The organism is Blastococcus sp. SYSU D00922 (assembly GCF_054050495.1).
The window spans coordinates 166,993-222,556 of sequence record NZ_JBJGZL010000001.1 but is presented as its reverse complement, the minus strand read 5'-3'; the positions used below and the strand labels follow the sequence as shown (position 1 = coordinate 222,556).

Here is a 55,564-nt window from a genome sequence, read left to right as displayed (position 1 = left end):
AGCGCGGACATGCCGCGGGTGAACGGGATGCCGATGTCTGCCTCGGGCAGGCACCAGAACCCGCGGTCGGCCCGCATGACGCGGAAGTCGTGCGCCAGGGACAGCATCGCGCCGGCCGCGAACGTGTGGCCCTGCAGCGCGGCGACGGTCGGCACGGGCAGCGCGAGGTAGCGGGCGAAGAGCTCCTGCACGCTCACCACGTACTCGTCGGACCGATCGGGGTTCGCGAACAGCCACTCGAGGTCCAGCCCGTTGGAGAAGAACTTCCCGGTCGCGGCGGTCACCAGGGCGCGCGGACCGTCGGCCCCCTCCACCTCGTCCAGCGCGGCGACGACCGCCGCCAGCCAGTCCGGGTGGAAGCGGTTCTCGCCGTCGCCGAGATCGAGGACGAACACGTCGCCGGAGCGGTCGAGCACGGGCATCGGGGTCTCCTAGGAGGTGAGGGGGCAGTCGAGGACGGCGGCGACGGCCGCCGCCAGCCGGCGGCGGGTGAGCGGGTGCACCCGCCCGGCGCGGATCTCGGGGAAGAGCAGCGCGGCCGGCAGCCGCACGACGCAGGTGGTCACGACGTCGACCGCGGCCCGGTCGGTGCGGTCCCACACGGCACGGGCGAGCCGGCGCAGGACGGCGGCGAGGTCGCGGTCGAGCGAGCGGAGGTCGGCCGCCACGGCCTCCGGGATGCCGTCGGTGAGGACGTCGTCGCGGCGCAGCGCCGTCAGCAGCCGGGCGGCCGGCGGTTCGACGTCGTGCAGCCGGGCGGGCGCGTCGGCCGCCGCCTGCACCGCGGCCAGGGCGTCCCCGGCGGCCAGCGCCGCCTCGACCGCGGTCCCCTGCACCTCGAGGAGCTGCCGCGCGCGGTGCAGCCAGGCCTGCGCGACGACGTTCTCCACGGATCCGAAGGCGTGGTAGAGGCTGCCGTTCGACGCCCCGGCGCGCTCGGCGAGCGCCCGCACGGTGAGGCTCCCCCGGCCGTGCGCGATGACCAGCTCCTCGGCGGCGTCGAGCACCGTCTCGGGTGCGTGCAGTCGGGGGCGTGCCACGCAGGTAGTAGAGCATGCGCTCCAATACCGGTGCTCAGTCGGTGCCCCACCACCGCATCGCCGCTTCGCGCGGGGTGAGGCCGTCCAGCTCGACGGCCCGGTTGAGCTGCACGAGGTCACCGGTGGTCAGCAGCGCGCTGGTCTCGTCCATCGCGTCGATCAGCCCGTCCCACCGGTCGGCCGCTTCCTTGCGCACCATCGGGATGACGTTCTCGCGGGGCTGCAGCCCCAGGTCGTCGACGAGCAGCATCACCGGCGCCACGGCCAGCCGGGCGTCGGTGGTCTCCAGCAGACCCACCTGGATGTCCCCGGACAGCAGCGCCTCGACCGTCGCCGCCCGGCTCGGCATGGCGAGCACCTCGGCGAAGTCCAGGCCGTAGACCCGCTCCAGACCCTGGAGGCACAGCGGCCGGTCGGGGCACTCCGGGGGACCGCCGAAGGCGATCCGCGCGTCCAGGCGACGCAGGTCGGACAGCGTGCCGACGCCGTTGTCGGCGGCGAACTGCGTGGTGACGGCGAAACCGTTCTGGTCCTCGGCCCGCGCGGCGTCCAGGACCAGCACCCCGCGGCCACCCAGGGTCCGGGACAGCACCGCGTGCATGCCCTCGGGCGTCGCCGGGAGATCGGGAAACGCTGGGCGGGCGAACAGGGTCGCCGTCCCGAGGTAGTCGACGACGACGTCGACGACGCCCTGCTGCAGCGCGGGGGACACGACCTCCCGCGTGCCGATCCCGTGCTGGACCGCGACCGGCAGGCCCGCGCGACGGGCCGCCTCGGCGTAGACCTCCACCAGGATCTGGTTCTCGGGGAAGTCGTAGGAGGCGAACCGGATCGTGTCCGCCGGTGCCGCAGGTGTCTCCGGCGCGCCCCCGCAGGCCACGACCAGGGCGAGCACCAGCACCCCGAGCAGGCCGCCGGGCCGACGTCGCACGACGCTTCTTCCCTTCCCCGGTGTGCGGGCGGGGCCACCCTAGACCGGGTCCGGGCCCGGCGGGGGACGAAAGGGGATGGTCCGGATCCGGTTGCGAGGGCAGCATGAGCCGACATGGCGTCGCTGCCGCAGGCACCGCCCGGTCCGGGGCGCTCGATCCCCGTCCCGCGGCCCGCTCCCCCGGCGATCGCGCGCGTCCGCAGCCGCCGCCGTCCCTCCGGCGAACCGCCGCCGCTGCCCCGCGCCCTGAACGCGTCCGGCAAGTTCTGGCTCGGGCTGTCCGGCGTCGTCCTGGTCATGTGGGTCGTCGTGGTGATCACCGGGACGGTCACGGTGTTCGACGTCGTCGACACCCGCATCCTGCAGGCGATCAGCGAGCTGCGCTCCCCCGGCCTGACCCCGGTGATGGAGGCCCTGGGCGTGCTCGCCACCGGGCGGGCCATCCACGTCCTGTGGCTGAGCAACCTGGTCCTGCTCGTCGTCTTCCGGCGCTGGCGGCACCTGTTCGTGTGGCTGGGCGTGGGCCTGCTCGTCGCCAACCTCGGCGCCTTCCTCGCCCTCACCCTCCAGCGCCCCCGGCCCTACGAGGTCGAGATCATCGGCAGCTGGTCGGGCTTCTCGATGCCGTCGCTGCCGATGACGGTGCTGGCGGCGTTCCTGCTCAGCACCGTCTACGCGCTGATCCCGCCGGGCACCTGGCGCACCCGGGGCAAGTGGGCGGTCGCCGCCCTGCTGGTCGTCACCGCGCTGTCCCGCCTCTACCTGGCACAGGACCACCCCACCGGCATCCTCGCCGGCGTGGTGCTCGGCGTCGCCGCCCCGCTCGCGGCGTTCCGGCTGCTCACGCCGAACGCCGTCTACCCCGTCCGCTACAGCCGGTCGCGCCCCGCGCACCTCGACGTCTCCGGGGAACGGCAGGAGGCGATCGTCCGGGCGCTGCACGACCAGCTGGGCGTGCTCGCCACCGAGGTGGCCCCGTTCGGGCTCGCGGGATCCGGCGGCTCGACCCCGCTGAAGATCACGGTGAAGGCGGCCGACTCCTCCAGCAGCGACGAGAGCTGCATCTTCGGCAAGCTCTACGCGGCCACGCACGTGCGGTCCGACCGCTGGTACAAGCTCGGCCGCACCCTGCTCTACGGCCGGCTGGAGGACGAGAAGCCGTTCCACTCCGTGCGCCGGCTGGTGCAGTACGAGGACTACATCCTCCACCTGTTCTCCGACGCCGGGCTGCCGGTGCCCCACCCGCTGGGCATCGTCGAGATCACCCCCGAGCGCGAGTACCTGCTGGTCACGGAGTTCATCGCGGGCGCCAAGGAGGCCGGCGACGCCGAGGTCGACGACTCGATCATCGACCAGGGGCTGTCGATCGTCCGCCGGATGTGGGACATCGGCATGGCCCACCGCGACATCAAGCCGGCCAACCTGCTGGTGCGCGACGGCACGCTCTTCCTCATCGACTCCGCCTTCGCCGAGGTCCGCCCCAGCCCGTGGCGCCAGGCCGTCGACCTGGCCAACATGCTGCTGGTCCTGGCGCTGCGCACCGACGCCGAGCGGGTCTACCGCCGCGCCCGGCTGCAGTTCTCCGACGAGGAGATCGCCGAGGCCTTCGCGGCCACCCGCGGCCTGACCATGCCCTCCCAGCTGCGCCGGATGCTGCGCCAGCAGGGCCGCGACCTGCACGCGGACTTCCTGCGGCTGCTGCCCTACCGGCTGCCGCCCGTGCGGATCCAGCGCTGGACCTGGCGCCGGGCGGGCCTCACGCTGGTCACCCTCGCCGGTGCCGCCGTCGTCGCGGCCATCACGGTCACGATCCTCGGATCGCCGCTGTGAGGCGCCGGTGGGGCGCGGTCCTGCTCGCCCTCGCGGCCGTCCTGGTCCTGCCCGGGTGCGTCCGCGTCGGCGGCACGCTCAGCGGGGACCTCGTCGCCTGCAAGGAGGGCGACGACGGCACGCCCTCCAACGGCGTCGTCCTGATGGCGCAGGCCGTGCCCAGCGCCACGTGGGTGCCGTGCCTGGAGGGCATGCCGCTGGGCTGGCACTTCTCGGACATGGACGTCGACCGCGGGTCGGGGCGCTTCTGGCTGGACTCCGACCGGGACGGCCTGCACGCCATCGAGGTCCGGCTGAACCGGTCCTGCTCCACGCGTGGCGCGACCGAGATCCCGAGCGACCGGCCGGAGATGCGCCGGCTCGAGCGGGTCAGCCAGGTGACCCCGATGTACGTCGGGCGGCGCTACTACCTGTTCGAGGGCGGCTGCATCACCGTGCTCTTCCGGCTCTCCGGCGAGAACCGGGGCGAGCCGTTCGCGGTCGCGACCCAGGGGCTCGGGGCCGTGGCGCGTGACGACCTGCGCGCGATGGTGCGCGAGGACAGCGGCGGGCGGCTGGAGCTCGACCCGCCCGCTGACGGGGAGGGCGGCTGATGACCACCGTGGAGTCCCCCACCGCGACCGAGGTGCCGCGCCCCCGCCGGGGTGGGTGGCGGCGGTGGGTGGGGCCGGCGCTCTCGCTCGCCCTGGTCGCGGCCGTGTTCGCCTGGTTCCTCCCCCAGTTCACCAGCCTGTCGGACGTGTGGACGTCGGTCCGCGCCATGACCTGGGTGGAGGTCGCGGTCCTGCTGCTGGCCGCCCTGTGGAACCTCGCCACCTACCAGTTCCTGATGATGACGACGACGCCCGGGCTCACGTTCCCCCAGGCCACGGTGTCGACGGAGACGACGACGGCGGTCTCCAACACCGTCGTGGGCGGGGCGGCGATCGCGCTCGGGCTCACCTACGCGATGAACTCGTCGTGGGGCTTCTCGCGGTCGCGCACCTCGGTGTCACTGCTCATCTCCGGGCTGTGGAACAACTTCGCCAAGCTGGGGCTGCCGGTCGTCGCGCTGGTCCTCCTGGCGTTCACCGGGACCCCGACCACCGGCCGCGTCGTCGGCGGGCTGCTGGGCGTCGCGGCGCTGGTGGCAGCCGTCGTCGCCCTCGGCATGCTGCTGCGCAGCGAGGCGGCCGCGGCCCGGATCGGCACCGGTGCGGCCCGGGTGGCGACGGCGCTGCGGCGGGTGTTCGGCCGCGGCCCCGTGACCGGCTGGGACCGGGCGACGACCAAGTTCCGCGGGCGGACGATCCTGCTGCTGCGGGCCCGCTGGCACTGGATCACCCTCGCCACGGTCGTCAGCCACCTGTCCCTGTTCCTGGTGCTGCTGCTGGCCCTCCGGTTCGTCGGGGTCGGCGCCGACCAGGTGAGCCTGGCCGAGGCGCTGGCGGTGTTCGCCTTCGCCCGGCTGCTGACGGCGATCCCGTTCACCCCCGGCGGGCTGGGCGTGATCGAGCTGGCGCTGATCACCGGCCTCTCCACCGCGGGCGGACCGCGGGCCCTGGTGGCCGCCGCCGTGCTGATCTTCCGGGCGCTCACCTTCGTCCTGCCCATCCCCATCGGCCTGGGCACCTACGTCTTCTGGCGGCGCAACCGGTCCTGGCGGCGCGAGCCCGGCGCCGCACCGCGGACCGAGCTGGTGCCGGAGTCGGCCTGACGTGCTGGTCGACTCCCGTCGGGGGCTCCTGGTCAGCGCCTCGCTGCTCCTCGGCGCCGTCGTGGTGGGTCTCCTCGTGTTCCTGCCCGCCACCGCACCCGCCGTCCAGGCGGTGGACGACGCCGTCTGGCGGCTGGCCGGGGCGGTGGAGAACGACCCGACGACCGCGGTGGCGAAGGTGCTGTCGTGGCTGGGCAGCGGGGCGGTCAACTGGCCGCTGCGGGCGGCGGCGCTGGTGCTGCTGCTCTGGCGCCGGCACTGGCTGCGGGCCGCGGCCTTCACCCTCGCCGTCGTCACCAGCGAGCTGTTCATCGGGCCGGTCAAGGCGTGGACGGACCGGCCGCGACCGCCCATGGCGCTGATCGAGACGACCGGGGCGTCCTTCCCGTCGGGCCACGCCATCGGCACCGCGGTCACCGCCGTGGGGCTGGTGCTCGTGCTGGCCCGTCCGGGGCCCAGCCGCTGGCGCTGGGAGGTGAACGCGGTCGTGCTCACCTCCGTCATGGCGCTGTCCCGCGTCTACCTGCGGGCGCACTGGCTCTCGGACACGGTGGCCGGCGCCCTGCTCGGCGCGGGTCTGGCCCTCGGCTGGCCCGCGCTCCTGATGGCCATCCGGCACCAGCGGGACCCCCTGGCGCCCACCTCCTGAGACCGGCCTGCCGCGTTCCGGATGCTGTGGTTCAGTGAACGGAGTCACATCCGTGCGCTGGGGGGAACGGCGCATCCGTCCTCCCCGAGCGCGCCCGGCGCACCGCAGCGCTCGAAGGAGAACCGTCGATGGCCCAGCCCGCGAGCGACCCCACCGCGCAGGAGAAGGAGAGGCCGGCCACCGCGAAGGCCGCGCCCGGCCGCCCGGCCGAGCCGCCGGACGAAGCGGCCGAGGCCGTCATGGGCCTGGACATGGTGCTGGTCGACGCCGCCCGCGGGCCGCTGCTCCGGCTCGTCCCGCCCGCCGGGACGGCGCTCCGCTTCGGCAGCTCGCTGGCCCGCAGGCCCGGCACCGTGGCCCGCCGGGCCGGTGAGCTGGCGCAGGAGCTCGGCAAGGTCGCGGTGGGACGCTCGGAGCTGGCGCCGGGCAAGAAGGACAAGCGCTTCGCCGACCCCGCGTGGAGCGGCAACCCCCTGCTGCGCCGGGCGATGCAGGCGCACCTGGCCACCGCGCGCGTCGCCTGGGAGCTGATCGAGGACGCCGACCTCGACTGGCAGGACGACGAGCGCATCCGGTTCACCGCGACCAACCTGGTCGACGCGCTGGCACCCAGCAACATCCCGGTGGTCAACCCGCTGTCGCTGAAGGCGGCCATCGACACCGGCGGGGGCAGCGCCGTCGAGGGCCTGCGGCGGATGCTGCGCGACCTGTCCAACCCGCCGCGGGTGCCGTCGATGGTGGAACCGGACGCATTCACCGTCGGGGAGGACCTCGCCAGCACGCCCGGGGCGGTGGTGTTCCGGACGCCGGTCTTCGAGCTGATCCGCTACACCCCGACCACGGAGCAGGTCCGCGAGGTGCCGCTGCTGATGGTGCCGCCGACGATCAACAAGTACTACATCGCCGACCTGGCACCCGGCCGCAGCATCGCCCAGCACTACGTCGACAGCGGCCAGCAGGTCTTCATGATCTCCTGGCGCAACCCCGACGAGCGGCACGCCGAGTGGGGCCTGGACACCTACGGGCAGGCGGTCCTCGACGCGATGGACGCCGTCGAACGGGCGACGGGCAGCGAGAAGGTCGCCTTCCAGGCCTTCTGCTCGGGCGGGATCATCACGGCGATGGTGCTGGCGCACCTCGCGGCGACGGGGAAGCAGGACCGGGTCACCGCCGCCAGCTACGCCGTCACGGTGCTCGACTGGTCGCGCGCCGGCACCGTCTCCGCGCTGATGGACGAGGAGTCGGTCAAGCAGGCCACCGAGCGGTCGCGGAAGAAGGGGTACCTCGACGGCGCCCAGCTGGCCGAGGTGTTCGCGTGGCTGCGGCCCAACGACCTGGTGTGGAACTACTGGGTCAACAACTACCTGCAGGGCAAGCCGCCGCCGAACTTCGACATCTTGTTCTGGAACGCCGACACCACGCGCATGACCGCCGCGCTGCACCGCGACTTCATCGACATCGCGATCGGCAACGCCCTCACGGAACCGGGCAAGGCCACGATGCTCGGCTCGCCGGTCGACCTCTCGGCCGTGACCGTCGACTCCTACATCACCGCCGGGATCGCCGACCACCTCTGCCCCTGGCAGGCCTGCTACCGGTCCACCCAGCTGCTCGGCGGCGACAACCGGTTCATCCTGTCGACCAGCGGGCACATCGCCTCGCTGGTCAACCCGCCGGGCAACCCGAAGTCGACCTTCCAGGTTGCCGAGGACACCCCGCCCGACCCGGACCGGTGGCTCGAGCAGGCCGAGACGGTGAAGGGCTCGTGGTGGCCGGACTTCATGACCTGGCTGGGCGAGCGGTCCGGCGAGGACATCCCGGCCCCGGAGGGCCCCGGGGACCTGGAGGAGCTGGCGCCCGCGCCCGGCACCTATGTCTTCGACAAGTAGACCCTCGGCGTCCTCGGGGGGAGACGTCGTCCGGACGGTGACCGCCGGCGGCCGGACGCTGCGGGTGTCGGTCCGGCACGGCACCGACCCGGACGCGCCGGCGCTGCTGCTGATGAACGGGATCGGGGCGAGCCTCGAGGTCCTGCAGCCCTTCGTCGACGCGCTCGGTCCACGGCGCAGCGTCATCCGCTTCGACGTCCCCGGTGTGGGCGGGTCACCGCGCCCCGTCGTCCCGTACAACCTGGCCACGTTCGGCCCGGTGGTGGGCGGGATGCTGAGCCGGCTGGGCTTCGACGACCCGGTCGACGTGCTGGGGCTGTCGTGGGGCGGCGGGCTGGCGCAGCACTTCGCCGTCCAGCACCGGCGCCGGGTCCGCCGGCTGGTGCTCGCCGCGACCGGCACGGGCGCGCTGATGGTGCCGGCCCACCCGCGCGTGCTCAGCCGGATGCTGACCCCGCGGCGGCACCGCGACCCCGAGTACGCCCGCAGCATCGCCGGGGAGATCTACGGCGGCACGATGCGCGCGGACCCGGACCGCGCCGCGCACGTGCTGCACTCGGCGAGCCGGCTCGGCCCCCGGCGCGGCTACTACTACCAGCTGGCGGCCACCACGGGCTGGAGCAGCCTGCCGTTCCTCCGGCTCATCCGGCAGCCGACGCTCGTCGTCGCCGGCGACGACGACCCGATCGTGCCGGCCGTCAACGCGCGGATCATGGCGAAGCTGATCCCGGACGCCCGCCTGCACCTGTACTCCGGTGGTCACATCGCGCTGATCACCGAGGCCCCCGAGCTCGCCCCGGTCATCGAGGAGTTCCTCGACGATCGGTGAGGTCGGCCCCCAGGGAGTTCACAGGCCTTCATCCGGGGAATGTCAGACCCTCCAGCGACGCTCAGCTCTCCCGACGCACCGAGGAGACGCCGTGATCGACCTGCCCGCCCGTCCCGACCGCTCGAGCACGGCCTTCCCCGCCCCCGCCGGGCCGCGGCTGCCGTCCCGCCTGCGCGGTCGCCGGCCGCTCGTGGTCCCGCCCGCGGCCGGCGCCCGTCTCAGCGCCGGCGGATCCTGATGTCGTCGGTGCAGGTGACGGCGGAGCGCAGCCTGCGGTAGCCGAGACCGGCGGCGTCGAGCCGTTCCATCGCCGCCAGCTGGCCGGCCGCGTGGGCGTCGTCCTCCTCCTGCGGCCCGGCCTCGACCCGCACGACGACGCGGTGGCTGAACGCGTTCAGCTGCGCGTCGTAGGTGAGGGTCCCCTCCTCCGTGAATGCCGAGGAGAACAGGTCGTGGTCGGCGAGCCGCTCCCGCAGCGCCGTCCGCTGGGCGTCGTCCAGCCCGTCGAAGACTCCGCGGACGGTCACCCGGTAGGTGCGCTCGGACACGGGCGGCGACACTAGCGCCGCCGCCGCCCCGTGCCGAACGGATATCCGCGGGCGTCAGATGGCCGCCCGCACCACGTGCCCGCTGCCGCCGCCGAACTCGGCGACGACGAACCCGCGGACGCGCAGGATCTGCGCGAGCGTCCGGTTCATCACCTGCTGCACCAGGGAATCGGCGGCCACCCCGGCGACCTGCTCGATGCTCATCCGGTCGTGCTGGCGCCAGGTGACCACGACGCCGCCCAGGCCCGGCTCGGGGGTCAGGCACGCCCCGCCGAGCTCGCTTCCCGCACCGGTGGCGTCGTGCAGCGTCAGCCCCGCCTCGGCCAGCGCGCCGGCCACCTCGACCACGAGCGTGGTGAGCGGGTCCTCGTCGGAGATGGTGGCGTCCCACTCGGGCACCAGCCGGTCGAGCTGGTCGCCCAGGTGCGCCAGCCAGGACCAGTCCTCCGGCGACGGGCGCCGGCTCAGCCCGCCGTCGGCGCGGCGGGTGCCGTAGACCGGCCAGGCGTAGTCGCGGCTCTCGGAGCCGCGGGCCGACGCGGCCCACCGGGCCTCGGCGCGATCCGCGAAGGGCCCCGCGACGATGCGGCCGGGCCCGGCCTCCTCGTCGGAGACGAGCCACCAGCCCTGGGCAACCGTGCTGAGGGCGACCTCACCACTGGGAAGAACACTCACGAACAACCACTCCTTGGACAACCGCCAGGCTGGGGAAGTGCCCGGCCACCGCACCCATCCGTGTGTGCGGTGTGGGGAGAAAGGTAAGTGGCCGCACGGGCTGTTCCGGTGTGTCGCGGGAGGGCGAGTCGCGCGCGTTCTCGAATCGTTGCGAAGCGCACCCGGGGGTGCGGGTGACCGCCGCGGCACACGCCCACATGTCGACAAAAATGCCGGTCACGAGCGTGGATCCCTCTCCTTGAGGGGTCGGCGACCTCGGTCCCGACCGGGTCCACCGGCGCGTCGCGCCGGGGGTCAGGCGGCCGAGGGGAAGGACCTGTCGCCGAACAGGATGCGCCGGGCGGCGGCCCGCCCCAGCGGGGTGCGCAGCAGCGGGAACGCGGCTGCCGCGACGGCCGGTGTCCGCACCTGCGCCAGGCCCCGCCGCAGCAGTAGCCGGCCGCGGAACTGCGCTCGGAGCGCGGCACCGTCGTAGGCGGCCAGTGCGTCGCGCCGGCCGCTGCGCAGCGCGTCGTCGAGGACGTCGGCCGCGAGCTCCGAGAGCCGCAGGCAGGGGTCGAGACCGCCGGCGGTCAGGGGCGAGACCGCCCCGGCGGCATCACCGACCAGCAGGCCCTCCGGGCAGCCGATACGCCGGAGCAGTCCGCCGACCGGGATCGGACCGCCCCGCCGTTCGACGTCGTCCGGGCGGTCGACGCCGTCCAGCCCGGGAGCCGACGCGGCGAAGCGCGTCACGGCTCGCCGGAGCCCGTCGGGGAAGCGTTCGGCGTAACCGGCCACGCCGACGTGGGCGTGGCGCCCGTCGTTCACCACCCACGCCAGGTAGCCGGGCGCGAGCGAGGGGTCGAGGACGCAGTGGAACGACGGCGGCTCGTCGCCGCGCGGGACCTCGAAGACCTCCTCGGCGCCCACCAGCAGCCGGGTGTTGCGGTCGAGGGCGAGGTCGCGCGCGACCCGCGACCGCGCGCCGTCGGCACCCACGACGAACCGGGCGCGGACGCGCGCCGGACCGGACGGGCCCTCCAGCACGACGGTGCTCAGCCCGCGTCCGGCGTAGCGGGTGCCGAGCGCGATCCGCACCCCGGCGTCCGCCGCCTCGCCGGCCGCCGTGACGTAGAGCGGCGCCATGTCGCCGACCCGGTACTCGTCGCGGTCGGAGACGAGGTCGACGGGGCGGCGCCGGTCCGGCGGGTAGAGCACCACCCGCCGGATCGGGGGCCCGAGGCACTCCGGCGGCAGCGCGAAGTCGTCGAGCGTCTTGCGGACGAAGATCCCCGTGGTGCGGACCGCCGTGGTGAGCGAGGTGCGCCGCTCGACCAGGAGGACGTCATGACCGCGGCGGGCGAGCAGCGTCGCGGTGTGCAGCCCCGCGAGGCCGGCCCCGACGACGAGGACGTCGACGCTGTCGGAGCTGGTCACCGGTTGGCGTCGGTGCGGAGAAGGCGCACGCACCCCAGCACGAGGGCACCGGCCGCCCACACGAGGAGGACGCCGACCGACGACGCCTGCGTCATGCCGGGCACCCCGCCGAGGAGGAGGAACGCCGCACCGGACCCGGGCAGGAGCTGGGCGAGGGCGTCCGTCCACGCGTAGCCGAACTGCGGGAGCAGGATCGGGAGCACGAGCATGAGCAGGAAGACGCTCACGAGAGCGCCGGCGGTGCTGCGCAGCACGAAACCGAGGCCGGCCGCCAGCGCGGTGCCGCAGGCGAAGACGAGTGCGGCGGTCCCGAGCACGTCCAGCCCTTCGTCGGCGGGCAGCGTCACGTGCGGGGAGGCCGCAGCGAAGGCGACGACTGCGGAGAGCAGCGCGAACAGCACCCCGGCGCACGTCGCGGCGGCGATGGTCACGAGCGCCCGGGCGGTGAAGAGCAGCCCGCGTCGGGGCGTCCACTGCAGCGCCGGGACGATCCCGCCGGTGGCGTGGTCCGCGGTGACGGCGCTGACGACGAGGGCCAGCAGGGCGAACTGCCCGGGCATCGCGGCGATGGAGACGACACCCCAGGCCGGGTCGCCCTGGGGTGGCGTGGGGTCGCTCGCGGCATCGAAGCCGGCGATGGCGCCGATGCCCACCAGGGCCACCGCCGCGGCCGCGAGGAACCACCAGCTCGCCTTCACCGTCCACAGGCGGGTCCACTCCGCCGCGACGGTGCGCGTGAGCGCCCTGCTGGGCGTCGCTGTCGCCGTCATCGCGCTGGCACCTCCGCCTCGTCGCGCCCGGCTTCGCCGCCGGCGAACTCCACGCTGGCGCCGGTGAGGGCCAGGTAGGCAGCCTCGAGGGACTGCGCCACGTCGGACAGGTGGTGCAGGGGGATCGACGCCGAGTTGGCGAGCTCCCCCACCGCCTCGGCGGTGCTGTCCTCGACCCGCAGTTCGTGCGGGTCGACGCGGGTGACGGGCACGTCCCGCGCCCGGAGCAGGTCGAAGAGCGCGTCGGCCTGCGGGGTGCGGATCCGCACCTGCCGGTGACCGAGGCCGCGCAGGATCTCGTCGGTCGTGGTGTCGGCGATGAGCCGGCCCCGGCCGATGACGACCAGGCGATCGGCGGTCTGCTCCATCTCGCTGAGCAGGTGGCTGGAGACCAGCACCGTCCGGCCCTCGTCGGCGAGCCGGCGCAGCAGTGCCCGGATCCAGCGGACGCCGTCGAGGTCGAGGCCGTTGACCGGCTCGTCGAACAGCAGCACGCGGGGGTCGCCGAGGAGCGCCGCGGCGATGCCCAGCCGCTGGCGCATCCCGAGCGAGTAGCCCTTGATGCGGCGCCGCGCAGCGGAGCCGAGCCCGACCTCCTCGATGACCTGGTCCACCCGCCGCGACGGGATGCCGTTGGACCGGGCGGCCACGCGCAGGTGGCTGCGGCCGGTGCGACCCGGGTGGACCGCGCCCGGGTCGAGCAGGGCGCCCACTTCGCGCAGCGGCTCGGTCAGGGTCGCGAACGGGCGCCCGTTCACCCAGGCGGTCCCGGACGTGGGCCGGTCCAGACCCAGCACCATGCGCATCGTCGTCGACTTGCCCGCCCCGTTCGGGCCGAGGAAGCCGGTGACCGTGCCCGGCCGGACGTCGAAGCTCAGATCGTCGACGGCGAGGACGTCGCCGTAGCGCTTGGTCAGGTTGCGGACCTCGATCACCGGCGGGCCTCCTGCGGCTCCGCGCCGGCGGGCTCCGGCTCGTCGACCCACTCGAGCAGGTCGCCGGGCTGGCAGCCGAGCACGCGGCACATCGCCTCGAGGGTGCTGAACCGCACGGCCTTGGCCCGGCCGTTCTTGAGCACGGCCACGTTCGCGGGGGTCAGCCCGACCCGCTCGGCGAACTCCCCGACGCTCATCTTGCGCTTGGCCAGCTCCACGTCGATGCGGACGACGATGGGCATCAGATGACCGCTTCCATGTCGGCCCGCAGGTTCGCGGCCTGCCGGAGGAGCGCGCGCATGACGACGATGAGCAGGCCGAGGACGGCGCCGACGAGGAGCGAGAGCAGCAGGAGCGCCGGCAGGGCCGGGTCGTCGCTGACCTCGTCGACGATGAAGTAGTAGGAGCAGACGAAGACGCCCAGCAGCGCCGCCCAGCCGACCACGGTGGCCCGGACGATGCCGTCCACCCACCGCAGGGCGCCGGCGCTGAAGATGCGGTCGTCGGTGACCATCGTGAGCAGGTTCCAGGTGCACACGATGACCACCTGGACGCAGAGCAGCGCGAGGACGGCGACCGCCAGCATCACCGCGCGCACGACCGACCGCTCGGTCGTCGGATCGGCGAGGTCGGGCAGCAGCGCGGGAACGCCCCAGACCTGGGCGGCGAGCAGCGCCGCGAAGACGATGACCAGCAGGACCCGGAGGGGCAGCACCACGTGGCGCAGATGCGTCATGCGATCGACTCTCGCGGTATGTCTATCGAAAGTCAATCGATACACGCTGACTTGCGGTAAGTCTCCCTCGGCAGGGTGGGCGCTAGGCAGGAAGGACGCGGAACTCGTTGCCGTCGGGGTCGGCCATGGTCACCGCGCCGGCGCCGTCGCGGTCGACGCGGCCCGCGCCGAGGGAGACCAGCCGCTCGACCTCCGACCGCTGGTCGCCGTCGGCGGGCGCGAGGTCGAAGCGCAGCCGGTCCCTGCCGACCCGGGGCATGAGCGGTGGGCCGCCCCAGGTGATCTTCGGACCGCCGTGCGGCGACCGGATCGCCGTCTCCTCGTCCTGGTCCCAGACCAGCGGCCAGCCCAGCGCGCGGCTCCAGAAGTAGCCGACCGCCTGCGAGCCGTCGCAGGCCAGCGCACCGACGAACCCGCACTCGGCCAAGAAATTGTTGCCCGGCTCGATGACGCAGAACTCGTTGCCCTCGGGGTCGGCGAGCACGACGTGGGACTCCTCCGGCCGCTGGCCGACGTCGGTGTGCCGGCCGCCGAGCTCCAGCGCCCTCGCGACCGTCGCCTGCTGGGCCTCCAGGGAGGAGCTGGTCAGGTCGAAGTGCATCCGGTTCTGCGTGGCCTTCGGCTCGTCCGAGGGGACGAAGACCAGCCCGAACGAGGTGTCGTCGGTCGGCACCACCTGCGTTCCGTCCGTGACGTCCCACCCGAGCAGGGCGGCCCAGAAGCGCGCGAGTGCCGCAGGGTCGGTGGCGTCGACGGTCAGCGCGTGCAGGCGCGAGGGCATCCGGTCTCCTGGGGCTGCTGCCGGTGGGAGGGCGACGCTAGGCCGCCCCGGACGAACGGCGCAAAGGAGTTGTCGGGATCAGCCCGGGCCGACGGGATGGGCCAGGTCGTAGGCACGGGAGACCTTCTTCGGGACGACCATGCGCCAGGCGTCCACGACGAGCTCACGAGCCTCGGCCGGGTCCAGGGCGGCCAGGTCGGCGTGCACCCAGTGGAAGCGCATGTCCGACGCCGCCGGCAGGGAGAACTTCTCCGGTTCACCGAGCACGAGCGCCGCCCGCTCCTCCTTGGGATAGGCGAAACCCATCACGGTCTCGTCCCGGGAGAACGCCACGTAGACGATCTGGCCGACGCGGAACTTCAGCCGGCCCCGCACGTACACCGGGTACGACCGCTCGAGCTCGCTGCCGAGGGCACGGACGTCGTCGACCACCGCCATGGACACACCGACTGCGGCGGCGGACCGGATTCATCGGCCCGTCGCGATGTGGCGCCCGGTCGTGGAAGCTGTGGCGGTGCTGACGCGGGTGGCGGAGGGCGTGCTGGTCCACCGGAGCGAGTTGCTGCGGAACAACACGGTGGTCGTGGAGGGCCGGGCGGGCGTGCTGCTCGTCGACCCCGGCATCACCGACGGCGAGATGGCCTGCCTGGCCGACGACCTCACCACCTCGGGCCGGCAGGTGGCGGCCGGCTTCGCGACGCATCCCGACTGGGACCACGTCCTCTGGCACCTCGCGCTCGGCGAAGCGCCGCGCTACGCGACCGAACGCTGCGCCGCCTTCATGGCGGACCTCCGGTCCGACCCGCAGTGGCGGGCCCGCGCCTCCGAGGGGCTGCCGGAGGAGATCGCCGGGGAGATGACCCTGGACCGGTTCGGCCTGCTCACGGGCCTGCCCGCCGGGGCGTCGGAGCTCCCGTGGGACGGCCCTCGGGTCCGGGTCGTCGAGCACCCGGCGCACGCTCCGGGCCACGCGGCTCTGGTGGTCGAGGGACCTCGGGTGCTCGTCGCCGGCGACATGCTCTCCGACGTCCTGGTCCCGATGCTCGACGTGCACGGCGCCGCCGACCCCATCGGCGACTACCTCGAGGGTCTGGACGCGCTCGAGGCCGTGGCGGCCGACGTCGACGTCGTGGTGCCCGGGCACGGTTCCGTCGGCGGAGCCGGTGAGGTGCGGGCCCGCATCGACCTGGACCGCGCGTACGTGCACGCCCTGCGGGACGGCCGGACGCCCGACGACCCACGCATCGGCCCCGCAGCCGAGCCCGGCTGGGAGTGGGTGGCCGACGTGCACACCGGGCAGGCGCAGGCACTGGCGGAGAAAGGCGAGCGCGACCAGAGCTAGGGCTCGGGCGGAACTTCCACGGCGGGGTCCCGTCGTCGCCGGAGCAGGAGGGTGGCCGTGGCGGTCATTCCGACGACCCATCCGCAGAAGACGGCGATCTCACCGGCGCGGATGCCGTGGCCGTAGTCCGGCCGCCAGACCACGGGCCCGTCGAGCGCGTGGTCGCCGGTCACGAGGAGCACCGCAGCAGCCGTCAGCAGGGTCGCGAGGACCACGGCACTGGACCAGCGGAGCACCGGGAGAAGCTAGCGCGGCACACCGTCGCGAGCCGGCCGGCGCACGTGGGCGGTGGGCCCCGTGGGGATCGAACCCACAACCCGCGGATTAAAAGTCCGCTGCTCTGCCAGTTGAGCTAGAGGCCCGGCGGGCCCGCGGCCCGGTGCGAGGCTACCGCCGCCGCCCCGCGAACTCGTACGGCACGACCAGAGGCGACGGCCCGCCCCGGGATCGGCCGGATTAGTGCGGCGCCTCCGCACCTCGGCGCACCTGCGCCCCGCGGATCAGGAACACGGCGATGACGGCGAACGCCATGAAGGCGAAGGTGCCGATCGAGGCGAGGGCGGACCAGCCGGAGGCCTCCTGGGTGCCCACGGCCTCGTCGACGCCACCGGTGGACAGGATGGTCGTCGGGTCGGTGAACCCGTGGAGGACGATCGCCGCCCAGATGGTGCCCGTGACGCGCATGGCCAGGTACATGCAGACGCCGAAGCAGAACGTGTAGAGCAGGGTGGCGAGCACGGTCCGCAGCTCCATGCCCGCGATCAGGTTGATCAGGTGCATGCACGCGAAGAGCAGGGAGGACACGACGGCGACGAACCGCTCGTCGTGCCCGGCCTCGCGCAGCATCTTGACCGCCAGACCCCGCGTGGCCAGCTCTTCGGCGATACCGATGCACACGCCCAGCAGCGCCAGCATCGCGATCTCCGCACCGGTCCAGTCGTCCCAGTCGGCCCCGCCGGCATGCCCGACGATCACGGCGGCGACGAGTGCGGGAGCGATCCACATCCATCCGCGCCCGCCGAGCGGCTGCCGACCGAAGACCGCGGGCAGCCAGCCCACCCACCAGGTGAAGAGGAGCAGGGCCACCGCGCCGATGCCGATCGGCAGCACCAGCCCGAAGAAGATGCTGGGGGCGTCCGCGACGACGTTCTCGTCGTCGATCCGGTCGGCGAAGGCGGCCCCGGTGAGGGTCGAGACCGCGAGGTAGAAGGCCAGGTAGCCGGCGACCAGCGCGAACGCCTTCCAGGTCGCGGGGCGGTCCCAGAAACGGCCGCGGGCGGACAGGTCCTCGCTCTGCGTCACCGTCGCAGTCTGGCAGGGCGACGGCGCCGACTGAATGGGCAACAAGATGCGACACCAGCCGATCGCGCCCCGCCTTGTTCCGGTACCGAGCGCACCGTCACGTCCTGAGCCGGGCGTGCGCGGACGCCAGCAGCGCGTCCGCCACCCGGTCCAGCGGCCCGGACTCCAGCCGCCACTGCTGCCAGTACAGGAGGACGTCGACGGCGCCGTCCGGGTCGAACGAGGTGACCGGGCCGGGCCCCTCCGCGAGCTGGAGCTCCGGCAGCATCCCCCAGCCGAAGCCGAGTGCGACGGCCGACAGGAAGTCCGCCGACGACGGCACGTAGTGCAGCGGCACCTCGGACACCGACCGGAGGTGCCGCCGCAGGTAGGTGTGCTGCAGGTCGTCGCGCCGGTCGAACACGACCACCGGTGCCCGCTGCAGCGCCGCGGCGCCCGGACCGTCCGGGAACCACCGGTCGGCGAACGCGGGCGCGGCGCAGGGGAGGTAGCGCATGCGGCCCAGCGGCGTCACCCGGCAGCCGGCCACCGGCTCCGCGTCGGAGGTGACCGCGCCCATCACGGTCCCCGCCCGCAGCAGCTCGCTGGTGTGGCTCTGGTCGGAGCTGTGCAGGTCGAAGCGCAGCTGGTCCGCCAGCGGAGCGAGCGCCGGGAGCGCCCACGTCGCCAGCGAGTCGGCGTTCACCGCGATCGGCACGACCGGCGCACCCCCTGGCTCGGCGGCGTCGAGCTGCCGGCCGGCGTCGTCGACGAGCAGGCCGACCTGGCGCGCCAGCCGCAGCACCGGCTCGCCGGCCGCGGTGACGGTCGCCGGCCGTCCGCGCTGCACCAGCACCCGGCCGGTGGCGACCTCCAGCGCCCGCAGCCGCTGCGACACCGCTGACGGCGTCACGTGCAGCCGCCGGGCGGCGGCCTCGAGCGTGCCCTCGTCGATCACGGCGACCAGGGTCCGCAGCTGCGCCAGCTCGACGTCCATCGACAGCGATGCTAACGGCAGTGAAGGAAACGTAGCTGGACTGTCGAAAGCGGTCTTCCTAGCGTGGTCCCCGTGACGACGGGACTGCTGGCCGCGACGGCCGGGCTGGGGCTGGGCCTCTCGCTGATCGTGGCGATCGGGGCGCAGAACGCCTTCGTCCTCCGGCAGGGGCTGCGCCTCGAGCACGTGACCGCCGTCGTGGTCATCTGCGCGGTGTCGGACGCGGTGCTGATCGTCGCCGGGGTGGCGGGCAACTCGTGGCTGAGCACCCGCCTGCCCGATGCGATCACCGCCATCCGCCTCGCCGGCGCCGCGTTCCTGCTCGGCTACGCCGTCCTCGCCGCCCGCCGCGCCCTCCGCCCGGCGTCCATCGCCGTCGAGACCGGCGGCCTGCGCAACGGGCTCGTGGCCACCGTCGTGACCTGCCTGGCGCTGACCTGGCTGAACCCGCACGTGTACCTCGACACCGTGCTGCTGCTCGGTTCCGTGGCCGACAGCCGCGGCGGCAGCCGCTGGTGGTTCGCCGCGGGCGCCGCGATCGGCAGCATCGTCTGGTTCAGCGCCCTCGGCTACGGCGCGCGCCTCCTGCGGCCGCTGTTCGCGCGTCCGGCGGCCTGGCGGGTCCTCGACGCGCTGATCGCCGTCGTCATGGCCGCGCTCGGCATCGGCCTGCTCGCCTCCGCGCTGTAGCCGTCAGAGGACGTCGAGCACCAGCAGGAGGACCAGCGTCAGCACGGCCGACACCAGGAGCGAACCGAGGCAGCCGAGCCGGCTGGAGAAGAGGAAGAACACCCCCACCCGGTGCCCACGCCGGCCGCCCGCGAACCCGGTCGGGTGTGCGCTCGGTCACCGGGAGCCCGCGCATTGCACCCGTTCAGGGGATGCCGCGGGTCGGCGGCGACTACGTACCGTCATCACCGCTCGGGCCGGACGGCCGGAGCAGAGCTTCCGCCGGTCGGCCCGGCGGGATCGACCCCGGCCCGGCTGACCCGTTCCCCCCGGGGCGGCCGGGCCGGCTTCTTCCCCCGGTCTCAGCGCCCGACGGCGCAGACCCGCTGCACGAGGGCCGCCAGCCGGTCCTTCGCCGCCTGGTCGAGCGGGAGGTCCATCGCCACCGGCTCGTCGTCCCCCACCCGGACGATCAGCGGGAAGACGTACGGCTTCTTCGTCTCCGACAGCACGTGCGGGTCGCAGGTCGCCGGCGTGAAGGACACGTCCGTCCGCGCGCTCGGCACCCCCGCGCGCAGCTCCAGCGGCAGGCCGTCCGCGCTCGCCTCGACCAGGACGCTGCGGTCGAGCGTGCTCACCACCACGGGGTCGTCGCCCTGCCGACGGGTCAGGGTCAGCGCACCCACGAGCGCGTCGCCCTCCTCGGCCAGGTCGCTGACGGCGACGTCCACCACCTCGGTCACCACCTCGACGGCGCACTCCTCGTCGTGGATCAGCTGGAGAACGTCCGCGGACAGCGGCGCGCGCACCGTCTCCTCCGCGCCGCCCGGCCGGACGACGGTCAGCCGCGCCGCGGCGGGCAGGGGCTCCGCGTCGCACACCGGCGCGCCGTAGGGGGCGGGCAGGTCGATCACCCGCCCCGGCTCGAACTCCGCCGTCTCGGCGGCGGGCGGCAGGGCGGCGAAACCGGGCGAGTCCAGGGCGACCGAGGTGACGGTGAACTCCTGGGACGCGGTGATGCGCACCTGGAACCGGCCGCCCACGGCCTCGTCGGTGCGCAGCCGCACCGCCTCCGCCTCGATCCCCGGTACGACCGGGACGGCGTCGGCCGTGGGGGCCGCCGAGGACGAGGGAGCAGCCGACGGCGACGACGTCGTCCCGCAGGCAGCGGTCAGCCCCACCAGCAGTGCGACCGCCGTCCGCCTCACGGCGCGGAGCGTAGGCCCCCGGAGCGGCCTACCGGTTGCGTCCGGGCAGGCGGGCCATCACGCGGCCGGCCTCCATCCGCACCTCGAGCTTCTCCTGCGGGTTCGCGGCCGGACCGCGGCGGGGCGAGCCGTCGTCCAGGTCGAACGCCGAGCCGTGCCACGGGCAGACCAGGCACTCCTGCCCCCGGACCTCCTCGACGCGTCCCTCGTGCAGCGGCCCGGCGAGGTGCGAGCAGGCCCCGATGAAGACGTCGACGCGGGCGCCGCGGCGGACGGCGGCCAGCGGGACGGCGACGCTGCTGCCCTTGCCCGTGCGCAGCGCCGGGCGCCCCTCGGGGAGGTCGTCGAGCGGGCCGAGGTCGATCCAGTCGGTGGTGAGCGCGCGGGCAGCGGTGGCCGAGTGCGACGCGCCCGACGACTGCGCGTACGACATGTGCCCGCCGACCGCCGCCGATCCGGTCGCGATGCCCAGGCCGGCGTAGGACAGCACCCGCCCGAGGGTGCCCCTGCCGTTGCGGCGGGCGGCGAGCGAGCCGACGTAGAGGCCCAGCGCCGCGACGTTGGCCACCGCGTGCAGCGCGCCGAGCCGCCGCACCCCCGCGTCCTGCTCCGACCAGTCCGCGGCACCGCTCAGCGCCGCGGGGACCGCCGCGGTGACGCCGGTCGCGATCATGACCGTCGCGGCGGGGCGCAGCGGGGGGACGGCGTCGAGCACACCGGCCGACACCCAGCTGCCGACCGGCACCTGCACGAGCACCGGATGGAGGGCGTGACCGAGCCACGTCCCGTGCAGCAGGTCCTTGAAGGCCTGGGGACGCAGCGCGGCGTTGACCGCCTTGCGCGCCGGCTCGATGACCTTGTCGAAACTCTGGACGTCGGCAACGCGGTCGAGGATCCCCATGAGGCTCATGGGCGCTCCCCTACCCCCGGTTCGTGCAGGTGACGCCCCTCGAACCGGGACCGTCGGCAGCCGATCGTGATCGAACAGACAGGTAACTGTCAGGGTGAGGCGGCATGTTTTCGCGTGACAAGGGTTAGCCCGAAGAGGAGCCTTGACCCAGCTCGCCCCGAACCCGAGAGGACCGTCGTGACCTGCCCGTCCCTGCTGCGCCGCCGGCCGGAGGACACCGAACTGCCCGGTGACCTCCCGCACGGCCACGCGCACACGGCGGGCGAGGTGGCGCACGACGTCGCGCACGCCGTCTCCGAGCAGGTGCGTCGCGAGGACACCCTCGGCCAGTTCCTGCGCTTCGTGCTCGTCGGCGGCTCCTCCACGGCGGTCTACGCCCTGCTCTTCCTCGGCCTCCAGGGTTTCGGCTACCTGACGGCGCACATCGTCGCCACGGTCGTCTCGACGGTCCTCGCCAACGAGATGCACCGCCGGCTGACTTTCCGGGCCGACGAGCGGGTCGGCTGGCTGGCCGCGCAGATCGAGGCGGGCGGCGTCTCGCTGTTCGGCCTGGTCACCACCAGCATCGCGCTCGGCTGGCTCGACTCGGCCGTCGGCTCCGCCCACCCGGTGCTCCAGATCAGCCTGGTCGCCGCCGTCACGGGCCTGATCGGGCTCATCCGCTTCGCCGCGCTCCGCTGGATCTTCCGCCCGACGGAAGCCGTCGCCGCTCAGTAACGTGGACGCGGTGAGCGAGCCCACCGCGCCCACCCCCTCCCCCTGGCCCGGCCGCGCCCGGGTGGCGGGGCGCTGGGCCCTGCGGGTGGCGATCGCCCTCACCGGCGCGATGGTCGCCGTGGCGCTCTTCGGCCGGATCTCCGCGCCCATCGGCCCGTTCGACGCAACGCTGGCGTTCCGGCCCGCGGGTGGCGGTGCGACCGTCGCCGTCCCTCCGCTGGGGACGATCGCGGTCGAGGTCTACAACGGCCCGCTGCGGCTGGACGTCGCCCTCCAGCGGGTGGACCAGGAACGCGCCCAGCAGCTGGCGAGCGACCCGGTGCGTCTCTCCGGCGTGGTCGACCGGGTCACCGACGACCTCCAGTCGGCCGTCGTCCGCCTGGTGTGGACGACGGCCGGGCTCGCGCTCGCGGGGGCAGCCGTCACCAGCCTGGCCATCACCCGGCGGCGCAAGGAACCCCTGATCGCCGTCGGGATCACCACGGTGCTGCTCCTGGGCACGGGCGGGTTGGGGGCCGCGACGTGGCGTCCCGAGGCGATCTCCCAGCCGACCTACACCGGCCTGATGGTCAACGCGACCAGCCTCATCGGCAGCGCCGAGGACATCGCCGCCCGCTTCGACGCCTACCGCGCCTCGCTGGAGGACATCGTCGGCAACGTCGGCACGCTCTACTCGGCCCTCTCCGCCCTGCCGGCTCCCGCCGGCGACGGCGCGACCGTGTCACTGCTGCACGTGTCCGACCTGCACCTCAACCCCGCGGGGTTCGACCTGGTCGCCCAGGTGGTCGACCAGTTCGGCGTCGACGCCGTGCTCGACACCGGGGACATCACCGACTGGGGCAGCGAGCCGGAGAACCGGCTGATCACGTCGGTGGGGACGCTGGGCGTGCCCTACGTCTACATCCGCGGCAACCACGACTCCGCGACGACGGCCGCGCTGGTCGCCGCCCAGCCGAACGCGGTCGTGCTCGACCGGTCCTCGACCACGGTCGCCGGCCTGGAGATCGCCGGCATCCCCGACCCGCGGTTCACGCCGGACAAGGGCACCGGGGACGACGACGCGGGCGACGAGGTGCTCTACGAGTCCGGCGAGGAGCTCCTCGAGTACGTGGAGACCCTGCCCGAGCCGCCGGCGGTCACGATGGTCCACGACCCGAAGCAGGGCCGGCCCCTGGACGGCGACGTCCCGCTCGTGCTGGCCGGGCACACCCACGACCGGAGGGTGGCCTCGTTCGACGAGGGCACGCTGCTGATGGTGGAGGGCTCCACGGGAGGTGCCGGGCTGCGCGCGCTCCAGGGCGAGTTCCCCGAGCCGCTCACCTGCACCGTGCTGTACCTGGATGCCGGCACCGGGGGCCTCCAGGCGTACGACGAGATCACCCTGGGCGGCCTCGGTGAGACCGAGGTGACCATCCAGCGGCGCTTCCCGCCCCAGCCCGAGGGCGAGCCCGACGAGGCGTCCCCCGACGGCCCGGCCACGCCCGCGTCCCCGTCGGACTGACCCCGCGCACCTAGGCTCGTGCCATGCCCCTCACGTCGACGGCCCCCCGGATCGCGGCACCGCTGCTGGCGGGCGCCCTGCTCCTGCCGCTGTCCGCCTGCTCCTTCACCTCCAACGGCGTCAGCTGCTCGACGAGCGGCTGCACGGTGACGCTGTCGGGTGACGGCGCCGAGGCGGACGTGCTCGGCACGACCCTCACCTTCGGGGGCGTGCAGGACGGCCGCGCCTCGCTCGGCGTGGGCGACGTCAGCGTCTCCTGCGCCGAGGGCGAGAGCGTCACCGCGGGCCCGCTCGAGCTCGAGTGCTCCAGCGTCACCGACGACTCCGTGGAGCTGCGGGCCTCCCTCGGGTGAGGCCTCCCCGGCCCCGGCGCGGAGTGCGCCGGAAGGCCATGTATTGTTTCTCCCGCCCCCGGCGAACTACGAGCCCCCATCGTCTAGTGGTCCAGGACGCCGCCCTTTCAAGGCGGTAGCACGGGTTCGAACCCCGTTGGGGGCACGCACGACAGCACGACCAAGCAAGGCCCTGTAGCGCAGTTGGTTAGCGCGCCGCCCTGTCACGGCGGAGGTCGCGGGTTCGAGTCCCGTCAGGGTCGCTCTCCGGTGGAGACACCGGGAGGGGCAGGTAGCTCAGTCGGTACGAGCGCTCGCCTGAAAAGCGAGAGGTCGGCGGTTCGACCCCGCCCCTGCCCACACAGACACCACCTCCGGAGCGCTCCGCGTCGGCGGGACCAGCCCGAGCGGCTGCGCCGTGGACACCGGCCCGCCCGCGACGAGCTCCTCGGGCTCCTCCTCGAGCGGCGATGCCCCGACGGCGGGCGGCCCCCCGAGGCGCAGGCAGATCAGGACGACGTCGTCGTGCAACGCATGACCCCCGACCAGCTCCTCGATGACCGCGTCGCACCACACCCGGGGCTCGTCCCCGGTCAGCGACCGGCTGACCGCGGCGAGCCGCTCCATCCCGGCATCGAGGTCGGAGTCGCGCCGTTCCACCAGGCCGTCGGAGTACCACAGGAGCATCGCCCCCGGGGGCACCTCCAGGGATGCCTCGCGCCGGACCCCGGCCTGGACGGCCAACGGCGTCGAGCGACCACCCATGAGGAACTCCGCCCGGTGGTCGACGACGAGCAGCGGCGGGAGGTGACCCGCGCAGGCGTAGCGCAGCTGGCACGTCGCCGGGTCGTAGTCGCCGTACCCGACGGTGGCGAACTGGGCGCCCGGGATGCGCAGGCAGGCGTCGTCCAGCCCGTGCAGGACCAGTTGCGGGCTGCTGCCCTCCCGCGCGGCGAAGACCTGCAGGACCGCGTGCAGCCGGCCCATCGCCGCCGCCGCGCGCAGGTCGTGCCCGACGATGTCGCCGACCACGAACCCCGTCCGCCCCCCGGGGAGCGCGAACGCGTCGTACCAGTCGCCGCCCACGTCGTTGTCCTTGTCGGCCGGCCGGTAGCACCCGGCGACCCGCATGCCCGGCAGCTCCTCGGGCACCGACGGGAGCAGCGCACGCTGCAACTGGTGGGCCGCCTCGCGCTCCTCCTCGTAGAGACGGGCCCGCAGCAACGCCTGCGCCATCAGCTCGGCGAGGGTGGCAGCGAGCGCCGCCACGTCCGCGTCGGCCGCCCGTTCGGCGGTGAAGCCGAACGCCAGGGCGCCCACCGTGACGTCGCCGATCCGTGCCGGGACGGCCAGGGCGCTGTGGATCCCGGCATCCCGCCGCACGGCCAGGCTGTCGGGGTACAGCGCATCCATCTCCGCCCTCGTCTGCGCCCGCACCGGGGCCCCGGCACGGAGGGCGGCGGTGATGAGGGAGCGGCTGGAGACGGACAGCTCCCCGACGGCCTGGACCTGCCCGTCGGCCTGGGTCACCCAGAGCCGCAGCCGGCTGCCGTCGGCCGAGTGGACGCCGACCGCGCCCTCGTCCGCGATGAGCCTGAGCCCACGGCGCATGACCACGAGCGCGATGGCCTCGGAGGTCGCCGCCCGCGCCAGGCCCGCGGTCACCTCCTGCAGCGCCTCCACCCTGCGCCGCGCGGCGATCTCCTGCTGTGACCGCGACCGGGCCCGTCGCTGCGCGGCGATCTCCACGGCGAGCAGCCACGCGCTGAGGATCGCGACGGCCAGGAACAGCTGGAGCGTCGCGATCTCGAGGTTCGGGGTGCCGGCCAGCGCCGCCCACGGCCCCCAGCCGGCTGCCGTCACGACGTTGGCGGTGAGCGCCATCCCCACCCCTGCCAGCGCCACCGCGGGGACCCCGTGGACGAAGGCGAACCACACGAGCAGCAGGATCGGGAGGTAGGCCAGCGGGACGGTGTCCGGCCAGAAGGCCAGGACGGTGACCAGGCAGGTCACAGCGACCACACCGGCCCGCTCCACGAGCGTGCGCGCCGCCGACCGGTGCCAGCCGGCCCGCCAGGTGAGCAGGGCGCCGCCGACGGTGAGGACGCCGAGACCGTCGCCGGCCCAGAAGGGCAGGAAGGCGTCCAGCCAGTTCCGGCCCAGGACGACGGCGTTCGTGGATGCACCCACCAGCGCGCCCACGAAGGGCCCGGCGACGACGGCGCACCCGACGAAGGCCGCCAGGTCCCGCCTGCGGCTCAGGTCCGGCGACGGCGCGAGACGCAGGAGGAGGGCCGCCCCGACGAGCGGCTCGGCGACGTTGGCGAGGACGAAGCCTGGCACCGACAGGGGCCGGAGGCCGAAGGCGAGGTCCATCGCCGTCTCGACGAGCGCGACCGTGGCCAGCAGCCAGGGCCACCGCCGGCGCGGGGAGAGCACCAGCGCCGCGAGGGTCACCCCGGCCGAGGGGAAGAGGACCGCGCCGACGTCGGACGCCTGGAAGAGAACGAAGGCGGTGAGCGAACCCAGCCCGTAGCCACCGGCGACCGCGGCCAGGACGACCGCGAGCGGCGGGTGGTGCGTGGCGGGCGGATCCCGCACGACCGCAGGTGGGCCCACCGCGACGCTCCGCTGCTCAGGCCCCCGCGCCTCTGCCACCCCTCTGGTGCGCTGCCGACCCTAGCGCCGGTTCGCCGCCCGCGGGGTTCCCGAGCTCACACCCAGCTGCGGTCGGCCGCCACCTGCGCGTAGACGTCGGCGTGCACCTGCCTGATCGCGGTCCGCTGCTCGTCCCGCCACTGGCGGTCGGCCGGCCGCGACATCGGCCGGGCCAGCGCGGCACCGACCGCGGCGGTGAGGGACACCGGGTCCAGGCGGCCCTGCTCGTGGTTGCCGAAGGCCACGACGTCCGACCACTGGCCGGCGAACCAGCCGCAGCCGGGCGCGACGACCCGCGTGCCGACGTCGCGGCAGACCTCCAGCTCGCGGGAGTGGCTCCCGCAGGCCTCGGGGAGGACGGCGACGTGCAGCTGCTGCAGCTGCGCCGGCCCGTCCTCGGCGGGGTGCACGACCAGCTCGACATCACCCGCCGCGGCCAGCTTGCGCACCGCGCTGCCGATCCAGGGCTCGTCGACCGCGTCCACCAGCACCCGCAGCCGTCCGCCGCCGGACACCGCTCCCGAGAGGGCCGCCCGCACGAGCGCGCCCGGGTCGGGGACGGCCGACGAGATCCGGCCCAGCCGCAGCCCCACGAGCCCCCGCTCCGACCCGAGCTGCGGGTCGGCGGGGGCCACCGACGGGTGCGCCACCACGATCGCCGTCCGGCCGAAGCGCTCGGCGATCTCGTCGGCAGCGCCGCGGGTCAGGGTCAGGACCACCTCCGCCGTCGACAGCACGGCCTCCAGATGCGCGTCCATCGCGGGATCTCGCGGGCAGCCGGCCCCGGTACCGACCCGGTGCACGGTGACGACCAGGGGGATGCCCAGCCGCCGCACCGTCTCCGCCCAGCACTGCACCGCCGCGGCCGCCACGTGCGCCTGCCCGGTGTGCAGGTGCAGGACGTCGACGTCCCGGGCGTGCGCGGTCAGGTAGGCGACGTCCAGCCAGGGGCTGAGCTCGCCCGACGGCCCCACCCGGACGACGTCGGGCGGGAGGACGGCGTCGACGTAGGGATCGGCGAACGGGACGGTGGCCACGCGGACGGGGCCGCCCCTGCGGGACGGCCCCCCGGTTTCCGGGGGGTCGGTCGACATCGGGCTGGTCGGCTCCTCGTGCGGTCGAGCACTGCGGCAGCACGTGCTGCGCGGTGGTGTCAGCGCCCGGCCACGATCCTTCGAGCCGGTCAGCTCGGCCCTACCCCGTCATCCACCGGCCGATACGTGAGCAACTCCATCGGGTGAGCGGGAACCCACGCTCAGCTGCGCGCGCCCGCCGTCGCCGCGCGGTGCGCGTGCACGAGCGTGATCGCCAGCGCGCCCTCCCCCACCGCCGAGGCCACCCGCTTCACCGAGCCCGACCGCACGTCCCCGGCCGCGAAGACGCCCGGCATGCTGGTCTCCAGCAGCGCCGGGGGCCGTTCCAGCGGCCACCGGGGCGACACGTCGTCCCCCAGCAGTTGCGACCCGGTGAGCAGGAACCCCCACCGGTCGCGCGCCAGGGCGCCCGCCAGCCAGCCGGTCCGCGGTTCGCTGCCGATCAGGACGAAGAGGACGCCGGGCTCGACGGTCTCCTCACCGCTGTCCAGGTCGCGGATCGTCACCGTCTCGAGGAAGTCGCCGCCGGTCCCGCCCACCACCTGCACGCGGGGCCGCACGTCGACGTTCGGGAGGGCGTCGAGCTCCCGGATGAGGTAGTCCGACATCGTCTCGACCAGCGACGCGCGCCGGATCAGCACCGTGACCCGGTCTGCGTAGCGGGACAGGTGGACGGCCGCCTGCCCGGCGGAGTTGCCGCCGCCGACCACGAACACGTGGCGGCCGCGCATCGCCGGCGCCTCGCTGACCGCGGCGCCGTAGAAGACCCCGCGCCCGGTCAGGGCCTCCAGCTCGGGCACCCCGATCCGCCGCCAGCTCGCCCCGGTCGCGACGACGACGGCCCGGGTGAGCACGGAGGCGCTGTCGCTCAGCGACAACCGCAGCAGGTCCCCCTCCGGGGCGATCGACCGGGCCGACCGCATGAAGTGGAAGGTGCTGCCGAACGCCCAGGCCTGCAGGTAGGCGCTGAAGGCCAGCCGGTTCCCGCTGATCCCGGTCGGGAAGCCGGGGTAGTTGCGGATCAGCGAGCTCGTGCCCGCCTGCCCGCCGACCGCCTCGGGCTCGAGGACGAGCGTCTTCAGCCCCTCCGACGCCGCGTACACGCTGGCGCCCAGCCCGGCCGGCCCGGACCCGGCGACCACCAGGTCGAACACGGCGTCGGTGTCCAGCGGCGTGAACAACCCGAACGCGTCGGCGATCTCCATGTCGGACGGGTCCTCGAGCACCGGCCGCTCCGGCCGGAAGCGCAGCTGGACCACCGGCAGCCGGGGGTCGTCCAGCTTCAGGCCCGCGAGCATCGCCGCGCCGTCGGGGGATCCCGCGTCGTAGAACCCGAGCGGGATCCGGTTGCGGGTGAAGGTGTCGCGCAGGTGCTGCGCCCGCTCCGACCAGCGGTCGCCGATCATGCGGACCGCCTCGAAGCCGCCGCCCTGCCGGGCCGCCCACTCCTCCAGGATCTCGGTGACCGCGCTGTGGAACTCCTCGTCGCCCACCACCTCGGGCACGTAGGACCACCGGTCGAGCTGGCCGAGCGTCAACGCCTCGAAGATGGGTCGCGCGGTGTCGAAGTCGCCCCACCGCACCACCGCGACCGCCATCGCGCCGGGGTGCTCGCGGTGCACGGAGCGCAGCACCTCCAGCCCGTCCGGGTCGGCGCCGCCCAGCCCGCCGAGGAGGGCCGCGACGGGCAGCCCCTCGGGTAGCCGGGCGACGACGTCGTCGGGCACCGAGCAGCCCACGACGGCGTAGTCGCGGCCGTAGCGGCGCTCCAGCTCGGCGCTCAGCGCGGCACGCGCGGCGTCGTCCCGGGTGAGGACGACGAGGGCCGCCTTCTGCTCCTCAGCCATGACGCCGGGTCGCCGGAGGTGCCAGCCGCCAGCCGGCGGCGCCGGTGAGCACCACCGCGGCGGCCATGCCGACGAAGATCCAGGCCGGCGCCTCGTCCCAGTCCAGCGTCTCGGGGAAGCGGGCGACGGCGACGAGCACCAGCGCGCCGAACACCGTGTACGCGATGGCCGCGGTGCGCAGCCGGCGGAGGTCGCCGGCCACCGCCGCCAGCGCCGTCGCCAGGCCGAAGGCGAGCAGCCAGGCCGCCACCACCCGCGCGGTGAACGGCGGCATGTCCCACGGCCACACCCAGGTGGCCGTCGCAGGGTCGAGGTAGATCAGGGCGCCGACGACGAGCAGGACCGCCGACTCGACCGCCAGCGCGCAGCGCAGCACGACCGGCACGGGGTGCCGAGGCGACGGGTCCTCGCCGGGCTGCCGCTCCTGGTGCACGAGGAGCACCGCCATGGCGACCGGGATGACGACGTAGACGGCCAGCCAGAACCAGGCCGCCCCCTTGGCCAGCGCGTCGAGGTCGCCGAAGTCGTCGTCGAAGTGCATCCGGTTGATGTGCAGCAGCGTCGCGACCAGGGTGAGGACGACGAACACGAAGATCGTCAGCACGGCCACCCGGCTGTGCGCCCACACGGGGTCCCGCAGCGACAGGACGACGAGGACGAAGCCGGCCGCGTACCCGGCGCCGATGAACGCCGCGGTGAGCGGCGGCTGGATGGTCCAGGCGAAGGTCTCCTCCGTGTTCTCGGCGAGCACGAACAGCGCGCCGGTCGCGAGCGCGGTGAGCACCGCGAAGGATGCGAGGAGCGTCCGCATCCCCGGGTGCACCGGACGGTGGCCTGGCGGTGCCGACGTCGTCGAAGGGGCAGGGTTCACCTGGGCCTCCCGAGCACATCGGGCCCCCGTGCACGGTTGTCGAGCGGCACGATCGAACCACCGCCGGCGCCGCCTGTCACCGCCTTTCCGGCCCCCGCGGGGATCCCTAGACTCCGCGGCACGGTCGGGCGTCGACGGGAGGCCTCGTGGCCGCAGACACCCTCGGGTCCGGCGACGCCCGCGAGCCGATCGCCACCCCCGACCGCCGGCTGCGCGTCTTCGTCTCCTCCACCCTCGAGGAGCTGGCCGCCGAGCGGGCGGCGGTCCGTGCCGCGGTGCGCCGGCTGCACCTGACCCCGGTGATGTTCGACCTCGGGGCGCGCGCCCACCCCCCGCGCGAGCTGTACCGCGCCTACCTCGAGCAGAGCGACGTCTTCGTCGGCATCTACGGGGAGCGGTACGGCTGGATCGCTCCCGACATGGGGATCTCCGGCCTGGAGGACGAGTACGAGCTGTCCGGTGGCCGCCCGCGGCTGCTCTACGTCCGCCGCCGGGCGCCGGAGCGGGAACCGCGGCTCGAGGCGCTCATCGCCCGGATCCAGGCGGAGAGCGGCGCCTCCACGACGCCGTACGACGACCCGGACGACCTCGGCGAGCGGGTGGCCGACGACCTCGCCGTCCTGATGACCGAACGGTTCGCGGCGCCCGGGCCGCCGCCGCTGCCCGGGCTGGCCGCGGGCTGGCTCCCGGTGCCGGCCACGCCGCTGGTCGACCGCCGCGACGAGCTCGCCCTGGTCACCGGCCTGCTGCGCGACCCCGCCGTCCGGCTGGTGACCGTGAGCGGGCCGGGGGGCATCGGCAAGTCGCGGCTGGCGGTCGAGGCCGCCCAGGAGCTGGCGGCCGAGCGGGACGCGGTGTGGCTGGTCGACCTGCAGTCCGTCCGGGACCCGCGCGACGTCGCCGGGACCATCGCGGCCGCGCTCGGCGTCGAGGCAGAGGGACGGCGGCCCGTGCTAGACGTCGTCGCCGACCGGCTGGCCGGCCGCCGGGTGCTGCTGCTGCTCGACAACCTCGAGCAGGTCCTCGACGCCGCGCAGGACCTCGGCGTGCTGCTGTCCCGCTGCCCGAAGACGCAGCTGCTGGCGACCAGCCGCAGCCTGCTGCGGTTGCGCGGGGAGCACGACGTCCCCCTGGGACCGCTGGCGGTCCCCGGAGCCGACGGCGGGACCAGCCCTGCGGTGCAGCTGTTCGCCGAGCGCGCCCGCCAGGCCGACCCGGGCTTCCGCCTCGAGAGCTCCGCGGACGCCGTCGCCGAGCTCGTGCGACGTCTGGACGGCCTGCCGCTGGCCATCGAACTGGTGGCCGCGCGCGTGCGCACGATGCCGCCCGCGCTGCTGCTGCGCCGCCTCGACCGGGCGCTCGACATGCGGGCGGCGGAGGTCGACGTCCCCGACCGGCAGCGCACGCTGCGCGCCACCGTGGCGTGGAGCCACGACCTCCTCGACGACGACGCCCGCGCGCTGCTCGCCCGGCTGTCGGTGTGCCCCACCGGCGCCACGATCGACACCGTCGAGGCGGTCGGCGTGGTGGACGACGACCTCGACGTCCCCGAGGTGCTCTCCGCGCTCGTCGGGCACAGCCTGGTCATGCCGTCGGACACCGGCGAGGGCGAACCCCGCTTCCGGATGCTCGAGGTCGTGCGCGCCTTCGCGGCGGAGCGGCTGCGGGAACGCGGCGAGGAGGAGGCCACTCGTGAGCGCTGGGCGCGGCACCTCGCCACGGTCAGCGCCGCCGCGGGGGCCGGGCTCGCCGGCCCCGACCGCGCGATCTGGCTGGCCCGGCTCGACGCGGAGACCACCGACCTCCAGGAGGCCGTCCGCTGGGCGGTGGCCACCGACCGGGCCGAGCTCGCGGTCGCCCTCACCGCCCCGCTCGCGCGCTGGTGGTGGGCGCGGGGGCTGCTGGTCCCGATGGCCGCCGTCGCGGAGGAGACCGCCCGGCTGCCGTCGGCCGCGGGCCTCCGCCCGGAGTCCGCCGCCCTCCTCCGGTGGGCGCGCGGGACCATGCGCATCGCGCTCGGCCGGCTGGACGACGCGGCGCCGCTGCTGCAGGAGGTCGTCGAGGACGCCCGCGAGCGCGGAGACCCGTGGCTGCTCGGTCTCGGGCTGGTCGGGGTGGCGATGACGCGCACCGCCGAGGACCCGGCGCTGCCCGGGCTCTACGAGGAGGCGGTCGCGGCGCTGCGCCGCAGCGGTGACACCTGGTCGGTGGCCTTCGCCCTCGTCCCGCACGGCGACGTCGCCCTGTTGGCCGGGGACGTGCCGGCCGCCGTCCGCGCGCACGAGGAGGCCCTCGGGCTGGCCCGCGAGCTGGGCGACGACCACCTGACCGCGACCCTGCTCGACCAGCTGGGCCTCGACGCGCTGATGTCCGGCGACGTCGACGGCGCCCGGTCCCGCCTCGCCGAGGCGGCTGCCCTGCACCGCGCGGGCCAGGACCGCGAGGGGCTGGCCTACGCCCTCGACGGCCTGGCCGCCCTCGCCCTGCTCACCGGCGACGCCCGCGCCGCCGCGCGGCTCTGCGGCGCGGCGGACGCGGTCCGGACGGAGCTGGGGGTCGCGGTCTGGCCGATGCTGCGGCCGCTGGTCACCCAGCTCGGCGACGGGATCCGCGGCGCGCTCGGCGAGGCGGCCGACCGGGCGGCCCGCGCCGACGGGGCGGCGGCCGATCCCTGGGCCCTGCTGGACGACGCCCTCGCCGTCACGCCGACCGCCTAGCGCTCCGCTCCGCCCGCGCGCGGGCGTACGCCGGCGCACGGAACCGGGCCATGGGGCCGTCGGGTGTGAGGCCCGGCGGCGGGTTCTGCACCGCGTCGAAGCGGATGTCGGGATCGAGCACGGGCAGCGGACGGGTGAGGCAGAGCCGGGCGAAGGGCCGCCACGGGCCGAGGCCCGTGGCCACGGCGAGGGTGAACCGGAGACCGTCCCGGGAGACGGCCCCGGCGAGGGGGTGCGGGTCCGACGGCACGTCGTCGGCCTCCGGGAACGCGGCCAGCCGCAACGACCCGGCGGCCGAGCGGTAGCCCATGATCGAGGAGTAGACGGCGGCGGTGTCGCTGCGCGGCACCGGGACCAGCCGGCTCAGCGGGCCCCGTCCCGTCGTCGTGAGCAGCAGGTCCACCGGCGTCCCGTCGCCCGGCAGCCGGACGGCCAGCCCGAGCAGGTCCGGGAGCGGAGCGGGCAGCCCGGCCCCCCGGGACAACCGCACCACGACCCGGTCGCTGGCGCGGGCGTCCAGCCAGGGGACACCCAGGTCGCCGCCCCGCCGGTCCAGGACGGCGTCGAACACGGCGCCGCGCGGGTGCATCGGCTTGCCGTCCCGCCACCGGGCGATGGCCCCGAGGGGCACCGCCACCAGCCGCCCGGCACCGCCGGTCACCGCTCCCGCCACCCGTCGCACCGCTCGCACCGCGCCGTCCTACCCACGCGGAGCGCACCGGCACACCGACCACCCGTGCTGTGGGGATGTGCCCGGGTGGACCGGGTGCTTGCCGCGTCAAGCGGCGAAGTGTGTCAACCTTCCGGCGATCTTCGGTGAGATCTTCCCGAGTCGACGGCCTGACACGGATCGGTCCCGCGCATATTTTCTGTGCATGCTCTCCACGCTCCTGGTCATCGGCGGTGTCCTCGTCGGACTCCTCGTCCTCCTCGCCCTGATCGTGAGCCTGAGCGCCCGGCCGCAGACCCGTACCGCGGGCTCGCCCGCGCCGGCCCGGACGTGGGTCGCCGATGCGGGCCGCCCCCACCCGGACGCGTGGTCGCCGCTGTCGACCACCACCAGCGAGCTGCCCGCGGTCCGCTGACCCCCTGAGCTCCGGCGTCCCGGCGGCTGCGGTCGCGCGTCGCCGGGACGGCCCGGCTCCCTCCGGGCGCGTCACGCAGCGTCCGGTGATCGACTCCCTGCGTCACCCGGCGGTCCGCCGTGGAGCACGCGCCGCCCGACACGCCGTCCCGTTCGGTCTCGATGCGGCATACGGCCTGTTCCGGACCGCTTCCGGGGTTCACCATGTCGGCACGTTGCAGGCACGGCGTCGGCGAGGTGGTCCATGGCCGGGCGGGACCGTCCGCGGCTGCACGCGGCCCGGCTGCTCCTGCTCGTCGCGGTCCCGGTCGCCGGCGCGCTCCTGGCGGCCCTCCTGCTGCCGTGGATCCTCGGGCCGGGGCTGATCGTGCGGTCCAACGGCAACCTGCTCGACCCGTTGCCGGTCGAGCTGGGTGACGCCACCCCGGCCGGCAACTCCGTCGTCCTCGCCGCCGACGGATCGCTGATCACCTACTTCTACCGGCACAACCGCACGCCCGTGCCGCCCGAGGCGATCAGCGACGTGATGAAGCAGGCCCTGGTCGACATCGAGGACTCGCGCTTCTACCAGCACCGCGGCCTCGACGTGGAGGGCACCGCCCGGGCGCTGATGCGCAACCTCATGGCCGGCAGCGTGATGGAGGGCGGCTCGACGATCACCCAGCAGCTGGTCAAGCAGACCCTGCTGCAGACCGCGACCACCCCCGAGGAGCGCGCGGCGGCGACCGAGGAGAGCGTCGGCCGCAAGCTGCGCGAGGCCCGGCTGGCCCTCGCGCTGGAGCGCCAGTACTCCAAGGAGGAGATCCTCACCCGGTACCTGAACATCGTGTACTTCGGCCGGGGCGCCTACGGCGTCCAGGCCGCCGCCCAGCGGTACTTCGCCGTGAATGCCGTCGACCTCACGCTGCCGCAGGCGGCCATGCTGGCCGGGCTGGTGCAGACACCGACCAACGACGACCCGGTGGCGAACCCGGACGGCGCCCGGGTCCGGCGGGACCAGGTGCTGCAGCGGATGCACTCCCTCGGCCACATCACCGACGAGGAGCTCGACGCCAACCTCGGCCAGCCCGTGGTGGTCAACCCGACCGAGCAGCCGCCGAACGGTTGCGTCGACGCGCTGGTCGGCGCGTTCTTCTGCGACTTCCTGCAGCGGCACCTGACCGGCACGCTCGGCATCACGCAGGAGCAGCTCGAGACCGGCGGGCTCACGATCCGGACGACGCTGCGGCCGGACCTGCAGGTGTCGGGGGACCGCTCGGTGACCGCCGACCTGGCCCTCGACGACCCCCTGGCCGCGATGTTCACGGCGGTGGAGCCGGGCACCGGCAAGGTCCTGGCGATGAGCGTCAACCGGCGCTTCGGCTACGACGCGAACGACCCCACGCAGGAGTCGGTCAACCTCAACCTCGTCGCGAGCCAGGGCGCGGGGTCCACCTACAAGGTCTTCGTGGCCGCCGCCGCCCTCGAGCGCGGGATCCCGCCGTGGCACACGATCACGACCGGCGATCCCTACGTCTCGCGCGTCTACAAGAACGGGCGGGCGCCCTACGTCGTCCAGAACGCCGGCCGCTACCCCGGGACCCTGTCCATGACGGAGGCCCTCGTCCGCTCCTCGAACACCTACTTCGTGGCGCTGGAGGACGAGCTCGGCAGCGTGGAGGGACCGGTCCGCACGGCCCAGCGGATGGGCCTGTTCTCCCTCGACCCGGTGGCCGACCAGGTGGTGTCGGAGAACCGCGGCTCCTTCACGCTCGGGGCCGAGGCGACCAGCCCGCTGGCACTGGCCAGCGCCTACTCCACGCTCGCGGCGTCCGGGACGCAGTGCGCCCCCACGCCGGTCACCGAGATCCTCGACCGGGACGGCGCCCCCCTGGCCGGACCGGACGGCGCACCGCTGAACACCGCCCCGGCCTGCACCCCGGAGGCGGTGCGCCCCGACGTCGCCACCACGCTGAACCAGATCCTGGTCGGCGACACCGCTCTGCCGATCGGCACCGGGACTCGCGCCGCGATCCCCGGTCACCAGATCGCCGGCAAGACCGGCACCAGCCAGAACCGGTACTCGGTGGCCTTCGTCGGCTACACGCCGCAGTATGCGGCGAGCGTCATGCTGCTCAACCCGAAGCAGAACGAGGACCTGGGGGGCTACGGCGGCCGGCTGGCCGCTCCGATCTGGCGCGACGCCATGTTCCCGATCCTGTCCGCGCAGGCGCCGGTCCCCTTCCCGCCGGCGGGGATCCCGCTGAACGACCCCAACCCGCCGCCGCCACCGCGGCCGGCCCCGGCGCCTGCACCCCCGGACGGCGGGCCGCCGCCCGAGGCGCCGCCGCCGGACGTCCCCCAGATCCCTCCCGACCAGCTGCCCGCCGACCAGTTCCCGCCCGGTTTCCCGTTCGACGACTAACGGGCGGTCATCAGCTCGGCGGCCCGTTCCCCGATCATCACGGCGGTGGCGGCGGTCCCGCGCGAGACCGGCCGGGGGACCACCGACGTGTCGACGACGCGCAGACCGGCTACGCCCCGCACGCGCAGCTCCTGGTCCACGACCGCGCCCTCGTCGTCCGGCGGCCCCATCCGGGCGGTCCCGGCCAGGTGCACGGCGGTGGTCAGGCGGTCCCGCACCCAGGCGTCCAGCTCGTCGTCGGCGCCGGGCACCTCGACGCCCTCGACCAGGCCCGCCAGCGCCCGGGTGCGCAGCAGCTCGACCGCCAGGCGGACCCCCTCGCGCAGCCGCGCCCGGTCTGGCTCCTCCCCCAGGTACCGGTACTCGATCCGCGGCGGCCGCTCCGGGTCGGCGCTCCGGAGGGAGAGCAGACCGCGGGACTCCTCCCGCTGCAGCCCGACGCCGACGAGCAGCTCGTCGCCCGTCGGCGCGCCGGTGATCCGGCTGAACGGCACGAGCCAGGGCAGCACCTCGAGATCCCCCGGCGGGGCCGATTCCTCCGCCGTGGCGTGCAGGACCCCGTGCAGCGGCAGCCCGCCGGGTGGGGGCGGCAGCGGTCGCGCCGGGAGGAAGGGCACGTAGACCTGCGGGTGGTCGGTGAGCCCCGCGCCCACGCCGGGCAGGTCGGCCACGACCGGGATCCCGAGCGTGCGCAGGGCGTCGGCCGGACCGATGCCGGAGTGCAGCAGCAGCTGGGCCGACCCGACGGCTCCGGCCGACAGCACCACCTCGGCGGCGCGGACCACGCCGTGCGCCGTCTCCACGCCCACGGCCCGGCCGTCCTCGACCACCACGCGGCGCACCCGGACTCCGCCGCGCACGGTCAGCTCCGGCGACCCGCGGCGGGGCGACAGGTAGGCGGTCGCCGTGCTCACCCGCCGCCCACCGGACACCGCCAGGGGCACCGGTCCGTAGCCGGGCGGCTGGTCGCCGTTCTTGTCCGGCTCGGCGGGGTGGCCGAGTTCCTCGGCCGCCACGGCGAACGCGTCGGCGAGCGGATGCCCGTCCCGCGGCCGGGCGACGGCGACGGGGCCGTCGGCGCCGTGGCCGGGACGGTCGCCGTAGTCGGCATCGGCCTCCAGCCGGCGGAAGGCCGGCAGCACCGCGTCGTAGGACCACAGGTGGTTGCCGGCCGCGGCCCAGCCGTCGAGGTCCGCCCGGGTGCCGCGGATGAACGACCCCGCGTAGAGGGCGCTGGAGCCGCCGACCACCCGCCCGCGCGGCACCCGCACGATCCGGCCCGGGGTCAGCTCGGCCTCGAGGTCCCAGTTCGCCGGGTGGCCGGGGACCGAGGCCCGCATGGAGGTGGGGTCGAGGAGTTCGGCCGGGACCTGCCGGTGGTCGACCCCGGCCTCGAGCAGCAGGACGCGGCGACCGGCGTCGGCCAGGCGGGCCGCCAGCGCGCAGCCCGCCGTCCCGGCCCCCACGACGACGACGTCGTGCTCCTCAGGCATCGGGCAGCCCGAGCACCCCCGGCAGGTCGAGCCGGCGCACCTTGCCGGTGGAGGTGCGCGGCAGCTCGTCGACCGGGTGCAGTTGCTTGGGCCGCTTGGCCGGGGCCAGCCGCTCGCGCGCCCAGGCGGCCAGGGCCGCCGGGTCGGCGGCCCCCACGTAGGCCGCGACCACGCGCCGGCCCCACTCCGGGTCGGGGACGCCGAAGACCGCGCTCTCGACGACGTCGGGGTGGGCGTCCAGCACCGCCTCGACCTCGGCGGGGTAGACGTTGACGCCGCCGGAGATCACCAGGTCCTCGCGGCGCCCGTCCAGCCAGACCAGGCCGTCGTCGTCCACCCGGCCGAGGTCGCCGACCGTCACCCGGTCGCCGCGCCAGGCCGCCGCCGTCTTCTCCGGCGCGCGCCAGTACTCGAACCGCGCCCACGGGGGGACGGCGCACCACAGCTGGCCGCGGTCGTCGGTCTCCAGCCGCCGGCCGGGGCGGGCCCTGCCGACGCTGCCCGGGTGGGCGAGCCAGTCCTCGGGCGAGCAGACCGTGAACTGGGCCTCGGTCGACCCGTAGAACTCCCACACGCTGCCCTCGGGGAGCGCGGCCAGGACGGCGCGCTTGAGCGGTTCGGGGCACGGGGCGCCCGCGTGCACCAGGCGGCGGAACGAGGACCAGTCCACGTCGTCCCGGCCGACGAGCCGCTGCAGGTGGGTGGGCACGCAGAACGTCGTCGTCGGCCGCAGGGCGCTGATGGCCGCGGTCGCCCGGGCGGCGTCGAAGGGGCCGGGCAGCAGCACCTCGCCACCGGCCAGCAGGGTGTGGACGGCGAAGCGGAGCGGGGCGCTGTGGTGCAGCGGCGAGAGCACCAGGTGCCGGTCGGCCGGTCCGAAGCCCCACAGCTCGATCTCCTCGGCGGCCAGCGCCCGGGCGTCGTCCTCGGCCAGGACGCCCGACCACACGCCCTTGCGCCGTCCCGTCGTCCCGGACGTGTAGTGCATGGGCCGGGCCAGCGGCACCTCGGCGAGGTCGGCCTCCTCCGTCCCGGTCAGGAGCCGGTCCGGCTCGGACCCGACGTCCAGCGCCGGATCGGCGTCCTCCGCGAGGGCGGCCCGCTCGTCCGCGGGCAGCGCCGGATCGAGGACGACCGGCACGATCCCGGTGCGCAGGGCACCCGCGACGACGGCGAGCAGCGCCGGGGAGGCCGCCGCGGAGACCAGCAGCCGGTCCCCCGCCCGCAGCCCGGCGGCGGCCAGGGCGGCGGCCGCCCGGCGCTGGTCCCGCTCGCTCGCGCTGCTGGTGACGACCGGGACCTCGGTCATGCCGGGCGCACCGTGTCCCCCGGCCCCTGCTCGACGCGTCCCTCGGCGTGCAGCTTCGCCAGCGTGGCCCGGGTCGACTGCGCGGCGGCCGGCCACAGCTGCCGCGGCACCTCCGCGTAGACGGCGGCGACCAGCTCGTCCACCGTCCCCGCCCCCGCGGCGAGCGCCGCCAGCAGCTGCTGCTCGCGGTAGGCGCGGTGGGCCAGGTAGTAGTCGAGGACCGCGCCGGGATCCTCCGTGAGCTCGGGGCCGTGGCCGCAGTAGAGCGCGCTCGGGCCCAGGTCGTGGACCCGCCGCAGCGACTCGAGGTAGGCGACGACGTCGCCCTCCGGGTGGGTGACCACGGACGTGCCGCGGCCGAGGACGTGGTCACCGACCAGCACCGCCCCCGACTCCAGCCGGAACGCGAGGTGGTCGCTCGTGTGCCCGGGCGTGGCGACGACGTCGATGCTGGTGCCCGCCAGCCCGAGCCGCTCGCCGTGCTCGAGCACCCGGCCGCGGGGACCGGCGACGGCCGGCGTGGCCGCGGCGACCGGGGCGCCGAAGCGCTCGCCCCACGGCAGGGCCGCCTCCGCGTGGTCGCCGTGGTGGTGGGTGACCAGGACGGCGACGCAGCGGGCACCCCGGGCCCCGAGCGCCGCTTCCACGGCGGCGAGGTGCGCGGCGTCGTCCGGCCCCGGGTCGACCAGCACCGCCTGGCCGCTGCCCGGTCCGCCCACGACGTAGGTGTTGGTCCCGTCGAGCGTCATGCCGGACGGATTCGGCGCGAGGACGCGGGTGACCAGGGGCTCCAGCTCCGCCGTCCGCGGCATGCCGCCCGGTACGGGTAGGGCCCACGAGGTGCGCGGGTCAGCCGGGGCGTCCACGCGGGGCACGCTAGCCGTGCGGCTGCGCGGCCGCGCACCCGGCGGTTAGCCTCGCGCCCATGCGTCGAACCCTTCCCGGCCTCTCCCTGGCTGCCGCCGTCGTGCTGCTCACCGCGTGCGGCGGCTCCGACGACGACACCGCGTCGTCGGAGTCCAGCGCGAGCAGCTCCAGCGCCGCCGAGACCACCGCCGAGCAGACCGACTCCGAGTTCTGCTCCGAGGCGGCCGCGGCCTTCGAGCAGGTCGAGCCCGCGCTCTCCGGCACGGAGAACGACCCCGCCGCGCTGGCGTCCGCGCTGCAGACGGCCGCCGACAACGTCCGCGGGGTCGAGCCCCCGAGCGAGATCAGCAGCGACTGGGCGGCCCTGGCCGACGGCATCGACCAGCTCGCCCAGGCCTTTGCCGAGGTCGACGTCACCGACCCGAACGCCCAGGCGACGCTGGAGCAGCGCACCAGCGAGGTCATCGGCTCGTTGACGTCGTCGGCCACCAACGTCCAGACCTACCTGTCCGAGGAGTGCGACCTCGACGTCGACTCGACCGAGACGGCCGCCCCCAGCAGCTGAGCCCTGCGGACGATCGGCTGCGGCCCGCCACTCATCCCCGATGTGGCGGGCCGCAGCTGTCCGTGGGGGGCTCAGCCCCCGCAGCCCCCGATGTAGACGCCGCGGTTGTTGAGCCACGGCACGGGGTTCATCTGGTTGCTGTAGAGCTGGCCGCCCGAGTGCACCTCGAAGTGCAGGTGCGGCCCGGTCGACTCCCCGCGGTTGCCGACCTCGGCGATCTGCTCGCCGGCCGACACCCGCTCGCCGGCCGAGACGAAGTACCGGTTCACGTGCCCGTAGACGGTGACGTAGCCGTCGTCGCCGAGGATGTAGACCGCCTGGCCGAAGCCGGTGGCCGCGCCGGCGCGCTTCACCACCCCGGATGTCGTGCTGTAGATCGGGGTGCCGATCGGAGCGGCGATGTCGACGCCGTAGTGGGTGACCCCCCACCGAGCGCCGTAGCAGCTGCTCACCCGGCCGTAGGTCGGCGCGACGTAGCTGCCGCCGCCACCACCGCCGCCGCCTCCCCCACCGCCGCCACCGCCGGAGGACCCACCGCCCGACGATCCCCCACCGCTGTTCTGCGCCGCCGCCGCCGCTGCCGCCGCTGCGGCCCGGGCGGCTGCTTCCTGGGCGGCACGGGCCGCCGCGGCCTCCTCGGCCTGCTTCTGGGCGACCCACTGCTGGTAGGCGTCGCGCGCGCCCTGCAGCTCGAGGAGGTGGATCTGCGCGGCCTGGAGCTGCGCCTCGTAGCCCGCCTTCTGCGTCGCGACCTGCTCGTAGGCGCCCTGCTGGGCGGCGAGCTGGCTGTCGGCCTGCTCCTTCGCCGCCTGCGCGGTTTCTTCGGCGGCAGCCATCTCGTCGCGCGCCGCGCGGGCGGCGGACTCCGCGTTGGCCTGCGACACCTTCGCCACCTCGAGCTCGCCGAGGACGTCGAGCTGGTTGTCGGCGACGTAGGAGAGGATCGCGGCCCGCTGGATCAGCTCGCCGGGCCCGGCCGAGTCCAGGAGGGCGGCGGTGGTGCTCAGCTGCGACCCCTTCATGTAGCTGTCGCGGGAGAACAGCGCGATGCGTGCCTCCGACGCGGCGACGGCGTCGGCGGCGGCCTGCAGGTCGGCGGCCGCGGCGTCCGCCTGCTCCTGCGCCTGCATCAGCGCTTCCTCGGCGGCCAGGTAGGCGGTGCCGGCGGCCTCGGCGAGCACGCCGACGCGCTCGAGCTCTGCCTCGGCGCTGGCGAGGAGGGCGGCGATCCGGCCGACCTCGGCCGCGGCGGCGTCCTGCTGCGCGCGGGCGTCGCCGAGCTGGCTGTCGGTCGGGTTGGGCGGCGGGGCGGGGACCGCGGCGGCGGGCCCGGCGGAACCGAGCAGCAGCGCGCTGGTCACGGCGCCGGTGAGGGCGGCGACGAGGACGGCGCGCACGGGGCGGGGCCTGCGGCCCACGACCGGCCGGCGGGAGCCCCGGCGTGCGGGGACCGTCGGTGTCGCCGGTCCGGACGGACGGCGCTGGGACATGACTCGCTCCCTGGGGAAGAGGGTGGGCGTCTGGAGCCCAGCGAGAGTCGCAGCCTCACCATGAGTCACAAAGGCAACACGCGGAACAGTTGACGCACCGCAACAAGAACGGTAAGTCACCGCCTCGGCACTGTCGGTATGTCGACAATCCGGCTCAGCCGGCCGGCCGCTCCAGCTCGTGCGCCAGCTGGTCGAGCTCCGCACCGCCGGCCATGAGCCGGGTGAGCTCCTCGCGGCTCACCTCTCCCTTGGCGAAGGAACCGAGGCTGCGGCCGCGGTTGAGCAACAGGAACCTGTCGCCCACCGGGTAGGCGTGGTGCGGGTTGTGGGTGATGAGCACGACGCCCACGCCGCGGTCCCGCGCCTGGGCGACGTAGCGGAGAACGACGCCGGCCTGCTTGACCCCGAGCGCCGACGTCGGCTCGTCGAGGATGAGCACCCGCGCGCCGAAGTGCACCGCCCGGGCGATCGCCACCGACTGCCGCTCGCCGCCCGACAGCGTGCCCACCGGCTGGTCGGGGTCGCGGATGTCGATGCCCATCTCGGCGAGCGCACGCCGGGTGGTCTCCTTCGCGGTAGCAGCGTCGAACCGGCGGAACGGGCCCCAGCCCTTCGTGGGCTCGGCACCCAGGAAGAAGTTCCGCCAGATCGCCATCAGCGGGATCATCGCGAGGTCCTGGTAGACGGTGGCGATGCCGGCGTCGAGCGCCTCCCGGGGGGCGCCGAAGGAGACGGGCTCGCCGTCGAGCAGCACCTGGCCGCGGTCGGGCCGGTGGACGCCGGCCAGGATCTTGATCAGCGTCGACTTCCCGGCGCCGTTGTCGCCGAGGACGCAGGTGACCTCGCCGGCGCGCACGGTGGTGCTGATGCCGTCGAGGGCGATGACCGAGCCGTAGTCCTTGCCGACGTCCTCGAGCTCGAGGAGGGGCGGTGCGCTCATCGCCGGGCCGCCTCGGCGTAGCGGCGGACCAGGCGGTTGGCCAGGACCGCGAGCAGCAGCATGGCGCCGAGGAAGAAGTAGAACCAGTCGGCGTCCCAGCGCAGGTACGGGATGCCCAGCTGCGTCATGCCGAAGATCAGCGCACCCAGCGAGGCGCCGATCGCCGACCCGAACCCGCCGGTGAGCAGGCACCCGCCGATGACCGCCGCCACGATGTAGATCAGCTCCTGCCCGATGCCGGTGTTGGCCTGCACCGAGGTCAGCCGGACGGCGAGGGTGACGCCGACGAACCAGGCGGCGCCCGCCGTCGTCATGAACAGCGCGATGGTGGTCCGGCGGGCGGGGACGCCGACGTTGCGCGCGGCCACCTCGTCGCCGCCGGTCGCGAACACCCAGTTGCCGAAGCGGGTGCGCAGCAGCACCCAGGTGGCCAGCGCCGTGAACAGCACCCACCAGAGGATCGCGACGCGGAACTCCGTGCCGGCGATCTCGAGCCGGGAGGCGAACACCCACTCCGCGGCCGCGTAACCGGGGACGTCGGCGATTCCGCCGGCGGTGACCGTGCCGGTGAAGAACTTGGTGAGCCCCAGGTTGAGTCCCTGGAGCATCAGGAAGGTCCCGAGCGTGATGATGAAGCTCGGCAGCCCGGTGCGGGTCACCAGCCAGCCGTTGACGAACCCGATCGCCAGGGCGATGACCAGCGCGACGGCGATGGCCACCCAGATGTTCTGCTCGAACTCGACGGCGACGATGCCGACGGTGAGCGCCGTCGTGCCGGTCATGACGCCGGCCGACAGGTCGAAGTGCCCGCCGATCATCAGCAGCGCCACGGCGACCGCCATGATCCCGAGCGTCGAGGCCGGGTCCAGCCAGTTGGCGATGCCCCGCGCCGAGCGGAACACCTCGGACTGCACGGCGAAGAAGGTGAAGACGACGACGGCGCCGATCAGGGCCCCCAGCTCGGGCTTGACCAGCAGCCGACGCAGCGGCCCGCTGGCCGCCAGCCGCTCGTCGGCCCGGCGCTCGGCCGGGGCCGGCGGTGGCCCGGCCGTCTCCTCCCGGGTGCTCAGCGGGTGCCGGCCGAGGCCAGGTCGGCGATCTCGTCGACGTTGCTCTCATCGACGATCCCGGGCCCGGTGAGCACCGGCTGCCCGCCGCCGACGGTGTTGAGGTTCTCCGCGTACAGCTTGAGCATCACGATCGGCAGGTAGCCCTGCTCGTACTGCTGCTGGTCGACGGCGAAGGCGATGTCGCCGTCCTGGATGCCGCTGATGACGTCTTCGTTCAGGTCGAAGGTGGCCACCTGCGCCTCCGAGCCCGCGTCGCCGGCGGCCGCGACGGCCACGGCCGCCACGGCGGAGTTGAGGGTGAGCACCGCGTCGATGGACGGGTCGCTCTGCAGCGACGACGCGATGGTCGACTGGGCGCCCTGGAGGTCGTTGATGTCCACCTGCAGCGGGGTGACCTGGCTGCCGAGACCCTCGGAGGCACCCGAGCAGCGCTGTTCCAGACCGATGTTGCCGGCCTCGTGGACGACGCACAGCACGTTCGCCGCGCCGGCCTCGGCCAGCTCCCGACCGGCGCCCTGGCCGGCGATCGTCTCGTCCTGCCCCACGTGGCCGATGGCGCCGAACTCCGCCGACCGGTCCCCGCCGGAGTTGATGGTCACGACCGGGATGCCGGCGTCGACGGCCGCCTCGACCGAGTCCTGCAGCGCGTCCGGGTTGGCCATCGAGACCACGATGCCGTCGACGCCCTGGTTGACCGCCGCGTCGATCAGCTGCGCCTGCCGCTGCGGGTCGCCGTCGCTCTGGTAGTCGACGGAGACGCCCAGGTCGTCACCGGCGGCCTCGGCGCCGTTCTGCACGACGTCCCAGAACGCGTCGCCGGCCGAGCCGTGGGTGATGACGGCGAAGCTCAGGTCGCCGTCCCCGCTGCCCCCGCCGCTGCCGGAGCCGCCGCCGTCCGACTCGTCCCCGCCGGTCGTGCACGCCGCGAGGAGGAGCGGTGCGGCCACGGCGATCGCCAGCAGTCGGTGGTGTCGGGCCATGGGAGTCCTCCTGAGCTGCGCGGAGGCGCCCTCGCCCCGCGGTTTCCGGGGGAATCATGCCCCGCAACCCCGCGCGAGCGCCGACGGACCCGCGCACCGACCTCCGGACGGGCGACACGTCACCGGCGATCTACCCTCCAGGACGTGGAGATACTGAGCGCGGGTCACGAGCAGGTCGTCCTCTGCAGCGACGCCGAGTCCGGGCTGAAGGCGGTCATCGCCATCCACTCGACGGCGCTCGGTCCGGCGCTGGGCGGCACGCGGTTCTACCCGTACGCGAGCGAGGAGGCGGCGATCGCGGACGCGCTGCGCCTGTCGGCCGCGATGTCGTACAAGAACAGCCTGGCCGGACTCGACCTCGGCGGCGGCAAGGCCGTGATCATCGGCGACCCGCGCACCGACAAGACCGAGGCGCTGCTCCGCGCGTACGGCCGGTTCGTCGAGGCGCTCGGCGGCCGCTACCTGACCGCCTGCGACGTCGGCACCTACAACGCCGACCTCGACGTCGTCGCCCGCGAGACCCGGTTCGCCCACGGCCGGTCGGAGGCCCTCGGCGGCTGCGGCGACTCCTCGGTCCTCACCGCGTACGGCGTCTTCCTGGGCATGCAGGCCGCCGCCCAGCACTGCTGGGGCACGCGGTCGCTGTCCGGTCGCACGGTGGCCGTGGCGGGCGCCGGCAAGGTCGGCTCGCACCTGATCGGGCACCTGGTGGAGGACGGCGCCGACGTCGTGGTGACCGACGTCGACCCGGCGGCCGTCGAGCGCGTGCAGGCACGGCACCCGCAGGTGAAGGCCGTCCCCGACACCGCGACCCTGATCCGCACCGAGCACGACGTCTACTCCCCCAACGCCCTGGGCGGCGCGCTCGACGAGGAGACCGTCGCGGTGCTGCCGTCGCGCATCGTCTGCGGCGGCGCGAACAACCAGCTCGCCACCCCGGCCGTCGCCGAGCAGCTGCGCGGCCGCGGGATCCTCTACGCCCCCGACTACCTGGTGAACGCCGGCGGCGTCATCCAGGTCGAGGACGAGCGGCACGGGTTCTCCTTCGCCCGGGCGCAGGCCAAGGCCACCGGGATCTTCGACGTCGCCCTGCGGGTGTTCGCCGCCGCCGACGAGGAGGGGGTCTCCCCCGCCGTCGCGGCCGACCGGCTGGCCGAGGAGCGCATGCGATCGGTGGGCCGCCTGGCCACGATCCGCCTGCCCCGCTGAGGCGTCGGACACGGGTGCCGCTCCTCCGGGGGAGGGACGTGTGCCCGTCGCCGATCCGTGTCGTAAGGTTGCGCAGGACATAGTCACTCAGTCGGGGTCGCCACGCGGGCCGTTCCAGCCCGGGGGCTGGGTTCCCGTACTCCGTAGCGAGGGGGTCGAGCCGATGGGGCGCGGCCGAGCGAAGGCGAAGCAGACACGCGTCGCCCGTGAGCTCAAGTACAGCTCACCGAACACCGACCTCTCTGCTCTGCAGAGGGAGCTCGCCGGATCCACGCCGTCCTACACCCCGCCTGCGCGGGCCACGGACGACGATGACGAGGACGACGAGTACGCCGACAAGTGGGCGGACGACGACGCGGACGACGACTGGGCCGCCAGCCCTCGTTGAGCCGCTGGTCCTCAGCGTCTGATCGACGACACCGCAGCGCCTCCGGGCACTGCGGTGTCGTCGCGCTCGCTCTCGGGACTTCCGGTGCAGAAAGTCCGCGTCAGCGGTAGGCGCCGACCAGCCGCGCGGCGGTGTCGCCCGTGCGGCGCTGCACGCTGCCGGCCACCCAGGCCGGCACGCCGGCGGCGGTGAGCCGCGCGACCACGGCGTCGGCGACGTCGGGGGCGACCGCGGCGACCATGCCGACGCCGCAGTTGAACGCGCGCTCGGACTCCTCGCGGGGCACGCCGTGCTCCTCCATGAGCCGGACCGCGGCCGGCAGGGCCCAGGTGGCCCGGTCGAGCACCGCCTCCAGCCCGTCGGGGACGACGCGGGCGGTGTTGCCGGCCAGCCCGCCGCCGGTGATGTGCGCGTAGGCGTGCACGTTCTCGACGCCGAACTGCTCGACCAGCGCGAGGCAGTCGCGGGCGTAGATGCGGGTGGGCTCGAGGAGTTCCTCACCCAGCGCCCGGTCGAGCCCGGCCGGCGTCGCGTGCAGGTCCAGCCCCGCGGCGCTCACCACCCGCCGGACCAGCGAGTAGCCGTTGGAGTGGAACCCGGACGACGCCATGGCGACCACCGCGTCGCCCTCGCGGACGCGCTCCGGGCCCAGGACGCCGTCGGCCTCCACGACACCGACCGCCGTCGCGGCGAGGTCGTACTCGTCGGCGTCCATGAGGTCGCCGTGCTCGGCCGTCTCGCCCCCCACCAGCGCCGCGCCGGCCTGCGTGCACCCCTCGGCGATGCCGGTGACGATCGCGGCGATCCGCTCCGGGACGACCTTGCCGCAGGCGACGTAGTCCTGGAGGAAGAGGGGCTCGGCACCGCAGGCGACCAGGTCGTCGACGACCATCGCGACGAGGTCGATGCCGACGGTGTCGTGCCGGTCGAGCTGCCGGGCGAGGGCGATCTTCGTGCCCACGCCGTCGGTCGAGGAGGCCAGGAGCGGCTTCGCGTACTTCGCGGTGTCCAGGGCGAACAGGCCGGCGAAGCCGCCGAGCCCCCCGACGACCTCGGGCCGGTTGGTGCGCGCGACCGCCGTCCGCATGAGCTCGACGGCGCGCTCCCCGGCGTCGATGTCGACGCCGGACGCCGCGTAGGTGAAGGGGGTGCTCACGGTCGGCTGAGCGCGTCCTCGGCCCCGCCCGGGACGCTGGCGCTGCCGGCCTGCTGACCCGTCCAGCCGCTCACGGACCGCTGGGCGTCAGGGGAGGCCATCGGCAGCGGCGTCCGGCCGATGCCCTCGAGCACGTTCTTGCCGAGGACGCCCTCCTCCGCCAGCGGGATCGGGTACTGGCCGGTGAAGCACGCCGTGCAGAGCCGGCTGGCCGGCTGCTCGGTGGCCGCGATGAGCCCCTGCTCGGAGACGTAGCCCAGGGAGTCGGCGTTGATCGAGGCCCGGACGCCGTCGATCTCGAGCCCGTTGGCGATGAGCTCCGCGCGGCTGGCGAAGTCGATGCCGTAGAAGCACGGCCACTTGACCGGCGGCGAGGCGATGCGCACGTGCACCTCGACCGCGCCGGCCTCGCGCAGCATCCGGATGAGCGCGCGCTGGGTGTTGCCGCGGACGATGGAGTCGTCGACCACGACCAGCCGCTTGCCGCGGATGACGTCGCGCAGCGGGTTGAGCTTCAGCCGGATGCCCAGCTGCCGGATGGTCTGCGACGGCTGGATGAACGTCCGGCCGACGTAGGAGTTCTTGACCAGGCCCAGGCCGTAGGGGATGCCGCTCGCCTCGGCGTACCCGACGGCGGCCGGGGTCCCCGACTCCGGGACGGGGATGACCAGGTCGGCCTCGACCGGGTGCTCCTTGGCCAGCCGGCGGCCGATCTCGACGCGGGCGGCGTGCACGCCGCGGCCGGAGATCGTGGTGTCGGGGCGGGCGAGGTAGACGTACTCGAAGACGCAGCCCTTCGGCTCCGCGACCGCGAAGTGCTGGCTGCGCAGCCCGTTCTCGTCGATCGCGATCAGCTCACCGGGCTCGACCTCGCGGACCACCGAGGCGCCGACGATGTCCAGCGCCGCCGTCTCGCTGGCGACCACCCAGCCGCGCTCCAGCCGGCCGAGCACCAGCGGGCGCACGCCCTGCGGGTCGCGCGCGGCGTAGAGCGTGTCCTCGTCCATGAAGGTGAGGCTGAAGGCACCGCGCAGCTTGGGGAGCACCTCCATGGCTGCGGCCTCGACGGAGATGTCGGGGCGGGCGGCGATGAGGGCGGTGACCAGGTCGGAGTCGTTGGTCGCCACGAACGCGCCGGGCACGCCGGCGTCCGCGGCCTCCACGGCGAGCTCGGCGGTGTTCACCAGGTTGCCGTTGTGGCACAGCGCCAGGCCGGTCCCGGCCTCCGTCGTCCGGAAGGTGGGCTGCGCGTTCTCCCAGGTGGAGGCGCCGGTCGTCGAGTAGCGGGTGTGGCCGACGGCGAGGTGGCCGCGCAGGCTGCCCAGCGTCGCCTCGTCGAAGACCTGGCTGACCAGGCCGAGGTCCTTGTAGACCACGACCGAGGCGCCGTCGGACACCGCGATCCCGGCCGCCTCCTGACCGCGGTGCTGGAGCGCGTACAGACCGAAATAGGTCAGCTTCGCGACCTCCTCCCCCGGCGCCCAGACACCGAAGACGCCGCAGGCGTCCTGGGGACCGGGAGAGTGGGGGTCGAGGTCGTGCGTCAGCCGTCCATCACCGCGAGGCACGGGTCCACGGTACCGGTGGCCGGGCCGTTGCCGGGTCCCGGTCCGGTGACGATCGCCACTGCGGCGGAGCATCCGGGCTGGTCAGAGGACGACGCGCCGAGGGAACCGACCGCACCCGTGGCGCGTTGACCGGTGTCCGCCGTCGACCCGGAGGTACCCCGTGCCCGTCGCGACATCGACCCTGCCCCGTCCCGCCGACCAGGCCGAGCGGCTTCTCGCGCTCGGCGTGCACGAGACGGCGGGCCTCTCCCCCGCGGAGCTCCGGTCGGCCGCCGAGAGGCTGCCCGGGGACGCGCTCCTCGTCCTCACCCCCGAGCGGGCCCCGGCGTCCGTCCTGGCCCCGCTGCTCTCGCTGGACGACCGCCCCGGCTTCGTGGTGGAGGACATGACCGACGTCGACGCGTTCGGCCCCCTGCCCTCCGTCGTCATCCCGGACGGTCGGGTCTACGCCGTGTGCGGCCTCGACCGGGGCGACGACATGGCGAACTGGAGCCCGGACGAGGCCCTGCCGGCGATCCTCGGGGCAGGCCGGACGCCGCTGACCCTCACCGAGGGGATCCACTGGCTGCTCCAGTGCCCGTCGGTCCTGGAGCGGAACCGGTGCTTCATGACCATCGGCTCCCGGCTGCGGAAGCCCGATGGCCGGCTCGACAGCCGCACCCCCGCGTTGTGGATCAGCAACGGCACCGGACGCGACGGCCGCGACCGCCGGGGCGCGCCCAAGGTGGGCTGGTGCTGGGCCGGCAACCGGCACACCTGGCTCGGGTTCGCCTCCGCCGCGGCGCGCGTCGAGGCCTGACGCGGAACCCGGACGCCGCCCGATCCGTTGGCACGGTGCACCGTCCTCACCGCCGGAGGAGGAGAGCAGATGGCCGGCGACCGACCCGACCCGGGCGAGTTCCTGGACATGGCCCAGCGCATGCTGCGCGAGCTGTTCGGGGAGGCACGCCGCAGCGAGGACCCGTGGTCCGACGCGACCCGCCGGTTCCGCGAGTCGTTCGCCGGGGACCGCCCGTCGCGCAGCGATCCGCGGTACCGGGAGCCCAGCCCCGCGGAGCAGCGGGAGAACCTGACCTTCGCCCTGGCGACGCGCGCCGTCGAGGCGCTCGAGGACCTCGCCCTCAACGTCGCCGCGATCCGGCAGCGGCTCGAGCGCACGTCGCCGCCGGAGCACGCCGCCCCGGACGAGGACGGCCAGGGCGGCGCGCGGGACGGCTGACCGTCAGCCGAGGTTCCGCAGCTCCGCGGCGATCGTCGTGTCGTCGCCGTGCCCGGTCTTCACCACCGTGCCGCCGTGCAGCGTGAACAGCTCCGACCGGATCGAGTGCTCGATCGTGGGCCGGTCGCTGTACGAGCGGCCGGTGGCCCCGGGACCGCCGTGGAACAGCGTGTCACCGGTGAACACGGTCGCCAGGTCCGGCGCGTGCAGGCACACGCTGCCCGGCGAGTGCCCGGGCGTGTGCAGCGTGAGCAGCTCGGTGCCGGCGACCTGGAAGCGGGTGCCCGACGTCAGGTCCCGGTCGGGCTCGCTCTCCGGGTGGACGACGTCCCAGAGCATCCTGTCCATCGGGTGGAACCAGATGGGCGCCCCGGTCGCCTCGCGCAGCGCGACCGCGGCGGTGATGTGGTCGTTGTGCCCGTGGGTCAGCACGATCGCGGTGACCCGCCGGCCGCCGATCGCGTCGACGATCGGCGCCGCGTCGTGCGGTGCGTCGATCACCAGCACCTCGTCGTCGTCACCGACCAGCCAGACGTTGTTCTCGACGTCGAAGTCCTGCCCGTCGAGGCTGAAGACGCCCGGGACGACGACCCGGTCCACCCGCGCGGTCACTTGAGGACCACCACGCTGCGCAGCACCTCGCCGCGGTGCATCTTCGCGAACGCCTCCTCGACGTCGTCCAGACCGATGGTCTCGGAGACGAAGGCGTCGAGGTCGAAGCGGCCCTGCAGGTAGAGGTCGATCAGCATCGGGAAGTCGCGGCTGGGCAGGCAGTCGCCGTACCAGGAGGACTTGATCGCACCGCCCCGGCCGAAGATCTCGATGGCGGGGAGGGTGATCTCCATGTCCGGTGTCGGGACGCCGACCATGACCACGCGGCCGGCGAGGTCGCGGGCGTAGAAGGCCTGCTCGAACACCTTCGGGTGGCCGACCGCGTCGATCGCGACGTCGACGCCGAACCCGCCGGTGAGGGCCTTGACGGCCTCCACCGCGTCGGTCGATGACGAGTTGACCGTGTGGGTGGCGCCCATCTGCGTGGCCCACTCGAGCTTCTTGTCGGAGATGTCGACGGCGATGATCGTCGTCGCCCCCGCGAGCTTGGCGCCCGCGATCGCGGCGTCACCGACACCGCCGCAGCCGAAGACGGCGACGCTCTCGCCGCGGCGGACGCCGCCGGTGTTGATGGCCGCGCCCACACCCGCCATGACGCCGCAGCCGAGCAGGCCGGCGGCGGTGGGCGGCGCGGCCGGGTTCACCTTCGTGCACTGCCCGGAGTGGACCAGCGTCTTCTCGGCGAACGCGCCGATGCCCAGCGCCGGGGAGAGCTCCGTGCCGTCGGAGAGGGTCATCTTCTGCGCGGCGTTGTGGGTGTTGAAGCAGTACTGGAGCTCGCCCTTGAGGCAGGCGCGGCACTGCCCGCAGACGGCGCGCCAGTTGAGGATCACGTAGTCGCCGACCGCCACGTTGGTGACGCCCTCGCCCACGGCCGAGACGACCCCGGCCGCCTCGTGGCCGAGCAGGAACGGGAACTCGTCGTTGATGCCGCCCTCGCGGTAGTGCAGGTCGGTGTGGCAGACCCCGCAGGCCTGGACGTCGACCACCGCCTCGCCGGGGCCCGGATCGGGCACCACGATGGTCTCGATGCTGACCGGAGCTCCCTTGCTGCGGGCGACGACGCCCTTCACCTCGTAGGCCATGCGACGAGCCTAGGGGGGCCGCGCGCCGAGGGCCCGGCCGCTTCCCCGGCCGTTGCTTCGCGAAACGAAACGGTCACGGCCGGTACCTCGTCCGGTGTTTGAACGCGCGAGTAGCCCGGTGCGGACGTACTTTCCGACCGGCCGCGACGCAGCTCGCCGCGCGCGGCCGGGTTGCGCCCGACCGGGCGTGCTCCTCCCGACTCGGAGGTCTTTCCGTGGCAGTACCGAGCTTCCTGGCCCGGGAGCGCATCGTCGCCCGGCCCGGGTTCAACCGCTGGCTCATCCCGCCGGCGGCACTGGCCGTCCACCTGTGCATCGGCCAGGCCTACGCGACCAGCGTCTACAAGACGGCGCTCGTCGCCCACTTCGACACCACGCTGACGGCGATCGGCATCATCTTCTCGATCGCGATCGTGATGCTCGGCCTGTCCGCCGCGGTGTTCGGCACCTGGGTGGACCGCAACGGTCCCCGCGCCGCCATGTTCACGTCGGCCGTCTTCTGGGTCTCCGGCTTCCTCGTCGGCGGCCTCGGCATCGAGACCGGCCAGCTCTGGCTGGTGTACCTCGGCTACGGCGTCATCGGCGGCATCGGCCTGGGCATCGGATACATCTCACCGGTCTCCACGCTGATCAAGTGGTTCCCCGACCGTCCGGGTCTGGCCACGGGCATGGCGATCATGGGCTTCGGTGGAGGGGCGCTCATCGCCTCGCCGCTGTCCCGCCAGCTGATGAGCTGGTACGACCCGTCCTACGACCCGGCCGTCGCGGGCACCGCGCCGAACGGCGACGCCGTCGCGGCGCTGTTCTTCACCTTCGCCGCCGTCTACCTGGTCTTCATGATGTTCGGTGCGTTCATCGTGCGGGTCCCGGCGGAGGGCTGGAAGCCCGACGGCTTCGACCCGTCGACGGTCAAGCAGAAGGCCCTGGTCACGACGGACAACGTCTCGGCGGGCAACGCGATCAAGACCCCGCAGTTCTGGCTGCTCTGGATCGTGCTGTTCTGCAACGTCACCGCGGGCATCGGCATCCTCGAGCAGGCCTCGCCGATGATCCAGGACTTCTTCCGCGAGGGCGGCACCTCGGCCGTCGCCGTGACCGCCGCCGCCGGCTTCGTCGGCCTGCTGTCCCTGTTCAACATGGGTGGCCGGTTCGTCTGGTCGTCCACGTCGGACTACATCGGGCGCAAGCCGATCTACATGGTCTACCTCGGCGTCGGCATCGTCCTGTACATCGTCCTGGCGACGCTGGGCAGCACGGCGACCTGGATCTTCGTGATCACCGCCGCGATCATCATCTCGTTCTACGGCGGCGGTTTCGCCACGATCCCGGCCTACCTGCGCGACCTGTTCGGCACCTACCAGGTGGGCGCCATCCACGGCCGGCTGCTCACCGCGTGGTCGGCCGCCGGCATCGCCGGCCCGCTCATCGTCAACGGCGTGCTCGACATGGCCGAGGGCGAGCCGGGCGAGCTGGTCGCCGGTGACTACCGGCCGGCGCTGTTCATCATGGTCGGCCTCCTGGCGATCGGCTTCGTCGCCAACCTGCTGGTCAAGCCCGTCACCAGCAAGTGGCACGAGCCCAAGGCCGGCACCACCCCCGCCACTGCGACCCCGGAAGCGAGCGCCGTCCGATGAGCACTCCTGCCTCCCCCGGGAACCAGCAGCCGACCCACACCCCCGCGGCGCTGATCGCGTTCGCGTGGGCCCTCGTGGGGGCGCCGCTGGCCTACGGGCTGTACCAGACGGTCAAGACCGCCGCGAACCTCTTCGGCGGCTGATCCACCCCGTCCGCTGAGCCCCGTCCGCTGATCCAGCGGGCGGGGCTCAGTGCTGTCTGAGGGGGCGCAGCGGCAGCAGCGACGACAGGTCCGCGCGGTTCCCGCTCGCCGTGACCTTCCCCGCGGCGACGGCGTCGGCCCACGTCACCCGGCCGCTGACCAGCCGCAGCCACGTGGCGGCGTCGGTCTCGACGACGTTCGGCGGGGTCCCACGGGTGTGCCGGGGGCCCTCGATGCACTGGACGGCGACGTGCGGCGGCACCCGCACCTCCACCGACCGGCCGGGCACCTGCTGGGCGAGCCAGCGGGCGCTGGTCTTCACCGCGGCGCCCACCACGCTCCTGGGCGGCTGCTCGGCGTCGCCGTCCAGCCAGGCCCGCACCGGCTCGAGGACGGCGCGCAGGTCCTCGGCCGGGATCGGCGCTACCGCAGGCATCGGCCGGCCATCAGCTGGTCGGGACGGTGCCCGCCGGGACGGTGAGCGGGGTGCTGTGCTCGGGCCCGCCGAACAGCGCCGGGAGCGTGGCGGTCCAGGCGGCGCGCAGCTCGGCGAGGGGCAGGTCGAGCAGGCCGTCGACGGTCAGCGCCTCGCCACCGGTCGTCCCGAGCTCCGTGACGGGGACGCCGGCCCACTGGGCCGTCGTCTTCACGCCGCCCGGGTCCGAGGTCGTGACGACGACCCGGCCGGTGGACTCGCTGAACAGCGCGGTGAACGCGTCGTCGGCCAGGTGCAGGCGGGCGCCCACGCCGTGGCGCAGCGCGGACTCGGTCAGCCCCTGCGCCAGACCGCCGTCGGAGAGGTCGTGGGCCGAGCTGATCAGGCCGCCCTTGCCCAGGGCGCCCAGCAGGTCGGCCAGCTTCCGCTCGGCCACCAGGTCCAGCGCCGGCGGGCGGCCACCGAGGTGGCCGTGCACGACGCTCGCCCACGCGGAGCCGCCGAACTCGGGGCGGGTCTCGCCGAGGAGCAGGACCGTCTCGCCCGGGTTGCGCCAGCCGCTGGGCACCCGCGTGCGGACGTCCTCGTGCACGCCCAGCACGCCGATGACCGGCGTCGGGTTGATCGGCACGTCGCCGGTCTGGTTGTAGAGGCTGACGTTGCCGCCGGTGACCGGCAGACCCAGCTCGCGGCAGCCGTCGGCGAGGCCGCGGACGGCCTCGGCGAACTGCCACATGACCGCGGGCTCCTCGGGGGAGCCGAAGTTCAGGCAGTTGGTGACGGCCAGGGGCTTGGCGCCGCTGACCGCCACGTTGCGGTAGGCCTCGGCGAGGTTGAGCTGCGCGCCGAGGTAGGGGTCGAGCCGGGCGAAGCGGGCGTTGCCGTCGAGCGCGAGCGCGATGCCGCGGTGCGACTCCTCGTCGATGCGCACGACGCCGGCGTCCTCGGGCTGGGCCAGCACGGTGTTGCCGCGGACGTAGCGGTCGTACTGCTCGGTGACCCACGTCTTGTCGGCGCCGTCGGGGCTGCTGACGACGGCC

General features: G+C 74.4%; 56 protein-coding genes, 4 tRNA genes and 1 pseudogene (2 of these 61 running past the window's edge). 25 read left to right on the top strand and 36 right to left on the bottom strand.

Annotation, left to right across the window (positions count from 1 at the left end):
• The 3 genes in view from ACI78T_RS01145 to ACI78T_RS01135 are tightly spaced (at most 34 nt apart) and all read right to left on the bottom strand, a layout consistent with a single transcriptional unit that may run on beyond the window.
• Positions 1-422, bottom strand: partial view of an enoyl-CoA hydratase-related protein gene (locus tag ACI78T_RS01145; protein ID WP_456556256.1) — the 5' portion only. The gene continues 250 nt to the left of window position 1, outside the view; the window shows 422 of its 672 coding nt (coding positions 1-422); the start codon lies at positions 420-422; the stop codon falls past the left edge of the window.
• A 9-nt stretch (positions 423-431) separates the two neighbouring features.
• The gene (locus ACI78T_RS01140) at positions 432-1,040 is read right to left on the bottom strand and encodes a TetR family transcriptional regulator (RefSeq protein WP_456556255.1); all 609 of its coding nucleotides are present in this window, start codon (positions 1,038-1,040) and stop codon (positions 432-434) included.
• 34 nt (positions 1,041-1,074) lie between these two features.
• On the bottom strand, positions 1,075-1,971 hold the full coding sequence (locus tag ACI78T_RS01135; protein WP_456556254.1) for an ABC transporter substrate-binding protein: 897 nt from the start codon (positions 1,969-1,971) through the stop codon (positions 1,075-1,077).
• A 114-nt stretch (positions 1,972-2,085) separates the two neighbouring features.
• On the opposite strand from ACI78T_RS01135, the gene ACI78T_RS01130 reads away from it, so the two are divergent.
• The 7 genes from ACI78T_RS01130 (at position 2,086) to ACI78T_RS01100 (ending at position 9,102) form a co-directional block, all read left to right on the top strand.
• Positions 2,086-3,801 carry a phosphatase PAP2 family protein gene (locus ACI78T_RS01130; protein WP_456556253.1) on the top strand — a complete coding sequence of 572 codons (1,716 nt, stop codon included), beginning with the start codon at positions 2,086-2,088 and terminating at the stop codon, positions 3,799-3,801.
• Complete coding sequence (locus tag ACI78T_RS01125) at positions 3,798-4,394, top strand: hypothetical protein (protein WP_456556252.1); 597 nt, start codon at positions 3,798-3,800, stop codon at positions 4,392-4,394. Before ACI78T_RS01130 ends, ACI78T_RS01125 begins: the two co-directional genes overlap by 4 nt.
• Complete coding sequence (locus ACI78T_RS01120; protein WP_456556251.1) at positions 4,394-5,497, top strand: lysylphosphatidylglycerol synthase transmembrane domain-containing protein; 1,104 nt, start codon at positions 4,394-4,396, stop codon at positions 5,495-5,497. The genes ACI78T_RS01125 and ACI78T_RS01120 overlap by 1 nt, the downstream gene beginning before the upstream one ends.
• A 1-nt stretch (position 5,498) precedes the next feature.
• Complete coding sequence (locus ACI78T_RS01115) at positions 5,499-6,146, top strand: phosphatase PAP2 family protein (RefSeq protein WP_456556250.1); 648 nt, start codon at positions 5,499-5,501, stop codon at positions 6,144-6,146.
• Positions 6,147-6,274: 128 nt separating this feature from the next.
• The gene (locus ACI78T_RS01110; RefSeq protein WP_456556249.1) at positions 6,275-8,035 is read left to right on the top strand and encodes a PHA/PHB synthase family protein; all 1,761 of its coding nucleotides are present in this window, start codon (positions 6,275-6,277) and stop codon (positions 8,033-8,035) included.
• A 37-nt stretch (positions 8,036-8,072) separates the two neighbouring features.
• Entirely contained in the window at positions 8,073-8,864 is a 792-nt protein-coding gene (gene phaZ, locus ACI78T_RS01105; RefSeq protein WP_456556248.1) for a poly(3-hydroxyalkanoate) depolymerase, read from the top strand.
• A 91-nt stretch (positions 8,865-8,955) separates the two neighbouring features.
• Complete coding sequence (locus tag ACI78T_RS01100; RefSeq protein WP_456556247.1) at positions 8,956-9,102, top strand: hypothetical protein; 147 nt, start codon at positions 8,956-8,958, stop codon at positions 9,100-9,102.
• Here the strand turns inward: ACI78T_RS01100 and ACI78T_RS01095 are convergent.
• From ACI78T_RS01095 to ACI78T_RS01055, 9 genes are all read right to left on the bottom strand, one after another.
• On the bottom strand, positions 9,083-9,412 hold the full coding sequence (locus ACI78T_RS01095) for a DUF6204 family protein (protein WP_456556246.1): 330 nt from the start codon (positions 9,410-9,412) through the stop codon (positions 9,083-9,085). The genes ACI78T_RS01100 and ACI78T_RS01095 overlap by 20 nt on opposite strands.
• A 54-nt stretch (positions 9,413-9,466) precedes the next feature.
• Positions 9,467-10,087 carry a hypothetical protein gene (locus tag ACI78T_RS01090; protein WP_456556245.1) on the bottom strand — a complete coding sequence of 207 codons (621 nt, stop codon included), beginning with the start codon at positions 10,085-10,087 and terminating at the stop codon, positions 9,467-9,469.
• A gap of 294 nt (positions 10,088-10,381) precedes the next feature.
• Positions 10,382-11,506, bottom strand: coding sequence for an NAD(P)/FAD-dependent oxidoreductase (locus ACI78T_RS01085; protein WP_456556244.1), 1,125 nt, complete (start codon positions 11,504-11,506; stop codon positions 10,382-10,384).
• Entirely contained in the window at positions 11,503-12,276 is a 774-nt protein-coding gene (locus ACI78T_RS01080; RefSeq protein WP_456556243.1) for a hypothetical protein, read from the bottom strand. Before ACI78T_RS01080 ends, ACI78T_RS01085 begins: the two co-directional genes overlap by 4 nt.
• The gene (locus ACI78T_RS01075) at positions 12,273-13,211 is read right to left on the bottom strand and encodes an ABC transporter ATP-binding protein (protein ID WP_456556242.1); all 939 of its coding nucleotides are present in this window, start codon (positions 13,209-13,211) and stop codon (positions 12,273-12,275) included. The genes ACI78T_RS01080 and ACI78T_RS01075 overlap by 4 nt, the downstream gene beginning before the upstream one ends.
• On the bottom strand, positions 13,208-13,453 hold the full coding sequence (locus ACI78T_RS01070; RefSeq protein WP_456556241.1) for a helix-turn-helix domain-containing protein: 246 nt from the start codon (positions 13,451-13,453) through the stop codon (positions 13,208-13,210). The genes ACI78T_RS01075 and ACI78T_RS01070 overlap by 4 nt, the downstream gene beginning before the upstream one ends.
• The gene (locus ACI78T_RS01065; protein WP_456556240.1) at positions 13,453-13,947 is read right to left on the bottom strand and encodes a DUF2975 domain-containing protein; all 495 of its coding nucleotides are present in this window, start codon (positions 13,945-13,947) and stop codon (positions 13,453-13,455) included. The genes ACI78T_RS01070 and ACI78T_RS01065 overlap by 1 nt, the downstream gene beginning before the upstream one ends.
• Positions 13,948-14,029: 82 nt before the next feature.
• Entirely contained in the window at positions 14,030-14,728 is a 699-nt protein-coding gene (locus ACI78T_RS01060; protein WP_456556239.1) for a VOC family protein, read from the bottom strand.
• Between the two features lie 78 nt (positions 14,729-14,806).
• Positions 14,807-15,166 (bottom strand): MmcQ/YjbR family DNA-binding protein, encoded by a 360-nt coding sequence (locus tag ACI78T_RS01055; protein WP_456556238.1) that lies wholly within the window; start codon positions 15,164-15,166, stop codon positions 14,807-14,809.
• A gap of 76 nt (positions 15,167-15,242) precedes the next feature.
• On the opposite strand from ACI78T_RS01055, the gene ACI78T_RS01050 reads away from it, so the two are divergent.
• Positions 15,243-16,070: an MBL fold metallo-hydrolase gene (locus ACI78T_RS01050; RefSeq protein WP_456556237.1), complete on the top strand. Its 828-nt coding sequence runs from the start codon at positions 15,243-15,245 to the stop codon at positions 16,068-16,070.
• On the opposite strand, the gene ACI78T_RS01045 is transcribed toward ACI78T_RS01050, so the two are convergent.
• The 4 genes from ACI78T_RS01045 to ACI78T_RS01030 all read right to left on the bottom strand — a co-directional run bounded on the left by ACI78T_RS01045 (position 16,067) and on the right by ACI78T_RS01030 (position 18,348).
• Positions 16,067-16,306 carry a hypothetical protein gene (locus ACI78T_RS01045; RefSeq protein WP_456556236.1) on the bottom strand — a complete coding sequence of 80 codons (240 nt, stop codon included), beginning with the start codon at positions 16,304-16,306 and terminating at the stop codon, positions 16,067-16,069. The two genes, ACI78T_RS01050 and ACI78T_RS01045, sit on opposite strands and share 4 nt — an antisense overlap.
• A 53-nt stretch (positions 16,307-16,359) precedes the next feature.
• Positions 16,360-16,432 (bottom strand) — tRNA-Lys (locus ACI78T_RS01040).
• Positions 16,433-16,526: 94 nt separating this feature from the next.
• Positions 16,527-17,372 carry a CPBP family intramembrane glutamic endopeptidase gene (locus ACI78T_RS01035; RefSeq protein WP_456556235.1) on the bottom strand — a complete coding sequence of 282 codons (846 nt, stop codon included), beginning with the start codon at positions 17,370-17,372 and terminating at the stop codon, positions 16,527-16,529.
• A gap of 97 nt (positions 17,373-17,469) precedes the next feature.
• On the bottom strand, positions 17,470-18,348 hold the full coding sequence (locus tag ACI78T_RS01030; protein WP_456556234.1) for a LysR family transcriptional regulator ArgP: 879 nt from the start codon (positions 18,346-18,348) through the stop codon (positions 17,470-17,472).
• A 72-nt stretch (positions 18,349-18,420) separates the two neighbouring features.
• Here ACI78T_RS01030 and ACI78T_RS01025 point away from each other — a divergent pair, with 72 nt between their 5' ends.
• On the top strand, positions 18,421-19,038 hold the full coding sequence (locus tag ACI78T_RS01025) for a LysE/ArgO family amino acid transporter (protein WP_456556233.1): 618 nt from the start codon (positions 18,421-18,423) through the stop codon (positions 19,036-19,038).
• A 341-nt stretch (positions 19,039-19,379) separates the two neighbouring features.
• On the opposite strand, the gene ACI78T_RS01020 is transcribed toward ACI78T_RS01025, so the two are convergent.
• On the bottom strand, positions 19,380-20,225 hold the full coding sequence (locus tag ACI78T_RS01020) for a hypothetical protein (RefSeq protein ID WP_456556232.1): 846 nt from the start codon (positions 20,223-20,225) through the stop codon (positions 19,380-19,382).
• A 28-nt stretch (positions 20,226-20,253) separates the two neighbouring features.
• Positions 20,254-21,135 (bottom strand): Rieske 2Fe-2S domain-containing protein, encoded by an 882-nt coding sequence (locus ACI78T_RS01015; RefSeq protein ID WP_456556231.1) that lies wholly within the window; start codon positions 21,133-21,135, stop codon positions 20,254-20,256.
• Positions 21,136-21,312: 177 nt separating this feature from the next.
• Between ACI78T_RS01015 and ACI78T_RS01010 the strand changes: the two genes are divergently transcribed.
• The 6 genes from ACI78T_RS01010 to ACI78T_RS00985 all read left to right on the top strand — a co-directional run bounded on the left by ACI78T_RS01010 (position 21,313) and on the right by ACI78T_RS00985 (position 24,045).
• Positions 21,313-21,852 (top strand): GtrA family protein, encoded by a 540-nt coding sequence (locus ACI78T_RS01010; RefSeq protein WP_456556230.1) that lies wholly within the window; start codon positions 21,313-21,315, stop codon positions 21,850-21,852.
• A gap of 10 nt (positions 21,853-21,862) precedes the next feature.
• Positions 21,863-23,353 carry a metallophosphoesterase family protein gene (locus tag ACI78T_RS01005; protein ID WP_456556229.1) on the top strand — a complete coding sequence of 497 codons (1,491 nt, stop codon included), beginning with the start codon at positions 21,863-21,865 and terminating at the stop codon, positions 23,351-23,353.
• Between the two features lie 23 nt (positions 23,354-23,376).
• Positions 23,377-23,706, top strand: a complete 330-nt coding sequence (locus ACI78T_RS01000) for a hypothetical protein (RefSeq protein WP_456556228.1) — start codon at positions 23,377-23,379, stop codon at positions 23,704-23,706.
• 72 nt (positions 23,707-23,778) lie between these two features.
• Positions 23,779-23,851: transfer RNA gene (locus ACI78T_RS00995), tRNA-Glu, on the top strand.
• A gap of 23 nt (positions 23,852-23,874) precedes the next feature.
• Positions 23,875-23,948, top strand: a tRNA-Asp gene (locus ACI78T_RS00990).
• A gap of 23 nt (positions 23,949-23,971) precedes the next feature.
• Positions 23,972-24,045: transfer RNA gene (locus ACI78T_RS00985), tRNA-Phe, on the top strand.
• A gap of 195 nt (positions 24,046-24,240) precedes the next feature.
• Here ACI78T_RS00985 and ACI78T_RS00980 read toward each other — a convergent pair.
• The 4 genes and pseudogenes from ACI78T_RS00980 to ACI78T_RS00965 form a co-directional block, all read right to left on the bottom strand.
• Positions 24,241-26,286: pseudogene (locus ACI78T_RS00980) on the bottom strand (SpoIIE family protein phosphatase); the annotation flags it as partial.
• A 113-nt stretch (positions 26,287-26,399) separates the two neighbouring features.
• Positions 26,400-27,437, bottom strand: a complete 1,038-nt coding sequence (locus ACI78T_RS00975; RefSeq protein WP_456556227.1) for a glycosyltransferase — start codon at positions 27,435-27,437, stop codon at positions 26,400-26,402.
• Between the two features lie 161 nt (positions 27,438-27,598).
• Positions 27,599-29,284, bottom strand: a complete 1,686-nt coding sequence (locus ACI78T_RS00970; protein WP_456556226.1) for an NAD(P)/FAD-dependent oxidoreductase — start codon at positions 29,282-29,284, stop codon at positions 27,599-27,601.
• Positions 29,277-30,095 carry a hypothetical protein gene (locus tag ACI78T_RS00965; protein ID WP_456556225.1) on the bottom strand — a complete coding sequence of 273 codons (819 nt, stop codon included), beginning with the start codon at positions 30,093-30,095 and terminating at the stop codon, positions 29,277-29,279. The genes ACI78T_RS00970 and ACI78T_RS00965 overlap by 8 nt, the downstream gene beginning before the upstream one ends.
• Positions 30,096-30,301: 206 nt before the next feature.
• Between ACI78T_RS00965 and ACI78T_RS00960 the strand changes: the two genes are divergently transcribed.
• Positions 30,302-32,872, top strand: a complete 2,571-nt coding sequence (locus ACI78T_RS00960) for a DUF4062 domain-containing protein (RefSeq protein ID WP_456556224.1) — start codon at positions 30,302-30,304, stop codon at positions 32,870-32,872.
• Here ACI78T_RS00960 and ACI78T_RS00955 read toward each other — a convergent pair.
• Positions 32,856-33,563: a phosphodiesterase gene (locus tag ACI78T_RS00955; RefSeq protein WP_456556223.1), complete on the bottom strand. Its 708-nt coding sequence runs from the start codon at positions 33,561-33,563 to the stop codon at positions 32,856-32,858. The genes ACI78T_RS00960 and ACI78T_RS00955 overlap by 17 nt on opposite strands.
• Positions 33,564-33,747: 184 nt before the next feature.
• Here ACI78T_RS00955 and ACI78T_RS00950 point away from each other — a divergent pair, with 184 nt between their 5' ends.
• Together ACI78T_RS00950 and ACI78T_RS00945 are read left to right on the top strand one after the other, a co-directional pair.
• Positions 33,748-33,957: a hypothetical protein gene (locus ACI78T_RS00950; RefSeq protein ID WP_456556222.1), complete on the top strand. Its 210-nt coding sequence runs from the start codon at positions 33,748-33,750 to the stop codon at positions 33,955-33,957.
• A 243-nt stretch (positions 33,958-34,200) separates the two neighbouring features.
• Complete coding sequence (locus tag ACI78T_RS00945; RefSeq protein WP_456556221.1) at positions 34,201-36,360, top strand: transglycosylase domain-containing protein; 2,160 nt, start codon at positions 34,201-34,203, stop codon at positions 36,358-36,360.
• Here the strand turns inward: ACI78T_RS00945 and mftG are convergent.
• The 3 genes from mftG to ACI78T_RS00930 are packed head-to-tail and all read right to left on the bottom strand — an operon-like array spanning position 36,357 to position 40,028.
• Positions 36,357-37,853, bottom strand: a complete 1,497-nt coding sequence (gene mftG / locus ACI78T_RS00940) for a mycofactocin dehydrogenase MftG (RefSeq protein ID WP_456556220.1) — start codon at positions 37,851-37,853, stop codon at positions 36,357-36,359. The genes ACI78T_RS00945 and mftG overlap by 4 nt on opposite strands.
• On the bottom strand, positions 37,846-39,162 hold the full coding sequence (locus tag ACI78T_RS00935) for a class I adenylate-forming enzyme family protein (protein WP_456556219.1): 1,317 nt from the start codon (positions 39,160-39,162) through the stop codon (positions 37,846-37,848). The genes mftG and ACI78T_RS00935 overlap by 8 nt, the downstream gene beginning before the upstream one ends.
• Complete coding sequence (locus ACI78T_RS00930) at positions 39,159-40,028, bottom strand: MBL fold metallo-hydrolase (protein ID WP_456556218.1); 870 nt, start codon at positions 40,026-40,028, stop codon at positions 39,159-39,161. The genes ACI78T_RS00935 and ACI78T_RS00930 overlap by 4 nt, the downstream gene beginning before the upstream one ends.
• Positions 40,029-40,087: 59 nt before the next feature.
• Between ACI78T_RS00930 and ACI78T_RS00925 the strand changes: the two genes are divergently transcribed.
• Positions 40,088-40,594 (top strand): hypothetical protein, encoded by a 507-nt coding sequence (locus ACI78T_RS00925; protein WP_456556217.1) that lies wholly within the window; start codon positions 40,088-40,090, stop codon positions 40,592-40,594.
• Between the two features lie 71 nt (positions 40,595-40,665).
• Here the strand turns inward: ACI78T_RS00925 and ACI78T_RS00920 are convergent, their stop codons facing one another.
• The 4 genes from ACI78T_RS00920 to ACI78T_RS00905 form a co-directional block, all read right to left on the bottom strand.
• A complete protein-coding gene (locus ACI78T_RS00920; protein WP_456556216.1) occupies positions 40,666-41,991 on the bottom strand; it encodes a M23 family metallopeptidase in 1,326 nt (441 codons plus the stop codon).
• Positions 41,992-42,238: 247 nt separating this feature from the next.
• A complete protein-coding gene (locus tag ACI78T_RS00915) occupies positions 42,239-43,024 on the bottom strand; it encodes an ATP-binding cassette domain-containing protein (RefSeq protein ID WP_456556215.1) in 786 nt (261 codons plus the stop codon).
• Positions 43,021-43,938 carry an ABC transporter permease gene (locus ACI78T_RS00910; protein ID WP_456556214.1) on the bottom strand — a complete coding sequence of 306 codons (918 nt, stop codon included), beginning with the start codon at positions 43,936-43,938 and terminating at the stop codon, positions 43,021-43,023. The genes ACI78T_RS00915 and ACI78T_RS00910 overlap by 4 nt, the downstream gene beginning before the upstream one ends.
• A 152-nt stretch (positions 43,939-44,090) precedes the next feature.
• Positions 44,091-45,074, bottom strand: a complete 984-nt coding sequence (locus ACI78T_RS00905) for a sugar ABC transporter substrate-binding protein (RefSeq protein ID WP_456556213.1) — start codon at positions 45,072-45,074, stop codon at positions 44,091-44,093.
• 144 nt (positions 45,075-45,218) lie between these two features.
• Here ACI78T_RS00905 and ACI78T_RS00900 point away from each other — a divergent pair, with 144 nt between their 5' ends.
• Together ACI78T_RS00900 and ACI78T_RS00895 are read left to right on the top strand one after the other, a co-directional pair.
• On the top strand, positions 45,219-46,283 hold the full coding sequence (locus tag ACI78T_RS00900) for a Glu/Leu/Phe/Val family dehydrogenase (protein WP_456556212.1): 1,065 nt from the start codon (positions 45,219-45,221) through the stop codon (positions 46,281-46,283).
• Between the two features lie 163 nt (positions 46,284-46,446).
• Positions 46,447-46,671 carry a DUF3073 domain-containing protein gene (locus ACI78T_RS00895; protein WP_456556211.1) on the top strand — a complete coding sequence of 75 codons (225 nt, stop codon included), beginning with the start codon at positions 46,447-46,449 and terminating at the stop codon, positions 46,669-46,671.
• A 100-nt stretch (positions 46,672-46,771) separates the two neighbouring features.
• On the opposite strand, the gene purM is transcribed toward ACI78T_RS00895, so the two are convergent.
• Both purM and purF read right to left on the bottom strand, forming a co-directional pair.
• Positions 46,772-47,827, bottom strand: a complete 1,056-nt coding sequence (purM, locus tag ACI78T_RS00890) for a phosphoribosylformylglycinamidine cyclo-ligase (protein ID WP_456556210.1) — start codon at positions 47,825-47,827, stop codon at positions 46,772-46,774.
• On the bottom strand, positions 47,824-49,395 hold the full coding sequence (gene purF / locus ACI78T_RS00885; protein ID WP_456556209.1) for an amidophosphoribosyltransferase: 1,572 nt from the start codon (positions 49,393-49,395) through the stop codon (positions 47,824-47,826). The genes purM and purF overlap by 4 nt, the downstream gene beginning before the upstream one ends.
• Positions 49,396-49,555: 160 nt before the next feature.
• On the opposite strand from purF, the gene ACI78T_RS00880 reads away from it, so the two are divergent.
• The gene (locus ACI78T_RS00880) at positions 49,556-50,194 is read left to right on the top strand and encodes a DUF5701 family protein (RefSeq protein WP_456556208.1); all 639 of its coding nucleotides are present in this window, start codon (positions 49,556-49,558) and stop codon (positions 50,192-50,194) included.
• Positions 50,195-50,263: 69 nt separating this feature from the next.
• Complete coding sequence (locus ACI78T_RS00875) at positions 50,264-50,614, top strand: hypothetical protein (protein ID WP_456556207.1); 351 nt, start codon at positions 50,264-50,266, stop codon at positions 50,612-50,614.
• 3 nt (positions 50,615-50,617) lie between these two features.
• Here ACI78T_RS00875 and ACI78T_RS00870 read toward each other — a convergent pair whose 3' ends face one another.
• Positions 50,618-51,226 carry an MBL fold metallo-hydrolase gene (locus tag ACI78T_RS00870; protein WP_456556206.1) on the bottom strand — a complete coding sequence of 203 codons (609 nt, stop codon included), beginning with the start codon at positions 51,224-51,226 and terminating at the stop codon, positions 50,618-50,620.
• Entirely contained in the window at positions 51,223-52,311 is a 1,089-nt protein-coding gene (locus ACI78T_RS00865; RefSeq protein WP_456556205.1) for an S-(hydroxymethyl)mycothiol dehydrogenase, read from the bottom strand. The genes ACI78T_RS00870 and ACI78T_RS00865 overlap by 4 nt, the downstream gene beginning before the upstream one ends.
• 215 nt (positions 52,312-52,526) lie before the next feature.
• Here ACI78T_RS00865 and ACI78T_RS00860 point away from each other — a divergent pair, with 215 nt between their 5' ends.
• Both ACI78T_RS00860 and ACI78T_RS00855 read left to right on the top strand, forming a co-directional pair.
• A complete protein-coding gene (locus tag ACI78T_RS00860; protein ID WP_456556204.1) occupies positions 52,527-53,945 on the top strand; it encodes an OFA family MFS transporter in 1,419 nt (472 codons plus the stop codon).
• Positions 53,942-54,088, top strand: a complete 147-nt coding sequence (locus ACI78T_RS00855; protein ID WP_456556203.1) for an MFS transporter small subunit — start codon at positions 53,942-53,944, stop codon at positions 54,086-54,088. The genes ACI78T_RS00860 and ACI78T_RS00855 overlap by 4 nt, the downstream gene beginning before the upstream one ends.
• A 46-nt stretch (positions 54,089-54,134) precedes the next feature.
• On the opposite strand, the gene ACI78T_RS00850 is transcribed toward ACI78T_RS00855, so the two are convergent.
• Together ACI78T_RS00850 and purL are read right to left on the bottom strand one after the other, a co-directional pair.
• On the bottom strand, positions 54,135-54,524 hold the full coding sequence (locus tag ACI78T_RS00850) for a sterol carrier family protein (protein WP_456556202.1): 390 nt from the start codon (positions 54,522-54,524) through the stop codon (positions 54,135-54,137).
• A 10-nt stretch (positions 54,525-54,534) separates the two neighbouring features.
• On the bottom strand, positions 54,535-55,564 hold the 3' end of the coding sequence (purL, locus tag ACI78T_RS00845; RefSeq protein WP_456556201.1) for a phosphoribosylformylglycinamidine synthase subunit PurL. It continues 1,262 nt past the right edge of the window; 1,030 of the gene's 2,292 nt are visible here — the last part of the coding sequence; the start codon falls outside the window, past its right edge; its stop codon occupies positions 54,535-54,537.

Excerpts from the sequence above, each read along its gene's own strand:
- ACI78T_RS00895 (WP_456556211.1), top strand. The coding sequence starts at position 46,447 with ATGGGGCGCGGCCGAGCGAAGGCGAAGCAGACACGCGTCGCCCGTGAG.
- ACI78T_RS01120 (WP_456556251.1), top strand. The coding sequence starts at position 4,394 with ATGACCACCGTGGAGTCCCCCACCGCGACCGAGGTGCCGCGCCCCCGC.
- ACI78T_RS00965 (WP_456556225.1), bottom strand. The coding sequence starts at position 30,095 with ATGCGGACGCTCCTCGCATCCTTCGCGGTGCTCACCGCGCTCGCGACC.
- ACI78T_RS00875 (WP_456556207.1), top strand. The coding sequence starts at position 50,264 with ATGGCCGGCGACCGACCCGACCCGGGCGAGTTCCTGGACATGGCCCAG.
- ACI78T_RS01070 (WP_456556241.1), bottom strand. The coding sequence starts at position 13,453 with ATGCCCATCGTCGTCCGCATCGACGTGGAGCTGGCCAAGCGCAAGATG.
- ACI78T_RS00970 (WP_456556226.1), bottom strand. The coding sequence starts at position 29,284 with ATGGCTGAGGAGCAGAAGGCGGCCCTCGTCGTCCTCACCCGGGACGAC.
- ACI78T_RS01030 (WP_456556234.1), bottom strand. The coding sequence starts at position 18,348 with ATGGACGTCGAGCTGGCGCAGCTGCGGACCCTGGTCGCCGTGATCGAC.
- ACI78T_RS00935 (WP_456556219.1), bottom strand. The coding sequence starts at position 39,162 with ATGACCGAGGTCCCGGTCGTCACCAGCAGCGCGAGCGAGCGGGACCAG.
- ACI78T_RS00975 (WP_456556227.1), bottom strand. The coding sequence starts at position 27,437 with ATGTCGACCGACCCCCCGGAAACCGGGGGGCCGTCCCGCAGGGGCGGC.
- ACI78T_RS00945 (WP_456556221.1), top strand. The coding sequence starts at position 34,201 with ATGGCCGGGCGGGACCGTCCGCGGCTGCACGCGGCCCGGCTGCTCCTG.
- ACI78T_RS00905 (WP_456556213.1), bottom strand. The coding sequence starts at position 45,074 with ATGGCCCGACACCACCGACTGCTGGCGATCGCCGTGGCCGCACCGCTC.
- ACI78T_RS00925 (WP_456556217.1), top strand. The coding sequence starts at position 40,088 with ATGCGTCGAACCCTTCCCGGCCTCTCCCTGGCTGCCGCCGTCGTGCTG.
- ACI78T_RS01130 (WP_456556253.1), top strand. The coding sequence starts at position 2,086 with ATGGCGTCGCTGCCGCAGGCACCGCCCGGTCCGGGGCGCTCGATCCCC.
- ACI78T_RS01000 (WP_456556228.1), top strand. The coding sequence starts at position 23,377 with ATGCCCCTCACGTCGACGGCCCCCCGGATCGCGGCACCGCTGCTGGCG.
- ACI78T_RS00950 (WP_456556222.1), top strand. The coding sequence starts at position 33,748 with ATGCTCTCCACGCTCCTGGTCATCGGCGGTGTCCTCGTCGGACTCCTC.
- ACI78T_RS01060 (WP_456556239.1), bottom strand. The coding sequence starts at position 14,728 with ATGCCCTCGCGCCTGCACGCGCTGACCGTCGACGCCACCGACCCTGCG.
- ACI78T_RS01080 (WP_456556243.1), bottom strand. The coding sequence starts at position 12,276 with ATGACGGCGACAGCGACGCCCAGCAGGGCGCTCACGCGCACCGTCGCG.
- ACI78T_RS01110 (WP_456556249.1), top strand. The coding sequence starts at position 6,275 with ATGGCCCAGCCCGCGAGCGACCCCACCGCGCAGGAGAAGGAGAGGCCG.
- ACI78T_RS01065 (WP_456556240.1), bottom strand. The coding sequence starts at position 13,947 with ATGACGCATCTGCGCCACGTGGTGCTGCCCCTCCGGGTCCTGCTGGTC.
- ACI78T_RS00865 (WP_456556205.1), bottom strand. The coding sequence starts at position 52,311 with ATGGCCTACGAGGTGAAGGGCGTCGTCGCCCGCAGCAAGGGAGCTCCG.
- mftG (WP_456556220.1), bottom strand. The coding sequence starts at position 37,853 with ATGCCTGAGGAGCACGACGTCGTCGTCGTGGGGGCCGGGACGGCGGGC.
- ACI78T_RS00850 (WP_456556202.1), bottom strand. The coding sequence starts at position 54,524 with ATGCCTGCGGTAGCGCCGATCCCGGCCGAGGACCTGCGCGCCGTCCTC.
- ACI78T_RS01055 (WP_456556238.1), bottom strand. The coding sequence starts at position 15,166 with ATGGCGGTGGTCGACGACGTCCGTGCCCTCGGCAGCGAGCTCGAGCGG.
- ACI78T_RS00915 (WP_456556215.1), bottom strand. The coding sequence starts at position 43,024 with ATGAGCGCACCGCCCCTCCTCGAGCTCGAGGACGTCGGCAAGGACTAC.
- ACI78T_RS01015 (WP_456556231.1), bottom strand. The coding sequence starts at position 21,135 with ATGAGCCTCATGGGGATCCTCGACCGCGTTGCCGACGTCCAGAGTTTC.
- ACI78T_RS00855 (WP_456556203.1), top strand. The coding sequence starts at position 53,942 with ATGAGCACTCCTGCCTCCCCCGGGAACCAGCAGCCGACCCACACCCCC.